This window comes from Pseudoalteromonas sp. AS84 (genome assembly GCF_038900255.1).
In the GTDB taxonomy this organism is placed as follows: Bacteria; Pseudomonadota; Gammaproteobacteria; order Enterobacterales; family Alteromonadaceae; genus Pseudoalteromonas.
Map to the genome: position 1 here is coordinate 1 of NZ_JBBMQY010000025.1, position 55,236 is coordinate 55,236.

At 39.4% G+C, this 55,236-nt stretch carries 47 protein-coding genes and 8 tRNA genes; 34 read left to right on the forward strand and 21 right to left on the reverse strand.

Annotation, left to right across the window (positions count from 1 at the left end):
• The first annotated feature begins 189 nt into the window (after positions 1 to 189).
• From WNY79_RS18385 to WNY79_RS18400, 4 genes are all read left to right on the forward strand, one after another.
• On the forward strand, positions 190 to 903 hold the full coding sequence (locus WNY79_RS18385; protein ID WP_007378009.1) for a response regulator transcription factor: 714 nt from the start codon (positions 190 to 192) through the stop codon (positions 901 to 903).
• Positions 900 to 2,258 carry a histidine kinase sensor domain-containing protein gene (locus WNY79_RS18390; protein WP_342876567.1) on the forward strand — a complete coding sequence of 453 codons (1,359 nt, stop codon included), beginning with the start codon at positions 900 to 902 and terminating at the stop codon, positions 2,256 to 2,258. The genes WNY79_RS18385 and WNY79_RS18390 overlap by 4 nt, the downstream gene beginning before the upstream one ends.
• 210 nt (positions 2,259 to 2,468) lie before the next feature.
• Positions 2,469 to 4,505: a TonB-dependent receptor gene (locus tag WNY79_RS18395; RefSeq protein ID WP_342876568.1), complete on the forward strand. Its 2,037-nt coding sequence runs from the start codon at positions 2,469 to 2,471 to the stop codon at positions 4,503 to 4,505.
• Positions 4,506 to 4,523: 18 nt separating this feature from the next.
• Positions 4,524 to 5,645 (forward strand): PepSY-associated TM helix domain-containing protein, encoded by a 1,122-nt coding sequence (locus tag WNY79_RS18400; protein WP_342876569.1) that lies wholly within the window; start codon positions 4,524 to 4,526, stop codon positions 5,643 to 5,645.
• 121 nt (positions 5,646 to 5,766) lie between these two features.
• Here the strand turns inward: WNY79_RS18400 and fadE are convergent, their stop codons facing one another.
• On the reverse strand, positions 5,767 to 8,223 hold the full coding sequence (gene fadE / locus WNY79_RS18405) for an acyl-CoA dehydrogenase FadE (RefSeq protein ID WP_342876570.1): 2,457 nt from the start codon (positions 8,221 to 8,223) through the stop codon (positions 5,767 to 5,769).
• Positions 8,224 to 8,547: 324 nt separating this feature from the next.
• Here fadE and WNY79_RS18410 point away from each other — a divergent pair, with 324 nt between their 5' ends.
• On the forward strand, positions 8,548 to 9,312 hold the full coding sequence (locus WNY79_RS18410; protein ID WP_024597920.1) for a class II glutamine amidotransferase: 765 nt from the start codon (positions 8,548 to 8,550) through the stop codon (positions 9,310 to 9,312).
• A gap of 32 nt (positions 9,313 to 9,344) precedes the next feature.
• Here the strand turns inward: WNY79_RS18410 and WNY79_RS18415 are convergent, their stop codons facing one another.
• The 5 genes from WNY79_RS18415 to cmoA all read right to left on the reverse strand — a co-directional run bounded on the left by WNY79_RS18415 (position 9,345) and on the right by cmoA (position 13,692).
• Positions 9,345 to 10,079 carry a DUF3108 domain-containing protein gene (locus WNY79_RS18415; protein ID WP_342876587.1) on the reverse strand — a complete coding sequence of 245 codons (735 nt, stop codon included), beginning with the start codon at positions 10,077 to 10,079 and terminating at the stop codon, positions 9,345 to 9,347.
• A 16-nt stretch (positions 10,080 to 10,095) separates the two neighbouring features.
• On the reverse strand, positions 10,096 to 10,743 hold the full coding sequence (gene purN, locus WNY79_RS18420) for a phosphoribosylglycinamide formyltransferase (RefSeq protein WP_342876571.1): 648 nt from the start codon (positions 10,741 to 10,743) through the stop codon (positions 10,096 to 10,098).
• Positions 10,743 to 11,795 carry a phosphoribosylformylglycinamidine cyclo-ligase gene (gene purM / locus WNY79_RS18425; protein WP_010555340.1) on the reverse strand — a complete coding sequence of 351 codons (1,053 nt, stop codon included), beginning with the start codon at positions 11,793 to 11,795 and terminating at the stop codon, positions 10,743 to 10,745. The genes purN and purM overlap by 1 nt, the downstream gene beginning before the upstream one ends.
• Before the next feature lie 190 nt (positions 11,796 to 11,985).
• Positions 11,986 to 12,954: a tRNA 5-methoxyuridine(34)/uridine 5-oxyacetic acid(34) synthase CmoB gene (gene cmoB, locus WNY79_RS18430; RefSeq protein ID WP_138488804.1), complete on the reverse strand. Its 969-nt coding sequence runs from the start codon at positions 12,952 to 12,954 to the stop codon at positions 11,986 to 11,988.
• Between the two features lie 12 nt (positions 12,955 to 12,966).
• A complete protein-coding gene (gene cmoA, locus WNY79_RS18435; RefSeq protein WP_335676616.1) occupies positions 12,967 to 13,692 on the reverse strand; it encodes a carboxy-S-adenosyl-L-methionine synthase CmoA in 726 nt (241 codons plus the stop codon).
• Between the two features lie 116 nt (positions 13,693 to 13,808).
• Here cmoA and WNY79_RS18440 point away from each other — a divergent pair, with 116 nt between their 5' ends.
• Both WNY79_RS18440 and WNY79_RS18445 read left to right on the forward strand, forming a co-directional pair.
• Positions 13,809 to 14,495 carry a DUF3334 family protein gene (locus tag WNY79_RS18440; protein WP_024599837.1) on the forward strand — a complete coding sequence of 229 codons (687 nt, stop codon included), beginning with the start codon at positions 13,809 to 13,811 and terminating at the stop codon, positions 14,493 to 14,495.
• Between the two features lie 172 nt (positions 14,496 to 14,667).
• Positions 14,668 to 15,225, forward strand: coding sequence for a hypothetical protein (locus tag WNY79_RS18445; RefSeq protein ID WP_342876572.1), 558 nt, complete (start codon positions 14,668 to 14,670; stop codon positions 15,223 to 15,225).
• Between the two features lie 83 nt (positions 15,226 to 15,308).
• Here the strand turns inward: WNY79_RS18445 and WNY79_RS18450 are convergent, their stop codons facing one another.
• The 6 genes from WNY79_RS18450 to WNY79_RS18475 all read right to left on the reverse strand — a co-directional run bounded on the left by WNY79_RS18450 (position 15,309) and on the right by WNY79_RS18475 (position 21,885).
• The gene (locus tag WNY79_RS18450) at positions 15,309 to 15,986 is read right to left on the reverse strand and encodes a response regulator (protein WP_342876573.1); all 678 of its coding nucleotides are present in this window, start codon (positions 15,984 to 15,986) and stop codon (positions 15,309 to 15,311) included.
• A 4-nt stretch (positions 15,987 to 15,990) separates the two neighbouring features.
• Positions 15,991 to 17,349 carry an ATP-binding protein gene (locus tag WNY79_RS18455; RefSeq protein WP_342876574.1) on the reverse strand — a complete coding sequence of 453 codons (1,359 nt, stop codon included), beginning with the start codon at positions 17,347 to 17,349 and terminating at the stop codon, positions 15,991 to 15,993.
• Between the two features lie 221 nt (positions 17,350 to 17,570).
• Positions 17,571 to 18,077 (reverse strand): hypothetical protein, encoded by a 507-nt coding sequence (locus WNY79_RS18460; RefSeq protein ID WP_197185613.1) that lies wholly within the window; start codon positions 18,075 to 18,077, stop codon positions 17,571 to 17,573.
• Positions 18,078 to 18,113: 36 nt separating this feature from the next.
• Positions 18,114 to 20,297, reverse strand: a complete 2,184-nt coding sequence (locus tag WNY79_RS18465; RefSeq protein ID WP_342876575.1) for a YHYH protein — start codon at positions 20,295 to 20,297, stop codon at positions 18,114 to 18,116.
• A gap of 214 nt (positions 20,298 to 20,511) precedes the next feature.
• Positions 20,512 to 21,012: a YgjP-like metallopeptidase domain-containing protein gene (locus tag WNY79_RS18470; RefSeq protein WP_024599830.1), complete on the reverse strand. Its 501-nt coding sequence runs from the start codon at positions 21,010 to 21,012 to the stop codon at positions 20,512 to 20,514.
• Positions 21,013 to 21,036: 24 nt separating this feature from the next.
• Positions 21,037 to 21,885, reverse strand: a complete 849-nt coding sequence (locus WNY79_RS18475) for a DUF72 domain-containing protein (RefSeq protein WP_182749666.1) — start codon at positions 21,883 to 21,885, stop codon at positions 21,037 to 21,039.
• A 512-nt stretch (positions 21,886 to 22,397) separates the two neighbouring features.
• Between WNY79_RS18475 and aspS the strand changes: the two genes are divergently transcribed.
• The 3 genes from aspS (at position 22,398) to WNY79_RS18490 (ending at position 25,138) form a co-directional block, all read left to right on the forward strand.
• Complete coding sequence (gene aspS, locus WNY79_RS18480) at positions 22,398 to 24,176, forward strand: aspartate--tRNA ligase (protein ID WP_342876576.1); 1,779 nt, start codon at positions 22,398 to 22,400, stop codon at positions 24,174 to 24,176.
• Positions 24,177 to 24,294: 118 nt separating this feature from the next.
• Entirely contained in the window at positions 24,295 to 24,525 is a 231-nt protein-coding gene (locus tag WNY79_RS18485) for a hypothetical protein (RefSeq protein WP_076924392.1), read from the forward strand.
• Between the two features lie 16 nt (positions 24,526 to 24,541).
• The gene (locus tag WNY79_RS18490) at positions 24,542 to 25,138 is read left to right on the forward strand and encodes a pentapeptide repeat-containing protein (protein WP_342876577.1); all 597 of its coding nucleotides are present in this window, start codon (positions 24,542 to 24,544) and stop codon (positions 25,136 to 25,138) included.
• A 72-nt stretch (positions 25,139 to 25,210) separates the two neighbouring features.
• Here WNY79_RS18490 and WNY79_RS18495 read toward each other — a convergent pair whose 3' ends face one another.
• On the reverse strand, positions 25,211 to 25,534 hold the full coding sequence (locus WNY79_RS18495; protein WP_010555318.1) for a hypothetical protein: 324 nt from the start codon (positions 25,532 to 25,534) through the stop codon (positions 25,211 to 25,213).
• A gap of 129 nt (positions 25,535 to 25,663) precedes the next feature.
• Here WNY79_RS18495 and WNY79_RS18500 point away from each other — a divergent pair, with 129 nt between their 5' ends.
• The gene (locus WNY79_RS18500) at positions 25,664 to 26,416 is read left to right on the forward strand and encodes an alpha/beta hydrolase (protein WP_342876578.1); all 753 of its coding nucleotides are present in this window, start codon (positions 25,664 to 25,666) and stop codon (positions 26,414 to 26,416) included.
• Between the two features lie 49 nt (positions 26,417 to 26,465).
• Here WNY79_RS18500 and WNY79_RS18505 read toward each other — a convergent pair whose 3' ends face one another.
• Positions 26,466 to 27,668, reverse strand: a complete 1,203-nt coding sequence (locus WNY79_RS18505; protein WP_342876579.1) for a bifunctional alpha/beta hydrolase/OsmC family protein — start codon at positions 27,666 to 27,668, stop codon at positions 26,466 to 26,468.
• A 266-nt stretch (positions 27,669 to 27,934) separates the two neighbouring features.
• Here WNY79_RS18505 and WNY79_RS18510 point away from each other — a divergent pair, with 266 nt between their 5' ends.
• Entirely contained in the window at positions 27,935 to 28,774 is an 840-nt protein-coding gene (locus WNY79_RS18510; protein ID WP_024599825.1) for a 2OG-Fe(II) oxygenase family protein, read from the forward strand.
• Between the two features lie 200 nt (positions 28,775 to 28,974).
• Positions 28,975 to 30,369 carry a DEAD/DEAH box helicase gene (locus WNY79_RS18515; RefSeq protein WP_342876580.1) on the forward strand — a complete coding sequence of 465 codons (1,395 nt, stop codon included), beginning with the start codon at positions 28,975 to 28,977 and terminating at the stop codon, positions 30,367 to 30,369.
• A 126-nt stretch (positions 30,370 to 30,495) separates the two neighbouring features.
• Here WNY79_RS18515 and WNY79_RS18520 read toward each other — a convergent pair whose 3' ends face one another.
• Both WNY79_RS18520 and WNY79_RS18525 read right to left on the reverse strand, forming a co-directional pair.
• The gene (locus tag WNY79_RS18520) at positions 30,496 to 31,239 is read right to left on the reverse strand and encodes a DUF3307 domain-containing protein (protein WP_290192862.1); all 744 of its coding nucleotides are present in this window, start codon (positions 31,237 to 31,239) and stop codon (positions 30,496 to 30,498) included.
• The gene (locus WNY79_RS18525) at positions 31,239 to 31,862 is read right to left on the reverse strand and encodes a hypothetical protein (RefSeq protein WP_182712725.1); all 624 of its coding nucleotides are present in this window, start codon (positions 31,860 to 31,862) and stop codon (positions 31,239 to 31,241) included. Before WNY79_RS18525 ends, WNY79_RS18520 begins: the two co-directional genes overlap by 1 nt.
• 150 nt (positions 31,863 to 32,012) lie before the next feature.
• Between WNY79_RS18525 and WNY79_RS18530 the strand changes: the two genes are divergently transcribed.
• From WNY79_RS18530 to WNY79_RS18565, 8 genes are all read left to right on the forward strand, one after another.
• Positions 32,013 to 32,516, forward strand: coding sequence for an NYN domain-containing protein (locus WNY79_RS18530; protein WP_024594121.1), 504 nt, complete (start codon positions 32,013 to 32,015; stop codon positions 32,514 to 32,516).
• Between the two features lie 174 nt (positions 32,517 to 32,690).
• On the forward strand, positions 32,691 to 33,611 hold the full coding sequence (gene nudC / locus WNY79_RS18535; RefSeq protein WP_342876588.1) for an NAD(+) diphosphatase: 921 nt from the start codon (positions 32,691 to 32,693) through the stop codon (positions 33,609 to 33,611).
• A 9-nt stretch (positions 33,612 to 33,620) separates the two neighbouring features.
• Entirely contained in the window at positions 33,621 to 34,802 is a 1,182-nt protein-coding gene (locus WNY79_RS18540) for a cystathionine beta-lyase (protein ID WP_182716713.1), read from the forward strand.
• A gap of 143 nt (positions 34,803 to 34,945) precedes the next feature.
• Complete coding sequence (locus tag WNY79_RS18545; RefSeq protein WP_342876581.1) at positions 34,946 to 35,773, forward strand: ABC transporter permease subunit; 828 nt, start codon at positions 34,946 to 34,948, stop codon at positions 35,771 to 35,773.
• Positions 35,770 to 36,678 (forward strand): ABC transporter ATP-binding protein, encoded by a 909-nt coding sequence (locus tag WNY79_RS18550; protein ID WP_170072922.1) that lies wholly within the window; start codon positions 35,770 to 35,772, stop codon positions 36,676 to 36,678. Before WNY79_RS18545 ends, WNY79_RS18550 begins: the two co-directional genes overlap by 4 nt.
• Positions 36,678 to 37,052 carry a PH domain-containing protein gene (locus tag WNY79_RS18555; RefSeq protein WP_024599818.1) on the forward strand — a complete coding sequence of 125 codons (375 nt, stop codon included), beginning with the start codon at positions 36,678 to 36,680 and terminating at the stop codon, positions 37,050 to 37,052. Before WNY79_RS18550 ends, WNY79_RS18555 begins: the two co-directional genes overlap by 1 nt.
• Positions 37,053 to 37,251: 199 nt before the next feature.
• Positions 37,252 to 38,046 carry a putative porin gene (locus WNY79_RS18560; RefSeq protein ID WP_002962833.1) on the forward strand — a complete coding sequence of 265 codons (795 nt, stop codon included), beginning with the start codon at positions 37,252 to 37,254 and terminating at the stop codon, positions 38,044 to 38,046.
• A 664-nt stretch (positions 38,047 to 38,710) separates the two neighbouring features.
• Entirely contained in the window at positions 38,711 to 39,514 is an 804-nt protein-coding gene (locus tag WNY79_RS18565) for a putative porin (RefSeq protein ID WP_076924385.1), read from the forward strand.
• A gap of 67 nt (positions 39,515 to 39,581) precedes the next feature.
• Here the strand turns inward: WNY79_RS18565 and WNY79_RS18570 are convergent, their stop codons facing one another.
• Positions 39,582 to 41,429, reverse strand: coding sequence for a M2 family metallopeptidase (locus WNY79_RS18570; RefSeq protein ID WP_342876582.1), 1,848 nt, complete (start codon positions 41,427 to 41,429; stop codon positions 39,582 to 39,584).
• Between the two features lie 167 nt (positions 41,430 to 41,596).
• On the opposite strand from WNY79_RS18570, the gene WNY79_RS18575 reads away from it, so the two are divergent.
• Positions 41,597 to 43,873 carry an acyl-CoA dehydrogenase gene (locus WNY79_RS18575; protein ID WP_342876583.1) on the forward strand — a complete coding sequence of 759 codons (2,277 nt, stop codon included), beginning with the start codon at positions 41,597 to 41,599 and terminating at the stop codon, positions 43,871 to 43,873.
• Between the two features lie 77 nt (positions 43,874 to 43,950).
• Here the strand turns inward: WNY79_RS18575 and WNY79_RS18580 are convergent, their stop codons facing one another.
• Positions 43,951 to 44,385 (reverse strand): hypothetical protein, encoded by a 435-nt coding sequence (locus WNY79_RS18580; protein ID WP_024599814.1) that lies wholly within the window; start codon positions 44,383 to 44,385, stop codon positions 43,951 to 43,953.
• Positions 44,386 to 44,526: 141 nt separating this feature from the next.
• A complete protein-coding gene (cysK, locus tag WNY79_RS18585) occupies positions 44,527 to 45,495 on the reverse strand; it encodes a cysteine synthase A (RefSeq protein ID WP_342876584.1) in 969 nt (322 codons plus the stop codon).
• A gap of 362 nt (positions 45,496 to 45,857) precedes the next feature.
• Here cysK and WNY79_RS18590 point away from each other — a divergent pair, with 362 nt between their 5' ends.
• From WNY79_RS18590 to WNY79_RS18645, 12 genes are all read left to right on the forward strand, one after another.
• Entirely contained in the window at positions 45,858 to 47,009 is a 1,152-nt protein-coding gene (locus WNY79_RS18590) for a dicarboxylate/amino acid:cation symporter (RefSeq protein WP_024599812.1), read from the forward strand.
• A gap of 108 nt (positions 47,010 to 47,117) precedes the next feature.
• Positions 47,118 to 47,768 carry a UvrY/SirA/GacA family response regulator transcription factor gene (gene uvrY, locus WNY79_RS18595; RefSeq protein ID WP_007377972.1) on the forward strand — a complete coding sequence of 217 codons (651 nt, stop codon included), beginning with the start codon at positions 47,118 to 47,120 and terminating at the stop codon, positions 47,766 to 47,768.
• Positions 47,769 to 47,777: 9 nt separating this feature from the next.
• Positions 47,778 to 49,601: an excinuclease ABC subunit UvrC gene (uvrC, locus tag WNY79_RS18600; RefSeq protein ID WP_024599811.1), complete on the forward strand. Its 1,824-nt coding sequence runs from the start codon at positions 47,778 to 47,780 to the stop codon at positions 49,599 to 49,601.
• A 42-nt stretch (positions 49,602 to 49,643) separates the two neighbouring features.
• Positions 49,644 to 50,189: a CDP-diacylglycerol--glycerol-3-phosphate 3-phosphatidyltransferase gene (gene pgsA / locus WNY79_RS18605; RefSeq protein WP_032827134.1), complete on the forward strand. Its 546-nt coding sequence runs from the start codon at positions 49,644 to 49,646 to the stop codon at positions 50,187 to 50,189.
• A gap of 212 nt (positions 50,190 to 50,401) precedes the next feature.
• Positions 50,402 to 50,477 (forward strand) — tRNA-Gly (locus WNY79_RS18610).
• A 32-nt stretch (positions 50,478 to 50,509) separates the two neighbouring features.
• A tRNA-Cys gene (locus WNY79_RS18615) sits at positions 50,510 to 50,583 on the forward strand.
• Between the two features lie 37 nt (positions 50,584 to 50,620).
• Positions 50,621 to 50,707 (forward strand) — tRNA-Leu (locus WNY79_RS18620).
• 64 nt (positions 50,708 to 50,771) lie between these two features.
• A tRNA-Gly gene (locus WNY79_RS18625) sits at positions 50,772 to 50,847 on the forward strand.
• Between the two features lie 39 nt (positions 50,848 to 50,886).
• A tRNA-Leu gene (locus WNY79_RS18630) sits at positions 50,887 to 50,973 on the forward strand.
• Positions 50,974 to 51,022: 49 nt separating this feature from the next.
• Positions 51,023 to 51,098: transfer RNA gene (locus WNY79_RS18635), tRNA-Gly, on the forward strand.
• A gap of 19 nt (positions 51,099 to 51,117) precedes the next feature.
• Positions 51,118 to 51,191, forward strand: a tRNA-Cys gene (locus WNY79_RS18640).
• A gap of 38 nt (positions 51,192 to 51,229) precedes the next feature.
• Positions 51,230 to 51,316 (forward strand) — tRNA-Leu (locus tag WNY79_RS18645).
• Positions 51,317 to 51,859: 543 nt separating this feature from the next.
• Here WNY79_RS18645 and WNY79_RS18650 read toward each other — a convergent pair.
• Both WNY79_RS18650 and WNY79_RS18655 read right to left on the reverse strand, forming a co-directional pair.
• A complete protein-coding gene (locus tag WNY79_RS18650) occupies positions 51,860 to 53,458 on the reverse strand; it encodes a BCCT family transporter (RefSeq protein ID WP_342876585.1) in 1,599 nt (532 codons plus the stop codon).
• A 165-nt stretch (positions 53,459 to 53,623) separates the two neighbouring features.
• Entirely contained in the window at positions 53,624 to 55,039 is a 1,416-nt protein-coding gene (locus WNY79_RS18655) for a sodium:alanine symporter family protein (protein WP_342876586.1), read from the reverse strand.
• Positions 55,040 to 55,236 lie beyond the last annotated feature (197 nt).

Consider the following 55,236-nt stretch of genomic DNA (forward strand, 5'->3'; position numbering starts at 1 on the left):
ACTCAAAACACTCAAAACACTCAAAACACTCAAAACACTCAAAACACTCAAAACACTCAAAACACTCAAAACACTCAAAACACTCAGAACACTCAAATAGTAACTTTTTTCCTATGCATCGTTTTTGATATTGATTTGTATTACCATTTGCTTTAATTTGTTTTAATACTATAAAAATTATGGCTTTCTATGTCTGCACCACAGGCCTATCAACGCAACAAATTTGATTTTGATATTTTAGTTGTTGAAGACGACACATTACTTAATGATCAAATTACTGAATTACTAGCTAACCAAGGGTACTCTGTTACACAGTGTTTTGATGGTAATCATGCACTTGATTTAGCAGTTGCTCAGCGCTTTAGCCTTATTTTATTAGATGTTATGTTGCCGGGAAAAGACGGCTTGGCAGTGCTCAATATTTTACGTAGTTGTAATAGCACCCCTGTTATAATTGTATCGGCAAAACATGCTGAAGAAGAGCGCATTCTAGGTCTATCAGCCGGTGCGGATGATTATTTAGCGAAACCCTTTAATAGCCAAGAATTATTATTACGCGTAGATTCAGTACTAAGACGTGTTTTTAAACAAGACACTAATACTCCTTATATTGCTAATATCGATGGACTTGAGATAGATAGCTTACATCAACAGGTTTTTCTACATTGTGAGCTATTAACTTTTACGCCTATTGAGTTTGGCTTACTGCAAATTTTAATGAAAAACCAAGCACAAATACTGTTAAAGCCTTTCTTATATCAAGTGGTGCTAAACAAACGTTTTAGCCAATACGATCGTAGTTTAGATATGCATATGAGTCGTATTCGAAAAAAGTTAAATAATGCTGGCTGGGATGGCAGTCGTTTACACACAGTGCATGGCCAAGGATACTGTATTAAATGACACGACGTCTATTTTGGAAGCTGTGCTTAATTATTGGTACCGGTGTTGTTGCGATGTTCTATTTAATTAATGTCGCGGTTAATCACTTTGAAAATGATATGAGTATGTTAAGTGATTCAAGCCGAACAGAATTAACTGATTGGCAAACAAAGGCTGAGATTATATTTGATCAAGGCGATATGAGCGAGCTTGAGCGTTGGGTCGATAACTTGCAGCAACAAGAAAATATTTGGGCTGTAATTGCCAAAGCGAATGTGGTTGAGTTAGCTGGGAATCGCTCTCATCGTTATGAGTATACCGGGTATAATTTAGGGCGTAGCATTGATTGGAAAATCCATCTGTACTTCGACCGTGCACCGGCTATGCAGTTACCTTTTAAAGATGGTACAACTAGTCTTGTTGTGCAGTTGCCGCAAAGAATGCGTCCGGGGTCGCTTTGGAATTTAACACGCTTGTCGTTACAAGTTTTATTACCAATGCTGATATTGGTGTGTTTATCTATTGTGTTATATCGCCATATTATGCACCCTATTAAAGAACTCGACTTAGCAAGTAGGGCATTTAGTAAAGGAGACTTTAGCGTCAGGGTTCGGGAGCAGTTGGGCTCACGTAACGACGAACTGTCTCAATTAGCTGAAACATTTGATTTGATGGCTGAGCGGATCAGTGAGCAAATTATGCACCAACGTGTATTATTAACGGATCTCTCCCACGAGTTGAGAACACCTTTAACACGCTTAGATATCGCAACGGATAACTTACTCTCTCACAGGGAGGAGGGCGTAGAGGACACACAAATTAAATTAGAACGTATTCATAAAGAGTCACAGCACATTCGTAAGTTAGTGGATGACACGCTAACTTTATCTTGGTTAGATAACGAGTCACCTCAGTTGCGCATTGAATCTTTGGATTTAGTCGATTTACTCGAAATCCTCATTGAAGATGGGCGTTTTGAATATCCAGATAAACTGATTTCTGCTGACTTACCTAATCAAGCCCATATTGAAAACAGTAATCACAGAGCATTAGGTCAAGCACTGGAGAATATACTTAGAAATGCACTACGTTACACACCCATTAATAAAAAAGTACGGATTAGCCTCATTGATTATAAACATGAATATCAAATTATTATTGCAGATCAAGGTCCAGGAGTACCTAAAGAGCATTTAAATACTATTTTTAGACCTTTTTTCCGGATTGATTCAGCTCGCTCATGCAACAGTGATAGCTTTGGTTTAGGGCTTGCTTTAGCACAAAGGCAATTACATGCGATTGCTGCAACAGTATTTGCTAAAAATGATACTGCAGGTGGTTTAGTAATGACTGTAACGGTTCCTAAAGGTGTATAAATTACATTTCATATTGTGTGCTTGTAAAAACTGAGCAACGCTTTCTCGTCTTGCTCACGCCCTTACTTACATGTTTTTAGGCAACTAAAGTAGATTGCACCTAACGCGTCTTTGTATATTTCCTAAATGTAACAAATGTAAAGTTGCTATACTTTTCATTAAAAGAAAATGATAATTCTTCTTATTTGCAATTGAGAAGGAACGTCCCCCTTGAAAAAATTAGCCCTAATGAGTGCCATTTGTGCATCATTTAGTTCACCTATATACGCGCAAGAACTTGCTAAAAATACAGCGTCTGTTGAAAAAATATCTGTAGTTGGTTCTGCAACTAATTTGAGTATTACAGCTGAAGAAATAGAACAATATCAAGCAAGTGATCTGGCTGACATTTTTCGACATTCACCTTCTGTTAGTGTGGGTGGCTCGGTAGGCGTTGCACAAAAGATCTATATTCGTGGTGTTGAAGATTCTTTATTAAATATAACGGTTGATGGTGCACAGCAAACATCAACGTTATTTCATCATATTGGTCGTGTAACAATAGATCCAGACCTACTGCAACAAATCGATGTACAAGCAGGTGCCGGCGAAGCAACAAGTGGTCCTGGTGCGATTGGCGGCTCTATCCGCTTTAAAACTAAAGACGCGCAAGACTTACTTAATCAAGGTGAACAATTTGGTGGACGTGTTAAAGCAAGTTACTTTTCAAATGACGGTACGCGTTTAAGCACCAGTGTATACGGTAAATTAAGTGATACATGGGGCGTACTAGGGTATTTCAGTACTGTGGATCGCGAGAACATGGAAGATGGTGATGGCGATACTATTTATGGTACGGCCGCCGACCAAGATATGATGTTTATTAAAGCCAGTGGTGAGTTAGCAGATAATCATCATTTGTCGGTAAGTATTGAAAAACGCGACGAAGAAGGGGATTTTTCTGCACGCCCTAACTGGGCGGTACAAGAAGGTGATGCTTTGTATCCAAGTGAAGCAGAGCGAGAGACTTACGTTGCTAATTATATATTTTCTCACAATAACTTATTGTATTTAGAGGCGACAGCATACAAAACCGAATCATCTTTTAATGGCGGCCGATTTGCTTGGCTTGCTGACATTGACACATATGGCTTAGATATTCGTAACACAAGTATTATTGATGAACATAAATTTGTTTATGGCGTTGATTATAGAAATGATGAAGTATCGAGTGGGTCTGCAGCAGGTGCAAAAGAAAATTCAGAACAAGGCAGTGTACTGGGTGTTTATGCACAAGGTTATAGTGATATTACTCCACAACTTTTACTGAGTTATGGGGTGCGTTTTGATAGTTATAAGTTTAAACAAGACATCTTATTAGATGAATATTACGGCACTGCAATTACAGAAAGCGCATCGAGTTTAGATGACAATGAACTGAGTTTTAATATCGGTTTAGCATACGACATTAATGATGCTTGGACAGTAGGGCTTGGGTATGCTGAAGCCGCGCGTGGTAAGCAAATAGGTGATGGCTTTACCATTGATGGATATTTATATGACGGTTCAGATATTCCAGTAGCGGATGAAAGTTTAGTACCTGAGACCGTAGCTAATATTGAAGCATCCATAACGTACACTAATGAAAATTTATCCGCTAAGGCAAGTATTTATAATTCGTCTTTAGATGATGTGATATTTGAAGGGTATGAAGGAAACTCGGTTTATAACAATATAGGCATGTTAGAGACTAAAGGATTTGAGTTTGACCTAGCATATCGTTTAAATTCATTTGATTTCTTCATTGGATTTTCAGCTACTGATACAGAGCTTGACCCACGTGATGGGTTGTACAGTGTAAGTTATGATGCAATTGATATTAATGGCTATGAGTTTGTCGGTTTAGGGAATAGCAGAGGCAATACATGGGTTGCTGGCGTTGATTACGACATTAACACTGATGCAAAGGTTGGTTTTAGTGTAACTAAAGTCGATTCACTCGATATTAATACTCTTCATCAAGCTGTTGACCTTGGTTGGACCGATTCTTTATATACCCTAAATAAACCAAGCTATACCACTGTTGATTTATATGGGCAGTGGAATGTGACGAATGCATTATTATTTAATGTTGCTGTTACTAATTTATTTAATGAGTTATATATCGATCATTCAAGTGTGGGTGATTACAGTGAAGTATTTGGCACTGTTGTTGGTTCATACGAATCTGGGCGCGATATTCGCTTATCGATTTCTTATCAGTTTTAAGAATAAGTAACTTATTTTATGTTCTTAAAATTGTTTAAAAAGTGGGTCTTTTGGGTCCACTTAATTATAGGTCTAATCGCCGGTTTATTTATTTTTAGCATGTCGTTCACGGGTTTTCTATTAACCTATGAACGACAGATTGTTGAGCTAGATGAAATGCGATTTACTGTAAATAACACCTATGTTCAACAGCGACTATCGACTGATGATGTTGTGGATATTTTGCGAAAATCGCATCCGAGTCAATCACATATTTATATTCGTTGGGTTAATCGAGAAGGGGCTGCCATTCCTGCCTGGGCTGGAAAGCATAGCTACTTATTACACCCTTATACAGGAGACGTGCTTCGTGAAGGAGAGGGGTTAGCGGCTGACTTTTTTCACGTTGTAACTGATATACATCGTTATTTATTACTGCATGGCGCTTCGCAGGTGATTGGTAAAAATATAAATGGCTACGCTAATCTATTTTTTATCTTTTTATTACTATCGGGTGCTTATCTGTGGTTACCAAAGCGATTTAACCGCTCTGCATTAAAAGGATATTTATTACTAGCAAAGAGTTACAAATCATCACATCATCGAAATAGGCAGTGGCATTTAGTTTTTGGGATTTGGTGTTTACCGGTTTTACTCGTTTTGTCATTAACGGCTACTTTGTTTCATTTTGACTGGGCAAATAAGGCACTGTACGGCGCATTTGGACAAAGTGTACCGGAGCGTGAAAAGCATCTACCAGTATTAGATTTATCGGCTGATAAAGTACCTTACGATACTTTATTTCAACAAGCTAAAGTACATGCAATTAACAATGGTGCCGCTGATTGGTATTCAATGTGGTTAGAATTAGGTGACAAAAAACACGAAGCACGTTTTTATATTGATACCAGTATCGGGAATCGTCAAGAATATGCGTACTCATTATTTTTAGATACTCGCACGGGGGATGTAGCTAAAACGCTAAAAAAATCGGATTGGACGCGAGGCGATCAAGCATGGGGAACATCTCGATTTTTACATACCGGTGAATACTTTGGTTTTTTAGGGCAAACATTAGCTGGTTTGGCATCATTGCTCGCATGTTTTTTAGTGTATACAGGCATAGTTTTAGCATGGAAGCGATTGATAACTAAGCGCTAACTTACACTTGTCGTCGAGTATTTGATTGCTTGAGATGTGCGATTTGATATATAAGAATTTATTTTACACAAAAAAGCCAGCGCATTAGGCGCTGGCTTTTAGTATTAAAATGCTTACTTAATTAAGCAGCATCAGCTTCTTTTTTAACGCTATTTCGTGCTGCTTTGCCTGCAAGTAAATCAGCAGGGTCAAAGTCATCAACGTTAATAACATCTAAACGAGATTGCTCAACGGCAGCTAGTTTATCAGCCTCTGCTTGGCTTAAAATGCCTGCTTCAAGCCCCATTTGAGCTACTTTATCAAGCTGAAAGAATGGCAGTTTAAGGCCTTTTTCTTTACATACTCTTTCAAATAATGGCTCAACATCAAGGACGTCTTTAAGCGTTTGCTCTTGACGACCTACAAGGTTAAGTGGCTCATTTGTTAGGTATACGTAGCTTGCTAAACGGTTACGCGTTTCGCTAGGTACTTGTAGTAGTTGTGCTAGTTTATGCTCAAGTTGGTCAGTTGGTTTACGAACAGGGCGACCAAACGGGAATAACAATACTTTTAACACGGCGCGTAGTGGAGCCGAAGGCATGTTATTAATTAAATCAGCAAGTGCACGTTGGCAATGGTAAAGGTGATCTTGGCAACTCCATTTTACTAGAGCAAAATCTTCTTTTTTACGGCCTTCATCGTTGTAACGCTTAAGCGTTGCAGATACTAAGTATAGGTAACTAAGTAAATCACCTAAACGTGCTGAAATACGTTCTTTACGTTTTAGTGAGCCACCAAATACTGCCATGCTAATGTCTGACATAAGAGCAAGTGATGCACTAAAGCGTGACGCTATACGGTAAAATTCAGCGGTTTCGTCGTTGTACGGCACACTTGTAAAACGAGCGCCGGTAAGAGCAAGCCACTTAGTACGTACAAGGTTCGACATAGTAAAACCAATGTGACCCATTAGCGCTTTATCAAATACGTTAAGCGCCTCTTCGCGGTCTTCAATTTCGCACGCACCAAGCTCGGTAAGTACAAATGGATGACAGCGAATAGCACCTTGACCATAAATAATCATATTACGGGTCAAGATGTTTGCACCTTCAACGGTAATGGCAATAGGTGCACCTTGATAGCCACGACCTAAATAGTTATTTGGCCCAAGCATGATGCCCTTACCGCCAAGTACATCCATTGCATGAATAGTTGCATCACGCATTTGCTCTGTCAGGTGGTATTTAATAATGGCAGAAACAACCGATGGCTTTTCGCCTAAATCAACCGCACCTGTAGACATACTAACCGCAGCATCAGAGCTGTAAGCGTAACCAGCAAGTTTTGCTAGTGACTCTTCAACACCTTCCATTTTACCAATAGGTAAACGGAACTGACGACGAATTCGGCTATAAGCACCTGTCGCAATAGCAATCATTTTAATGCCACCGGCAGAGTTTGACGGTAACGTAATTGCACGACCAACCGATAAACATTCAACCAACATACGCCAGCCTTGACCAGCCATATCTGGACCACCAATAATGTAATCAAGTGGTACAAAAATGTCTTTACCGCGAGTAGGACCATTTTGAAATGGTACGTTAAGCGGGAAATGTCGACGACCAATTTCAACTCCAGGAGTATCCGTTGGAATAAGTGCACAGGTAATGCCTGGCTCTTTATTGTCGCCAATTAAGCCATCTGGATCTTGTAATTTAAACGCCAGACCAAGTACGGTAGCAACTGGGGCAAGTGTAATGTAACGCTTATTCCACGTTAAACTAACACCCACAACCTCTTCGCCATTCCATTGCCCTTTACACACTACACCGTAGTCTGGAATTGAGCTTGCATCAGAACCCGCTTCTGGCGACGTTAATGCAAAACATGGAATTTCTTGACCGCTCGCTAAGCGCGGTAAGTAATGATCTTTTTGCTCTTTCGTACCATAGTGCTGTAATAATTCACCAGGGCCTAAAGAGTTTGGTACACCAACAATTGACGAAAGCAATGTTGATTTACTTGTTAGTTTTTGAAGTACACATGACTGTGCAAATGCAGAAAACTCTAAACCGCCGTATTCTTTTTTGATGATCATGGCAAAGAATTTATTATCTTTTAGATATTGCCATACATCTTGAGGAAGGTCGGTTAGTTCATGCGTTGCTTCCCAATCGTCCAACATGCTGCATACTACTTCAACAGGGCCATCTACAAAGGCTTGCTCTTCAATAGTAAGTTTAGGAACTGGATATTGGTGAAGTTTTTTCCAATCAGGGTTACCGCAAAATAAGTCAGCTTCCCACCACGTCGTACCGGCATCAATAGCTGATTTTTCAGTATCAGACATGCTTGGCGTTACTTTTTTAAACGTAGCAAAAATTGGCTTGATGATATATTGCTGACGAATGCCAGTAACAGAAAGAGGAACCGCGATGATCAAAAAGATCAACCAGCTAATTAAACCAAAAGCACCCGCAAAGGTACCAATTAATAAAGTTATAGCCGAAACACCAAGTGCTGTGTTCCAACTTGCTCTGTGGTAAACCGCAGTGCAAAGCAACGCGATTAGAACCAGTGTAAATATGAGTGTCATTTTTATTCCTTAATAGAGGTCAGACCACCTCACTTAGAGTAGCGCTAGTAACAGTAATTTTCAAGTACATAACGATGTTAAATTGTAGTAGAAAGTAACTTAAATACGATATTTAATTACCCGACAGAGGAACGCACAATAACTATCGTATAGTCAAAGCATTAACCGTAAGTAGTGTTAACGTAAAAATAAATAAATCTAATAGCAAAATGACATTTTTTAAGTAAGTATAGCCGTTATAGCGGGCTGCAAATTAGTGTACGCTTAATACACAAATATAACGCTATTTATTTTAATGTATGGTTTTTAAGGGTTATTTTATTAATGTGTGAATTACTTGGCATGTCAGCCAATGTGCCTACCGATATTTGTTTTAGTTTTTCAGGCCTTTTAGAGCGTGGCGGAAACACGGGACCACATAAAGACGGGTGGGGCATTACGTTTTACGAAGGTAAAGGTTGTAGAACCTTTAAAGATCCTGAGCCGAGTTATCAATCTGAAATTGCAAAGCTCGTTAAAGCATACCCAATTAAAAGTGTCTCGGTTATTAGCCATATTCGCCAAGGTAACCGCGGGCGAGTATGTCTTGAAAATACTCATCCTTTTACGCGAGAGTTATGGGGGCGTGAAATCACTTACGCTCATAACGGGCAGTTATCTAATTATCATGATCTAAAAACAGAGTACTATCGCCCAGTGGGTAACACCGATAGTGAACTCGCTTTTTGTTGGTTACTTGATAAAATTCGCGAAAAATACCCAAAGCGTCCAAGTAATATGGCGTCGGTTTTTAGATACGCTGCTAAGTTGTCGCATACGTTGCGTGAAAAAGGGGTGTTTAATATGTTATTGACCGACGGGGTGTTTGTTTTAGCGTATTGCACTAATAACTTACATTACATAACGCGCCGTGCGCCATTTGGTAAAGCAACGTTGATTGATGCCGACATGGTGGTTGATTTTCAACAAGAGACCACACCAAACGATGTAGTGACGGTAATAACAACAAGGCCATTAACTAACGATGAGCGTTGGCAAAAAATGGAGCCGGGAGAATTTGCATTGTTTAAGATGGGTGAGCTAATTTAGCCCACCTATTTTATTACTGATTTATTTAAAAGCTAGTTAGCTTCTTGAGGTTGTTGTGCTGTAGCAGGCACAACAGCTGTAGGTGCAGTAACAGTAAATGAATTCATTTGAACTTCAAACTGCTCCATACCTTTTTCGCCTTTCCACATACGTACCAGCATGTAATCCATTTCTGGCGCAAACCACGCAATCGCTTGGCGTTTATCGTTATCGTATAAACGTTTTACTTTAATGGCTTCTACATTACCAATAGGCAACGAAATCATCTCGGTGCCAGATACTTCAAAGTTGTAGTCGCGGCGATTACCTTTTTTGTCTATAAGCGGGAATGAAAAGCTCGTTTCACCTTTTTTTAATCCTTCGCGCACTTGCACTTGGTACGAAATAGCATCCTGAAATTCATCAGTCCATTCGCATTTTAGTGGGTATTCGCTAGCGCTGCTAGTCACTACCTTATTTGTCGTATCAAAATCAATCTTATAATCTTTATCTGGGCCTGTACCGGTGCGGATCATATTGTAATGATGCGGGGTAACCTTACCATCTTTAAAGGTAAACTCTGATGTTTCTTCACGAGAATCAGAAAAGATCATCCACTCAATATTGCTATGGTATGTTAGTTCATAAGTATCATCGCCCGTTTTTTTGAGCTCACGAACAGCCTCACCATGATTTTTACCTTTGCGTAAAATATCGTAATTAGCTTGATACTGGGTCAATTCGCCTGCAATTAGGCTAGTTGGAAGTAAAGCGCCCGCACATAACAACAGGGCACTTATTTTTTTATTGTGGGTAGTGCGCGCCGTGTGCAGGAAGTTGTTTTTTGTCAAGAACTGCATAATCTGCTTCCATAGTAAGTCTGTGTTCACTGAACCACTTGACCACCAAAGGATAAATTATATGCTCTTGCTCATGCACGCGTTTTGCTAATGTTTCTGCTGTATCATCCTTGAGTACAGGTATTTGCGCCTGAAGGATAACGGGACCGCCGTCTAATTCTTCAGTAACAAAGTGAACACTTACGCCATGAACATCGTCTTTTGCATCAATTGCTCTTTGGTGGGTATTCAGCCCCTGATACTTAGGCAACAAAGATGGATGAATGTTCAACATTTTTCCAACATATTTTTGCACTAAGCCAAGAGTAAGAATACGCATAAACCCAGCTAATACAACTAGATTTGGCATAAAAGAGTCGATAACGTTCATTAATTGCGCATCGTACGCTTCGCGCGAGTCAAAATCTTTATGACTGAGCACTTTTGTAGCAATACCGGCTTGTTTTGCACGCTCTAGGCCATAAGCGTCAGCTTTATTACTAATAACAGCCGCTATATGTCCGTTTATCTCGCCACGTTCGCAGGCATCTATGATGGCTTGTAAATTAGAGCCACTACCTGAGATTAAAACTACCAGACGAGTCGGTGCCATTACTTAGCACCACCTACAATTTCAACTTGCTCTTCGCCAGCTGCTGCATCTTGAATTTCACCAAGGTGCCATGCATTTTCGCCCAAGTCTTTCAGCATTGTTAAGCTTTGCTCAAGTTTGTCTGCAGGGACTACTAAAACCATACCTACACCACAGTTAAATGTACGGTACATTTCGTGTGTAGTAATATTACCGTTTTCTTGTAACCAGTTAAAAATAGGTGGCCACTGCCAGCTATCACCTTTAACTACAGCTTTTGCTGAAGCGGGTAGTACGCGTGGAATGTTTTCCCAAAAACCGCCGCCAGTAATATGCGAAAGCGCATGTACGTCAACGTTTTTGAATAACTCAAGTAAAGGTTTTACGTAAATACGCGTAGGCTCAAGTAAGGTTTCGCCTAATGTTTTACCTTCAAAGTCAGCGCTTGTATCAGCGTTTGACACTTCAAGTACTTTACGAATTAAAGAGAAGCCATTTGAATGAGGACCGCTTGAAGCAAGTGCAATAAGCTGATCGCCTGCCGCTACTTTTGTTCCATCAATAATTTTTGATTTTTCTACAACGCCTGTACAAAAGCCTGCCATGTCGTAGTCTTCACCATCATACATACCTGGCATTTCAGCTGTTTCGCCACCAATTAGGGCACAACCTGAAATTTCACAACCTTTGCCAATACCTGTAACTACGTCAGCTGCTGTGTCTACATCTAGCTTACCAGTTGCATAGTAATCTAGGAAAAACAGGGGTTCAGCACCTTGAACAATTAAGTCGTTTACACACATTGCAACTAAATCAATACCAACAGTATCGTGTTTTTTTAAGTCGATTGCTAAACGTAGTTTAGTACCAACGCCATCTGTGCCTGCAACTAATACTGGTTGCTTGTAGCCTTCAGGAATTTCGCAAAGTGCGCCAAAACCACCAATTCCGCCCATTACTTCAGGACGACGAGTTTTTTTAACTACGCCTTTAATACGCTCAACAAGTGCATTACCAGCGTCGATATCTACGCCCGCGTCTTTATAGCTTAGAGACTGTTTTTGTTCGCTCACAGGTTTTCCTCAAAATAGTTGTTTTGGGTTGCTTAGAAACGCGCGTATTTTACAACAATTGCAGGGTCGCGGCTAGCTCAAATGTAATTTTGAAATAATTAACAAGGACACTTGTCCGCTGTCTGTTGTTTAAATAAACAAAAAAACGCCCATAGGCGTTTTTTTAGTATTAAAGGCGTTTAATTAACAGCTATGCTTTTGCGGTTAATATGGCTCGAAGTGGAGCAGGGTAGCCTTCAATTGTTTTACTTGTATCGTTTGGATCTAAAAAGTCGATTAACGATTCGTTTTCCATCCAGTCGGTTTTGCGTTGTTCTTCAAGCGTGGTAATAGCGCAATCTTTTATTTGTACATCTTTAAAGCCAACGCGTTCCATCCATAGCTTTAATGCTGCAGTACTTGGGATAAACCACACATTGCGCATTTTAGCGTAGCGATCAGTAGGGACTAATACTGTGTTTTCGTCGCCTTCAATTACTAGGGTTTCAAGTACGAGTTCGCCGCCTGGGCGAAGCTGCGCTTTTAACTGCGCTAAAAAGTCGATAGGTGAGCGACGATGATAAAGTACGCCCATCGAAAAAACCGTATCGAATGCTTTAAGCTCGGGTAATGCTTCAACGCCTAGTGGCAGTAAATGTACGTTTTCGTCTGGGTTGTAGTGTTTAATTGCCTGAAACTGACATAAAAATAAATCTGATGGATCAATACCCACCACAAACTCTGCGCCTTCACCACGCATACGCCATAAATGATAACCTGAGCCACAACCAATATCTAAAACGGTGCGGCCTTTTAATGGCTCAATATGAGGCAGCAGGCGGTCCCACTTCCAATCACTGCGCCACTCTGTGTCTATTTCAATACCGTGCACACTAAATGGACCTTTGCGCCATGGCATCATGCGTTTTAATAAATGCATGGCTTGCTTTTGCTCGCCATCACTCATTTCCCCTGGCGCGCCAATTTCTACCTTAGTAGAAATATCAACATGCGAAGTTGCTACCTCAGGCAAGTTTTTAAGTACTTTTTGCCATTTAGGCAAATCACCATGGCTAGCCTCGTTTTGCCAATGTTTTAATTGAGCAGGGAGGGTTTCTAGCCAGTGACTAAGTGGGCTTTGTGCGATAGATGCGTAAAATTGGTTAAACCATTGAGACATGGATGACTCTCTTTATTTAATTGCTACCATTGAGCAAAAATTAAAACATTGATACCACACTTGAGTTTGGCTAAAACCAATATCTTGTAAGCGAGTAAAGTGAGTGCTTAGTGTATCTGGGCGCATAACGTTTTCGATGGCGGTACGCTTTTGGCTTATTTCAAGCTCAGAGTAACCATTGTGTCGTTTAAAGTCGTGGTGCAAATCAATCAATAAATTGTCGCATTGCTCGTTTTCAGCTTTAATTTTTTCGCTTAGCAGCAATACACCACCTGGTTTTAAATTAGCGTATATTTTTTCAAGCACGGCTTGGCGCTGAGCATGCGGAATAAACTGCAGCGTAAAGTTCATTGCTACTACTGAGGCGTTTTGAATCTCAAGTTCGTTAATATCGCCTAAAGTAACAGTAACAGGTACATCTGATTTAAAACCTTGTAAATGTACCTTACAACGCTCAACCATAGCTTGAGAGTTATCTACCGCTATTATATGGCAGTTATCGGTGCGAATATTTCGTCGCATGCTAAGTGTTACTGCGCCCAGTGAGCAGCCTAAATCATAAAGATTTGAGTTACTTTGCGCGTATTCACCCGCAAGTTTACCCATTGTACTGACAATAGTTGCGTAGCCAGGCACAGAGCGCTGGATCATATCTGGAAAAACTTCGACTACATTTTGGTCAAAGCTAAAATCTTTTACTTGTTGCTCAGAGGCATAAATACTGTCTTTTATGGTCACGAAGGCAGTCTCTTTGTAAATAATGGCGCTATTTTAACATTTTATACTGGATAGTCAGTGATAAATTCAGTAGCTTGACTAGAATTATGAATAATAAGTATAAAAGAGAAGATTAAATGAGCAAAAGTAAGGTCATCAGCACAGACGATATATTAGCAACCCTTTGTCATTCAGTGACAGGCGTACTCACATCAGCCAGCGGTAATGGTATTAGCTACTCAGCCATGGTGCAAAAAATAACGCGTACATGCATGCGACCAGATATTGGCTGCTTTGTTTTATTTGACGGCGGTTTTACCGGGCTTGTAATTACCAACTTTACTTCGCAAGCGGCGATGGAAATTTATGGCGATTACATGCGCAACATGGGGATGCCAGAAGATGAAATAGCGCATAGCCATTTATCAGACGACGTATCAAACGTATTAGGCGAGTTGATGAATCAAATTGTTGGCGACTTTACGTCTAAAGTACGCGAGCAATTACATACCTCGATTACGCAAAACCAGCCAAAAATGATGGCAATAAACAAGCAAGTGCAAATATCGGTAGATACCACGATGGATCGCCCGCAAGCCCGCCGCGTAACATTCACCACAAGTAAACAAAATATCTTTTACTTGGAATTAGCGATGGATAAAACAGAGTTCATTAAATTACACGACTTTGATATTGCAGAAGCACTAGACCCAGACGATATAATTGAAAACGAAGCACGTAAAAAAGCGGACAAAGAAAAATCATCTACAGCAGTAGAACAAGATGATGGCGATGATGATTTTATGGCAGGCCTAGGGCTTTAAGTCTATTTACGTAGATACAAGGTTGGGTTGAGTGAAACGAAACCCAACGACTGCTCAGCTATTAATCTTTAGCTGTTAGTGATCAGATTAGTGATTAAAATAAAAGCGCGACTGATATCGCGCTTTTGTATTTAAGAGTCTAGAAGTAATTATTTTATTTAAAGGTTATTTGATGAGAGCACACGATAAAACAATTATTTTCAGTGTAGCGCTAATTTTTATTACTGGTTTTATTGTAGGGCAAGGCTTTTCGTTTGAAGTTAAATTAAGTGATTTAATAGCCCTTTCGGCGACGATTATAACATTTATTTTTGCTAGAAATGGTTTGAAGCATAATGAAAAACAGTACTTGCATTCGATTCAGCCAGTTATAGAAAAAATGGAATATTTCGATAAAAATAACTTACATTATAAATTTAGTATTAAAAACTATGGAAGTGGCTCTGCATTAGATCTTCAATATAGTATTTCTTTAGGTGGAAAATCACTTACGCAAGCAGAGCTTGAAAGGGAGATTTATGGTACTAGTAATAATTTAAAGTTTACTCTAGGTGGTCCATTGTGTATGAGCTCTAATGACAATGTTGAACTTCTAGTCGTTAAGGCTATACATTCAAAAGAGATTAGGCGTTTCATGCATTTATTACCAAGACTAAAGTTATCTCTGTCATATAACTCTATTCAGGGCGAAAAATTTACGAAAGAATTTTTATTTGGACAGTATAAATAATCTAATTATCTTTTACGTCCTGAGAGGAGATATTTAGGTGGCGCTAAGATTTATTCAGTCCTTTAAAAATACAAGCTAAATACCTACTCTTTAAATTTATAGCCCACACTATAAACCGCTGCTATTGGGTTTAGTCCTGCTTGAATGTCGTTAATCTTTTTTCGTATATTTTTAATGTGTGTATCAATGTTGCGATCGGATATGTCGGTTGTGTCGCTGTATACGTTATTAATAATATCTTCGCGGGTAAAAACACGACCTACGTGGCTTATAAATAATAAAAACATTTTAAACTCGACGGCGGTAAAGCCAATACTTTTGCCGTTTAGGCGCGCTTCGTAATCGTCTTTGTGTAATTGAAAATTATTATGATTGATGATGTTGGTTTTAGGCTGGCTGGTCCTTCTTAGTACGGCCTTTATGCGCGCTATAACTTCTTTAGGGCTGAAAGGTTTGCATATGTAGTCATCGGCGCCGAGCTCTAAACCCAGTAAGCGGTCTATTTCTTCACTTTTTGCGGTAAGCATAATAATAGGCACACTTGAAAAGGCTCTAATTTGCTTACATAGCTCTATGCCATCAACATCTGGCAACATTAAATCAAGAAGTATTAAATCTACTGCGTTTTGTTTTACAAAACTAACTACACCTTTGCCGCTATTTAAGTGCTCAGTTTCGTAATCTTGTTGCTTAGCGTAGGCAATAAGTACCTCTGCAATGTTTTCTTCGTCTTCAACGATAAGTATTTTTTGTGATGCCATTATTTTAACCTAAAAGTGCCAGCGTTATTTTAACTTCTAGTCCACCAAGTGGTGAGTTGTGCAACGATATTTGACCACCATGTGCTTCTACTATTTGTTTGCAAAGTGCAAGCCCTAAGCCCGAGCCGCCGTGCTCTCGGCTTCGAGACTTTTCAACGCGATAAAAACGCTCAAACAATTTTTGTAAGTCGTTTGGTAAAACACTTGGGGCTGAGTCTTGTAAAATAAGCTCAATATTATTGTGTGTTTTGTTGGCAAGTATTATTACTTGCCCACCTTTATGCGTGTATCTGCAGGTATTTTCTAACAGGTTTGAAAATAATTGTACAAGGCGTTCTTTATCGCCATTTATTATACATTTGCCGGCTTTTGTTAAGCTTTTGCTGTCTACATTTAATTCACACTCTTTAAAGCGAGCGGTGTAGTTTTCAATTGATTGCTCAAAAATAGTGATTAAATCAATGCGCGCATTGTCATAGGTTAAATTAACGCTATCTGTTTGTGCTAGTTGAGCTAGGTCGTCAACAATATGACTTAAGTTATCTACTTGGTTTATGAGTAAATTAATACGCTTTGTGTCGGCTGTAAATACGCCATCTTGCACGGCTAGTAAATGCGAGTGTAGTACAGTAAGTGGGGTTCTTAATTCGTGGGATGTGTCTGACACCCATTGGAATCGCATTTGTTGGTTTTGCTCAAGCGTGTGGGCTAAGGCGTTAAAGTTGTTGGATAGGGTACCTAGCTCATCTTTACTAGAGGGGATGATTCTGCTGGCAAAATTTCCTTTTGTTAACTCATCGGTGCCAGTCACTATTTGCTTTATTGGTTTTATTAAATGGCGAGATAACACAATAGCCATAATAAATGCGAGCACAATAACGAGTAATGTGATCATAAAATAGTTATGAAATTGCGCTGCTAAAAACGCTTTTGTTGGGCTACTTTGCACAAGTTTTGAAGGTACTAAACCTATCCAGCCTATAACGTTATTGTTTAATAAAATAGGTTCTATATGTGGGTTGTCGTTTAAATTAGCCCTACCAATAACAACCTTTTTATTTTGATCATATAAACTTATACGTTGCCCTGTTTTAAGGGAACCTGCAGGTAAGTGTACCCACAATAAAGAAGGCGTTGCATTGCTGTTATTTGGTTTGGGTGGGGTGCTTGTGTGTTTATTCGCTTTGGGCTCGCCTGGCTTTTTTTGCGGCTCTACAATAGAGCGCCATAATTGCGTGCTTTGTGTAATGGGTTGCCAACTGCCTAATCCGCTATAAAGCTCAATAAGTTGATGCTTAACCATTGCTACATGTTTTGTTTCTTCTTGTTCAACAAAGTCGTTAAACCCTGACGAAAAGGTCATGTATATAAACACAAACATAAGCCCAACAAGGGCGATATTAGTGATAAAAAAAGCTAAAAAGAATTTATGTATTAATTTCACTGATTGGCAAATAGTAAAGATCATGACGTTAACGTACCAAGCAGTATTGCATATTGATTATGTGCCTACAATTAGCGTATTTAAGGAGTTGCTTACTAAAATCCTTTTTAAGTAAGCTTTTAGGTATGTTGATTCTTGGCCTAGAACTTTATTTTTGCGGTATCGCCAGCACCCAGTAACTTATATTGTGGTTTTACAAAGCTTACGTGTACTGCGCCTAAACTTTTAGGGAACGATATGGCAAGCTCATCTACTGTTGTAAATGTGTGCTTCGCTTGAAAAACAATTTCTAGGTCGTGCGCTTCGTTGTTGCTGGTGGTAAAAGCGACGCGTTCAAACACGATAACTTGCTGATTTATACGTAAGCTCGTTTTTTGTTTAAGTGCATTTTTTACAAACTCTTCTTGTTGCTCTGCACTTAAGTTTGTAGGCATAAGCTTATCAATATCGCCCATAAGCCATGCTTGCTCGCTTTGCAGTGCTGAGATTAAATGCTCAGCATTAGTTAATACTTTTACTTCAACTTGTCCATCTCTTAAAATTACTTGGGCTGTTGTGTTTTTTAATACATGTGCGCTCACTTGAGCGCACATACTTGTTAAAATACACGCTAGCATTAGCCATTTTAATTTTTTAAAAAAATACATAATTACTACCTTTTATTGAAGCGGAGACCTTTTTGTTTATTGAGGTTGCTCAATAGTTACTTTACAAATAAGGGTGTTGTCGGTTTCTAAGTCTTCGCCCCATATGAATTTTGCGTTTTCATCCCAGTTAATATCGTCGTAACCGTCTTTTGGTCCTACATCGGCAAAGTTGTGCTCTACTGCATTAGCCCAATTCGTATCGTCAAAGTTACTTTGCAGCCAGTTAGTTGGTGCTTCTTTTGACATAAACGTACAAGCGCCTTCGCCCGCAACAGGGTTTGTTTCGCTTTCGCATAATTTGTTAAGCGGCGCTTTGTGAAGTATTTCGCATTTAAAGCTTTTGTTGCTTACCGCAACCACTTTATTTGTATTGGTGTCGGTAAGTTGCATAATAAAACCGCCATCACCCATTTGCTGATTTTTAGCGCCGATGTATTCAAGCCCAGTGTCGTTTTGCTTAAAGTCTTTAATTATTAAATTAAGCTCAATAGGGTAGTTTGCAGAAAACGTAATGCTTTCGGCATTAAATGAGCGCTCTGTGGTTATTGGCACAGAATCTTCAACAAGTAACTGCTCGCCTATGTAGGCTGTAAACCAGTTATCAGCCCATGCTTCTAGTTTTAAGTTATGGTTGCCTGTAATGGCAGGATTTGTATTTTGCTTAGTGACTGTAGGAGTAAGGTGATTTGGTTGCGGACCTCTACAAAATGTACCTGTTTGAACTTTGCCACTATTACTGATGGTTTTTTGTTTAAAGCTATAGCAGTCTTTTCCCTGTGATGCAGGGCTGTAGGTAGTAAAGTAGTTTTCGCCTTTGTATGAGTAGCTCATTGTACGGCTGCCGTTTTCAGAGATTGTGTGCGTTAAGTTTTCAACGCCCCCTTGTGGCGGGCGTAAGTCGGCTCTTATACCTTGAGTATCGCCACTCAGTGGTGACACTCTTGGTAATTTTGCGGTATCTACTTCACCTACTAAGCACTGAATGATATACGGCGGCGTAGCTGATGTTTGATAGCGGTAGCCAAATGTGTCGTCGGCTTGCCCATTACATACATCAAGGTCACCTTTGGCAATTACACTGCCGTCTGGGTTTTTACTACCATAGAGCGGGTAACCATCGTAAGCCCAACCAATAATGGCATCGCTTGATTGGTTTTTCATTGTGTCAATCATACACGTTGGCGATACGTGGTAATGGTAGTCATCACCTCGTCCTGCGTGTCCGCCGCATATATCTAACTGTCCGAGTGCTAAAGTGTCGTGTTTCTCATCGTAGCTATCTACGTCTAGTTCGCCTTGCGAAGAATAGTCGTATATTGGTACGCCATTAACGGCAACACCTACGGCTGCATCAATTGTAGTAATTGCTTTTGCTTTTTTAGGATTTAGTTTTATAGGTGCGGCGTAGTCTTTAGCTGGAACGGGTATTTGCTCGTTAGTACCTGTAATACCAGTCATTACTTCATGATCAGGATAAGTAGATGAGGCAATATAAGCATAGTGTTCATCGCACGTAACAGATACGCTTTTATCAAACCCTGCATGACTTACTGATTGTGTAATAGCATCGCAACGAGGTGATTTTACGTTAGCGGTTAAATATGATTTATCAGGCTTTGGTTGCTCATTTGGTTTTGGTCTTGCATTAGGTTTGTGCTCGGCGCTATTGGCGCTTCGCGAGTATTTAACCGTCATACTTGCAGTATCGAGCGTAATATCTTTTACAGCAGCGAGTAATGCTGAGCGATCTACTTTTGTATCGCTATTAAAGGTAACCGGTGCAGATAACGCGTACACAGTATAAGTATAGCTTTTTTCACCCGGGCCTTTAGAGCAAGGCGGTGCGTATTGGTTTAAATCGTTTACGCTATTAGAGCCTACTTCACCGAGAGTTTTGCCCGCTTTAATTTGTGTTTTATCGGCGGTAATATTATACATGGTCCAATACCAATGCATTCCCTCTGGCGCTTTATGATCCATAATTAATGCATAATATTTGGTTGTGTCAGGTGCACCGCTCCAGTTAAGTGGAGGGCTAATGCTTTGCCCATCGCACGTATAAGTAATAGGCAAGTTACCGCCACCGCTTACCTTTGAGCTTGTTAGAGTAAAATCATTGAGGTTTGATTGTTGAAGTGATTGGCTGTTTTGCTCGTTGCAGGCACTTAAGGTTACACAGCACAGTGCACTGAGTAAAAAGGCATAGGTATTTTTCATCATTTAAAACTCCAAAGATTAAATTAACTTTTAAGAGTGTAGTTCTCAAATGTAGGGCAATTATGTAGTTTTAAACTTTTTGTTTTTATTAAGGACAGGCGTTAAGTTGTGAGTTGCTTACGGGGATAAAAGACTGGGTATGAACGCTTGGTTATGGAAGGAAATATTAACTTAAGCATGGGCGTTATTTTCACTCAGTTAAACAACGGTAAAATCCTTATTTTAAATAAGGATTTTCACCCATTGCGACGACCACACAAAAAATTCTTAAATCTAACTCTAGCTGGTGATAACTCGGCTCCATATGGCAGCAAAGTTGATAAAAGCCTTTGTTGTGATCTTTTTCTTTAAAGTGGGCGAGCTCATGTACCACTAACGCTTTTAATAATGGCTCGGGAGCGCGGAGTAAGTCGCTGTTTATCGCTAAATCGTGTTTGCGGGTTTTACCTTGCATTCGATACGTATGTGTACCAAGTGCATTAGTAACCATGTCGCCTTGCTTTTTAAATGCTGCACGGCCAAATGGTGGCGCATTTTTTAAATACTGTTTTTTAAGCTCGGTTGCATAGCTATAAAGTAGTTTATCGCTAGTAATGGTATGTGCTTGCGGGTACTTTTTAAGTAAGTAGTCACATACCTTGTTGTTATTTATAAGGCTTAATACTTGCTCAACAATGTTAGCTGGGTAGCCGGTAAAGTAACGTGCGTATTCACTCATTATTATTTCTCTGTCGTTTTACTTTTAAAAAAGTGCTTGCTGGTGGGCTTCTTTTTCGCCAGTAAATGGGTTTAATGCTTTGTGATCATAACCAAGGTCCTTACAAAACTGGCGAGCTAATAACGGCGCTTCTCGGTTATCTGCTGTATGAAAAAACACATAGGGCGTTTTTCCTTCATCAAGCCATTGTTTTACTTTACTTAGCCACGGTTTATAAAAGGGTTTAAAGTCATTTTGTAAATCGGCTATTACAAAGCGCGCCATAGGCTCTGAGCCAGTAGCTATTGCATGTACCGGTAAGTGGGGCTTTTTTTGCTGTGCATCTATTAGCGCTTCGGTTGTTGGTTTTACCGCAAATAGGGCGCGAGTATCCATCGATATGCGATTTAGGTTGTTTGCCATTAATAACTGATTAAGCGCTATTTCGGCTTCACCCTTTTGAAAAAATGCAGTATGACGTACCTCTACGCCGTAATTAACCTCTTTTGGTAATAGGCTAATAAATTGGGCGAGTTTGGGTAAGTCACCAGGACCAAATGCTTTAGGTAATTGCAGCATGATCTGCCCAGTTTTTTCTAAAATAGGGGAGAACAAGTTAAGCCAATCAGTAAGCTCGGTTTGAACATTAGTTAGGTGCAGCTCGTGGCTAAAGCGACGATTAAACTTAAAAGTAAATTTAAAATCGTCGGGAACGCTATTTGCCCAGCGCAACACGGTGCTTGGCGATGGATCGGCGTAAAAGCTGGTATTGCCTTCGACTGAATTAAAATGCTGAGCGTATTGGCTAAGCATATCGGCGTTTTTACATTGGCTTGAAAATAAATTGCCTTTCCATGCATTGCTCGACCACTGCGGGCATCCAATATATAACATACAAACTAGCGCCTTATTATAAAGTGGCGATAGTGTAGCAAATAACAAAACGAGCTGCTGTAAATTCAGGGGCAAAAGCCGTACACGGCTAGGGCGTGTTGAGCTTTGTGGATTGAAATTTGTTCAATCTAGGGGCGATTTAATCGCGGCGCGAGGTTTGTAACCTAGTGGGCTAAGTAAAAACCGAGTAACAAAGAGTTAATCGTCCCTAGAAAGAACCCAAAGGGCAGCGCATGTTTGGCATTTATGCTGCGTTATCGCCTATTTATGGGGAGTAACCACACTACATAGGCTCTGCCTTGCCTAAAAGCCAAACCGTCTGCTGCAAATTCAACCACCAACGTTCAACACGCCCTAGCATCTTGATACTACTTGGGTATAATGCAGGGCTTAATTTGATTATTTTTAGATTGCTAGCGGCTTTATTTGTATTGTGGTGACCTGTTTTTTAAATCACACGCCTTAAAACAAATAACTTTAACCGTTTAAGCCTTTTATCTGACAGGAAAACTATGCGCTCTATATATTGCGGACAGCTAAATAAAACTCACGTAGATCAAGAAGTAGAACTATGTGGCTGGATCAACAAACGACGTGACCTTGGTGGACTTATCTTTGTCGATTTACGCGATAGAGAAGGTTTAGTACAAGTTGTATTCGACTCTGACATTGAAGAGTTAATGAGTTCGGCTAACACACTTCGCCAAGAATTTTGTGTTCAGTTAAAAGGTATTGTTCGTGCACGCCCAGACAGCCAAGTAAATAAAGACATGGCAACAGGGGAGATCGAAATTTTAGGTAAAGAGCTTAATATTATTAACCGCTCTGAGCCATTACCGCTTGATTTTAACCAAGTAAACTCTGAAGAGCGTCGTTTAAAATACCGTTACCTAGACTTACGTCGTCTAGAAATGAGTGACCGTATTAAATTACGTGCTAAAGCAAGCAGCTTTGTTCGTCGCTTTTTAGATGAAAACGGCTTTTTAGACATCGAAACACCTGTACTTACTAAAGCAACACCTGAAGGCGCGCGCGATTACTTAGTACCGAGTCGTGTTCATAAAGGTAGCTTTTACGCTTTACCACAGTCTCCACAGTTGTTTAAGCAATTGTTGATGATGTCGGGTTTTGACCGTTACTACCAAATTGTTAAATGTTTCCGTGATGAAGATTTACGCGCCGATCGCCAACCAGAATTTACCCAAATAGATATAGAAACCTCGTTCATGAGCTCTGATCAAGTACGTGGTATGACTGAAAAAATGATCCGCGAAATGTGGCAAACATTGCTAAACGTTGATTTAGGCGATTTTCCAATCATGCCTTACAGCGAGGCAATGAGCCTTTACGGTTCTGATAAGCCAGATTTACGTAACCCGATGAAATTAGTTGATGTTGCAGATTTAGTTAAAGACGTAGAGTTTAATGTTTTCTCAGGTCCGGCTAACGACGAAAAAGGTCGCGTTGCTGTGTTAACTGTACCGGGTGGCGCTAAGCTTTCTCGTAAACAACTTGACGATTACACTAAGTTTATTGGTATTTACGGCGCTAAAGGCATGGCGTGGATGAAAGTAAACGACCACACTGCAGGCGCTGAAGGTGTTCAATCGCCAGTGGCTAAGTTTTTAAGCGAAGACGTAATCACAAAATTACTTGAGCGTACTAATGCACAGTCTGGCGATATCATTTTATTTGGTGCCGATAAGCGCAACACAGTAAATGAAGCAATGGGCGCACTGCGCGTTAAGATTGGTGTTGATTTAGAAATCACTGACCTTAATAGCTGGGCACCACTTTGGGTTGTAGACTTCCCAATGTTTGAAGAAGATGACGAAGGCACATTACATGCTGTGCATCATCCATTCACTGCACCAAAAGATATTACTGCAAGTGAGCTTGAAGCAAACCCAGCCACTGCTATTTCAGACGCCTACGATATGGTATTAAACGGCTACGAAGTAGGTGGTGGTTCGGTACGTATTCATAATGCAGATATGCAAGAAACCGCATTTAGAATTTTAGGTATTAACGAGCAAGAGCAACAAGACAAGTTTGGTTTTTTACTTGATGCACTTAAATACGGCACACCACCACATGCTGGTTTAGCATTTGGCCTTGACCGTTTAGCAATGCTTTTATGTGGTACCGATAACATTCGTGACGTTATTGCTTTCCCTAAAACAACACAAGCGTCGTGTTTATTAACCAACGCGCCAAGTAAACCTAACCTTGATTCGTTAGCTGAGCTTGCAATTAGTGTTGTAGAAAAAGAAGTATCAAGCGAAGAGTAATTATTACTTAGCTTTTGAGCTGAATTTAAAAACCCTTAAGTTATATGCTTAAGGGTTTTTTTATGGTTAAATTTATAGCAGAGTGTGTTTTAAACGAACAGACGAAAAAGGAATTATTATGTCGATCAATGCAACCTTATTTGGTGAGTTTTTAGTTTTTATTATTGTGCTGTGTATTCCTATTTTTGCTGTAATTAGCTACAAAATAGGTAAGCGTAAAAGTACTATGCCGGGTGTTTTAGCTTTTGTGGGTGGCTGTTTAGCGCTATTTCCACTACTTGCTTTGATTTTTATTGCAGTGCTTGCGCTTAAAAAAGATTTACCTAAAAGTAATGGCTACACGGGTTAAATTTAATAGGTGAATTGTGTTGTTAAGTAATAATAACCAGTATTTTGATGAACAATTTAATGCTTTACAGTACGCAGAGCAATTAACTGAAAACTCTGAGTTTGAAGAGTGTATATTTATCGATTGCGACTTTTCAGACGGGCAGTTTAAAAATTGCCGATTTATAGAATGTAGTTTTAAAAACTGTAATTTATCGTCACTTAAATGGAACTACAGTTCGCTTGAAAATGTAAGTTTTAGCCACTGTAAATTAAATAGTTTGCAATGGGCTGATGTAGATTGGCCAGCGCTTAGTATTAACGCACCGGTGAGTTTTAATTATTGCGAGCTCAGTAATAGTTCTTTTTTTGAATTAACTCTCAAAGCCCTCAAACTAACACACTGCTTTGCCAAAAATGTTGATTTTAGACACGCTGATTTAAGCGGTAGTGAATTTACAGGAACAGATTTTCGCGATAGTGAGTTTTTTCAAACTAACTTAACAAAATGTGATTTTGTAGGTGCGACAGCGTTTAATATAGATTTGAATAATAATATTTTAGCGAATGCTAAGTTTGATCGCTTCGAAGCACTTAATTTACTTACCAGCCTTAATATAGAGCTTTGTGATTAATTTAGTTTAATATGATTACATATCTAGAAGCGACAGCTTGGCTGGGCTTCTAGATACTGCGTGACTGCGTAATTAACGGCTTGGGCCATTTTTATTACGTGCACTGGCAAGCTGTCTTGCGATTTCTAATAACGCAGGTGAAATATCTTCAGCGCCATCTTTAATTAGTTTTGTAACATCACCTGACGAAAACAAACCGTCACGTGGTGATTTAATACCTAACTCACGAACAAAATCCTTCGTTTTACCTGTGCTGCCTGTTTCAATAAACTTAAAAATAATACGTTCATTGTTGTTTTTAGCAGGTGCTTTTAGTGTTTCGATTTCGTCATGTATTGCAGTTAGTTTGTCTTCTAAAATTTCTATACGTTCTTGAATGCTATTGTATGATTTCATTTATTGGATCTTTTACTAAATATATTTAAACAATGGCGGCTATTATCGCATAGTTTGACAATAGAGAATGCAAAGCTATAAAGTAAAAGTTATTTTTAATTAAAAACAATAATTTATATAAATTTAAATATGCAAAAAACACTTAAAAAGCTTTTTATATTAAGCGCACTAGCTCTAAGCACATTAGTTATGAGCACAACAAGCTATGCAAATGACAACGTTATAACCGATGAAAGCCGTAATCGCGATATTCCTATCAATATTACATTGCCAGCTAATAATGCTAAGTGTACAGCGCAAGCAAAATGCCCTGTGGCGTTTATTAATGCGGGCTACGGTATTAGCCATAATGAATATACGTTTGTTAGTAATGCGTTTAATCAGCGCGGATACTTAACAGTAGCCGTTGCACATGAATTGAAAAGTGACCCTTACCTTAATCGTGAGCAACCTTACTTAACCACTCGCATGGAAAACTGGCACCGTGGCGTAGTAACGCTTAAGTTTTTAATTAATGAGCTATCGAGTAAATACCCAGCGTACGACTTTACAAAGCTCGCCTTATTTGGGCACTCAAACGGCGGGGATATTTCGGCGTTATACGGCTCTATTTACCCTAATGAAGTAAGCCAAATTATTACTCTCGATCATCGCCGCATGTTGATCCCACGCAATAAAAACATTCGCGTACTAACGCTTCGTGGTAGTGATTATCCCGCTGATGCGAATGTGCTGTTAAACGATTCAGAGCTGGATAAGTTTCCTGTTACACAAATAATGATAGAAAAATCACGCCATAACGATATGTACGATGGCGGACCAATATGGCTGGTGGATAGAATGAGTAAAGAAGTAGAGGGATTTTTAGATAGTAAAAATTAGGTTTATAAAAGTTAAATCATAGCGCAGTGTTAGCTGCGCTATATTACTTTTATGGTAGGTACTCTACCAATTCACTTACAATAACAGGATTGTTATGTAGTGTTTTATGCACAGGACATTTGTCGGCTATTTCGAGTAAACGCTGGCGCTGCTCTTGTGTTAAATCACCGATTAAAGTGATTTTACGGGTAATGGCTTCTAGGTTACCGGTTTGCTCGCAATCTTTGTTGTAATCTCGAGTGTGATCAAGTTCTACTTTAACATGCTCTAGCGCTAAGTTTTTACGTGTAGCGTACATGCGCAGTGTCATTGCTGTACAGGCACCAAGCCCCGCCAATAAGTGATGATACGGATCGGGGCCTAAGTTTTTACCGCCTACCTTTATTGGCTCATCGGCAAGCCAAGTATGATCTTTGGTGCTTACGTGCTGAGTAAATATATGATCTTTTTCTTCAACAAGTACATTGCCACCCGTTAGGCTTGCGGCGTATTTTGTTTTGTCATATTTAACGTAGCGATTAGCCCACGTTGCAATAATTTCTGCAGCGTAGTCGGCATCGTTTTTATTAGTAAGTAAGTGATCGGCGTTATCTAGGCTAATAAAACTTTTAGGATGCTTAGCTGATGCGTAAATTTTTTCGGCTTCGTTAATATTTACAGTTGCATCAATAGGGGAGTGCATTACTAATAATGCGCGCTTAAGCTTACTAATGTGGCTTTTATCGTACTTGGCTATATCGTCTATAAACTGTTTTTTAATGGTAAATTCGCGGCCTGCTAGGCTTACTTTTGCTTCGCCGGCTGCGTTAATTTCATCGAGATGTGCTATAAAATTATGCGCTACGTGCTGCGCATCTGACGGTGCACCAATAGTTGTAATGGCCGATACTTCAGGAATGTGCTCAGCAGCAGCCAGTACCGCAGCGCCGCCTAAACTGTGGCCAATGAGTAATTGCGGCGCTGCAAAGTGCTTACGCAGATGATCAGCCGCTGAAACTAAATCTTGAATGTTCGATGAAAAGTTACTGTTAGCAAAGTCGCCATCGCTATTGCCTAAACCGGTAAAGTCAAAACGCAGTACAGCTATGCCTTGTTGCGTAAGTGCACGGCTTATACGTGTAGCTGCTGCTATGTCTTTTCCGCATGTGAAGCAGTGTGCAAATAGCGCGTAAAACTTAACGTCACCAGAGGGAAGTTCAAGTTGGCCGGCAAGTTCTAAATCGCCGCTTTTAAAAGATACTTTTTGTCGCATGGGGAGCCTTATTTACACAAATAAAATACATTATAGTAGTAGACCAGAGATTGTTACTAAACCTTGCAAATTCAACGTTTTTTTATAAGTTGATCTTGATCAAGCTAAGTGGCGGCGGCTATGCTTTGCGGACATATGTCCTTATGTTTTTAAGGTCATTTGTCTATCCTCGCATAGCGCTATAATGAAGGCTTTGCTACTTTATCTTAGCTATTTGCTACTATTGAAGCAGTTCACTTCTCACAACCTATTCACTGGAACGTACAATGCAATTACCTACTGTTGATTATAAAGCTCCCGATGCGGCTGCACAATTTGTTGAATCATTAAGAAATACTGGATTTGGCGTTTTAAAAAACCACCCAATCCCACAGTCTTTAGTTGAGTCTATTTACAAAAATTGGCAAGACTTTTTTAACTCAGAGCAAAAGCAGGACTTTTTATTCTCTAAAGAAACTCAAGACGGTTATTTTCCGCCTTCAGTATCTGAAGTAGCGAAAGGCTTTACAATAAAAGACATTAAAGAGTACTTCCATGTGTACCCTAAAGGTCGCGTTCCTGCAGAGCTTGAAGCTGATGTACGTGAATACTACCGTTTAGCAAGTGAATTTGCTGGTACTTTACTAAGCTGGGTGCAGGCTGAATCTCCAGCTGATGTACGTGCTAAGTTTTCGATTGATTTAAAAGACATGATTGCCGGTTCTGAGCAAACATTGTTACGTATTTTACATTATCCGCCAATGACAGGTGATGAAGAGCCAGGTGCTATTCGCGCAGCAGCTCACGGCGATATTAATTTATTGACTGTATTGCCAGCTTCTAATGAGCCTGGTTTACAAGTTCAAAAAACAGATGGCGGTTGGTTAGACGTGCCATGTGATTTTGGCAGCTTAATTATTAATATTGGCGACATGCTACAAGAAGCGTCGGGCGGGTATTTCCCATCGACAATTCACCGTGTAATTAACCCAACGGGCAAAGCATCTACTAAATCGCGTATATCACTGCCGTTATTTTTACACCCGCATCCAGATGTTGTGCTTTCAGAGCGCTACACGGCAGATAGCTACTTGCAAGAACGCCTGCGCGAGTTAGGTGTTAAGTAACTCTTATACTTAGAGTAATTAAGTATAAATATAAAACGGCTTATGGCCGTTTTTTGCATTTTTAAGCAACTTGGTCACAGGTTTAATTTTATTAAGCTATGCTCAATTGCTCGCAACGTAAATAATGGCATGCATTCTTAGCTACTACAGGTATAATGCGCGCAACTGGCTAATGTAGCCTAATTTAAAAGAGAGTTTATATGAGTTTTGAAGGTTTAGGTTTATCACAGTCTTTGGTTAATGCGGTTTTAGAAAAGGGCTATGAAACGCCAACGCCGATTCAGGCTCAAGCAATTCCTGCAATTATTGAACGCCGTGATGTTATGGCGGCAGCGCAAACGGGGACTGGTAAAACAGCAGGTTTTACATTACCACTTATTGAACGTTTGTCTTCTGGCCCTAAAGCTAAAAGTAACCACGTACGTGCACTTATTTTAACGCCTACACGTGAGCTTGCTTTGCAAGTAAGCGAAAACGTTGAAGAGTACGCTAAGCATTCGGATGTGAGCTCGTTTGTAGTTTACGGTGGCGTTAAAATTAACCCACAAATGCAGCGCCTTCGTAAAGGTGTTGATATTTTAGTAGCAACGCCGGGTCGTTTAATTGATTTACATAATCAAAATGCCGTTAAATTTGATAGCGTTGAAGTGCTTGTACTCGATGAAGCTGACCGCATGTTAGACATGGGCTTTATTCACGACATTAAACGCTTAATTGCTAAAATGCCTGCTAAACGTCAAAACTTGATGTTTTCAGCTACGTTTTCAGATGAAATTCGCGCATTAGCAAAAGGGTTAATTAATGACCCAGTTGAAATTTCAGTTGCTGCAAAAAATACCACAGCTAAGAGTGTTACTCAGTGCGTTTACGCGGTAGATAAAACACGTAAAACAGCATTGCTAAGCCACTTGATTCGCACTAACGATTGGCAACAAGTGTTAGTGTTTAGCCGTACAAAGCACGGTGCTAACCGCTTAGTTAAACAACTAGAGCGCGATGATATTGTAGGCGCGGCCATCCACGGTAATAAATCACAAGGCGCACGAGTAAAAGCACTTGATGGTTTTAAAAGTGGTGAAGTACGCGTATTAGTAGCAACAGACATTGTTGCACGTGGTTTAGACATTGTTGAATTACCGCATGTTGTTAACTACGACTTACCAAACGTATATGAAGATTACGTTCACCGTATTGGCCGTACAGGCCGTGCTGGTGCGTCGGGTCATGCAATTTCGTTTGTAACAACAGAAGATGCTGTTGATTTATACGGTATTGAACGCTTTATTGGTGAGCTTATACCGCGTGCTGAAGAGGACGGTTTTGCGCCTATTAACCCAGTAGCAGAGCGCGCATTAGATGCTCGCCCACTGCCGGCTAAAAAACCTAAGAAAAAGCAGCCTTTTAATAAGCCTAAATCTGATAGCAGCAAGCCTAACAGTAAAAAGCCGAACAATGGTGGTAATGGTACTGGCCCACGCCGTGGTGGTTCTAAAAAGCCAGCAGCTAAAACAGATGACAGCGCGCAAAACCCATGGGCAAAGCGTGAATCTGTTGGCGGTAATGGCCAACGCCGCCGTCGCACAAATAACGATTAATCATTATTAAAGATTATATTGGCGTTTAATTAATTTAGAATTTAGTTAAGTGCTGATACAAAAAAACGCGCTCCCTTCTTTTGAATAAATAGAAGTAGCGCGTTTTTTATTGCCTGTAATGTGTTATTAGCTGATTAAATAGTTAACACCTAAACCTACAAATAAAGTCACACTTACGCTAAGTAGTGTACCGAGCATAACGTACTCGGTAAGTTTTTTATCTTTACTGGCACTTAAATCGCCAAACCTAAATACCGATTTTGCGGCAAGTAAAAAACCAAGCCCTGCAAATTGGTCAAGCAATATAAAGCTCAGCATAAGTACGCGCTCCAACATACCAATGCTTTGCCCTGCAAGCACTAAGCTACCAGTACTTGAAAAGTTACTTGTTAAACGCTCTAACATCATTCTTATAAATACGGCGCTAGGACTCAAAATAGTTAAATAACCACATACCACCCACAGTATTTTGGGATCAGTGAGCATATTATTAATTGCAGCCATAAAGCTACTGTTATCAGTTAGCCAAATACTGAGCGCAATAATAACGAGTATGTGCGCTATTTGATCAAGTAAAAAAGGTACCACGCCTTTATTAGAATACGATTTAGCTATATCAATAAAATAATGGCTCACCATAATGCTTGCCGTTGCAATTAAAACACTGCTTAGTTGCTGCCAGCCAAATGTGTATTCCCACATGGTAACGATGAGTGCACTTGTTATACCATGCACGAGTACATGAAAATAAAGCTTAGTGGCTTTAAAGTGACGAGTGTTTCTCTCGTTTACCCAACTCATAGGTTGCCAGTAAAAGTCAGCGAGTAAGTGGCCAATAATAAGGGCGACCACTAAAAGTGAAAACGCCATTATTCACCTCCTTTAATTATATTTTTTATAACGTGCTGTGTGTGCTTAATGAAGCGCTCTATAAGTTGGTAATGCGCTAAATTTAGTAGTTTTGTTACATTTTCGCGACTTGTTTTAAGTTCTTTAGCTAGTGCCGCATGGCTGTTGTCTGATGATGTTAAATAGACATACAGGGCATTTGCTTGTTTTTGTGTGATTTTAGTGAGCAATACGTCAGCAAAGGCTAAATTAAGATTTAAGCTTTCATCAAGCTGCTGCTCATTAATATTAAAAACAAAGCGTTGATTGCCTATTTTATCAAGGGCTTGCCCCGAAAGGGTAAAAGCAGAGCCGGTTGCTGTTTTTATATCGCTACGTGGGTTATCTATTTGCCCAAGCGCTAGGCTTTGGCGTAGCTCATAACCTGATGATTTAAGGTGTAAATACACTAGTATAGCGTTTTTAAAAAGATACTCAGGGTTATTAACTTGTAACTGAAAGGCATCGCCTCGGTATATATTCCAAAGGGTTTGCTCACCCGAAATATTTCGCAAACTTTGCTCTAGTTGGTAAAGCATGGCATCGTATTGCTGCTTAGGGATGGTTTGCGATTTAATAATATCGCCGCTGATCACACCAATCATAAAAATCTCAAAATGGTTACTTTTTAATATGTAACCAATATTGATTACATAAGGGTATGTAACTAATTTAGGTTACTTAAATATAAATTGCAAGGTACACTTATTTTATAATGTTACTTTAATTGCTATTAATCCTCACTAGGACACTAAATGACTTTACAAAACGAGCAGCAGAGCACTAAACCACGGGTCGGTATTTTTGTTGATGTGCAAAACATTTATTACACGTGTCGCGAGAGTTACGGAAAAAACTTTGACTACAATGCGTTTTGGCGGGTAATGCAGGCGCAATACAATATTGAATGTGCTTTTGCGTATGCTATTTATCGAGGGGATGAAAAGCAAAACCAGTTTCAAAATATTTTGCGTGCGATTGGTTTTGACGTAAAGCTAAAGCCATTTATTCAACGCCGTGATGGAAGTGCCAAAGGCGATTGGGATGTAGGCATAACAATAGATATGTTAGAGCAGGGTAAAAACCTTGATAAGGTTATTTTGCTCTCTGGCGATGGTGACTTTGCCTTGTTACTTGGGCATTTAAAAAATCAATATAATGTACCGTGCGATGTTTACGGTGCTGACCGGTTAACCGCTGAGGTATTAAAACAAAGCGCTGAGCAATTTCATTTAATTGATAATACTTTGCTACTTTAATAGCAAAAAATAGTTAAAAAAATGCAAGCTAAGTGCCTGCAACATGAGAGATTTTAATACAAAGCCGTAATAGGTGAATTAAGCTTTATATAGGCTTTTTTTATTACTGTAATCAATTGGGTTTGCTAAATGATTATGGTAATTTTAAAGCATAACGAGTTACCAAGGACTTACATGCTTCATTACAGCAACATGCCACTAGATAGAGGCTCAAATTTTCGTAAAGACCCATCGTGGCTTAAAGCGCAAATGTCGGCGCAAAGTAAATGGGTTTTAGTTAAAAATAATCAAACCCTATTTATTAAAGGTACCCCTAAAGTAAGCTATTTAACGTATCAACAAGTGGCGCATTTAGATTTAACTGATGCTATTTTTGTTGGTTTAAACAATGCTAAACATGGTGTGTTTGCACTGGATGTCTCTGATCTGGATGAAAGCGTACTTATACCTTTAATAGAGGGCGCTCAGTTTTTTGATATTCGCCAATATGGGCCTCAAGTAACTATTAAATATGCCTCAATAGCCGCCCTTGCGAGAGGTTTATGTTATTGGCATGCCACGCATCGTTTTTGTGGGCGCTGTGGTAGTAAAAATAGCTCCGTGGAAGCAGGGCATTCTCGTGTATGTGAAAACGAAAACTGTAAGCATCCTACATTCCCGCGCACCGATCCTGCGGTAATTATGGTCGTTACTAAAGTCTTTGCTGACGGAGTAGAACGCTGTTTATTAGGTCGCCAAGCTGCGTGGCCTATCGGTATGTATTCGTCGCTTGCTGGATTTGTAGACCCAGGGGAGACACTAGAACAAGCTGTTGCACGTGAAGTTAAAGAAGAGGCAGGTATAGAGGTTGATAATGTACGTTATGTAGCATCTCAGCCTTGGCCGTTCCCATCGTCAATTATGCTTGGTTTTTTTGCAGAGGCGACATCTGAGGAAATTAACGTAGATAAAGAAGAGCTAGACGATGCAAAATGGTTTAGCCGTGAAGACTTAGCACAATTTGGTAATTGGCACGAAGAAGGGGAGCATTTAAAGCTGCCTAGAACCGACTCTATCTCTCGTTATTTAATTGAGCATTGGCGCACAAACCCTTAAGGATTAACAATGTCGAGTAAAAGTAATAAAAACACTCAGCTGGTATCATCAGGGCGCAAAAAAGCCTATACACATGGCGTAGTAAACCCCGTTGTACAACGGGCATCTACCATTGTATTTGATACTGTAGCCGATTTAAAAGAAGCAGCTAAAACCCGTGGCGATAAAACGTTATTTTATGGGCGCCGGGGCACAACAACACACTTTGCGCTGCAAGAAGCGATTACAGAACTTGAGGGCGGCGAAGGCTGTGCACTATACCCGTGTGGCGCAGCGGCGATTAGCCAAGTATTTTTATCGTTTTTAAAAACCGGTGATCATATTTTAATGGTTGATAACGTGTACGAACCAACTCGCGATTTTTGCGATAAAATTTTAGTGGGACTGGGCATTACAACAACCTACTACCCGCCAACCATTGGCGCAGGTATTAAAGATTACATTCAGCCAAATACTAAAGTGTTGTTTTTAGAATCTCCAGGTTCTATTACGATGGAAGTGCAAGATGTGCCCGCTATGGTAAAAGTAGCCAATGAGCACAACGTAATGACCATGCTTGATAATACCTACGGTAACGGCTTGCATTATCGCCCGTTAGAGCACGGTGTTGATATTAGTATTCAAGCTGCAACAAAGTATATTGTTGGCCATTCAGACGTGATGATGGGTGTGGCTGTTGCTAATAAAAAGTATTGGCCAACCTTGCGCGAAAACTCGTACTTACTAGGGCAATGTACCAGTGCCGATGATGCGTATTTAGCGCTTAGAGGCCTGCGTACAATGGGTGTGCGTTTAAATCAACATGAAAAAGCAGCAATAGAAGTAGCTAAATGGCTTGAACAACATGAGCTTGTTGATCATATTCGACACCCTGCATTTGAAACCTGCCCAGGACATGAGTTTTTTAAACGTGATTTTGATGGCAGTAATGGGTTGTTTTCATTTGTGATGAAAACCGGTAATCAAAAAGCGATTGATGAATTTTTAGATAGCCTTGAGCATATTAAAATGGGCTTTTCGTGGGGCGGTTTTGAAAGTTTAGTAACGGCTAATTTAACTATGAAAGGGCTACGTTCAAATACAGGTTGGGATTTAGGCCCGGTTATTCGCCTGCATATTGGCCTTGAAGATGTTGAAGATTTAATTAGCGATTTAAGCCAAGCACTTGAAGTTTATAAGCAGCATTTATAATTTTTAACGCAATTTATGTTGTTACATTTAAATGTATTGTTACAAAGCTCACCATTGGTGAGCTTTTTTTTGCTGGTAATTCAAGGTGTTTACACTTAGTGTGGATAAATACACAGAAAATAAAAAGTCATTAAGGATAGTCAATGGCAACACCATTACCGACAAACGTAGGGCGATTAACGCAAATAGCGGGATTTGAGCTTGTACGTATGTTTTTAACTAAACGTGGACTTATTGCATTAGCTGCCTTTGCATTGGTGTGGCTAATCATACTGCGCTACCCAATAGGGCAGGCAGTAGGCATTGTAAGTGCGCCCGATTTTGAGCAAATAGCCCGTGATATATCAGGTTCTATTGGTTTAAGTAAATTATTGGATTGGCCTGAGGCCGAATTTGCTATGTACTGGTTAATAGCCCTGTATAGCTTTCCCGTTTTTGGTTTATTTATTTGTAGCGACCAAACGGTAGGCGACAGAGAGCGTGGCACACTGAGGTTTTTATCACTGCGCTCCACTCGCTTTGAAATACTGTTTGGCCGTTTTTTAGGGCAGCTAGCGGTATTAGCCTGCTTAGTGGGCATTACTCTTGTGGCTACGCTCGCTGTACTAGGGTTTAGAGATCCAAGTTTACTGGCAGGTGGTTTTGCCCGTGCACTTTCTATATTTTTAATATTAGTGATTACTCTGTGCCCATTTGTAGCACTTATGACGTTAATAAATACTTTTGCTCGCTCATCGCGCTTATCTATTGTATTGGCAATTTTATATTTTGCAGCAGGCGGTATTGTAGTTGGTATATTGCAATGGCAAATACCCGCATTAGGCTTGCTTGATTATTTATTTCCGGGTGTGCAAATAGAGTTATTAGCGGGGCAAAATTTACCATTATTAAGCGCTGTTGCTATTCCCCTTGTACAAACAGCGGTGCTACTAAGCGTTGCTCAACGTATTTTTGCAAGGAGCTCACTATGAGACCATTAATTACAGCTAGCGGTTTGAGTAAATCGTATGGTGCAAAACTTGCGCTTAATAATGTGGACTTTGAAATTAACAAAGGCGCGCCAGTGGCGCTTGTCGGGCCAAATGGTGCGGGTAAAACTACCTTATTTAGTTTGTTGTGCGGCTATATAGCGCCAAGTAAAGGCAGCCTTGAAATATTAGGGCATAAGCCAGGTAGTGCTGCTTTATTTAATAAAGTAAGTGCATTACCGCAAGATGCACAACTTGACCCTCGTTTTAATATAGACAAGCAACTCGCCTTTTATGCAAAACTACAAGGTATGGGGGCAAAGCAAAGCCAAACTGAGGCGCTACGTGTACTTGATTTAGTTGGCTTAAAAGAAATTGCAAAGCAGCGTGCAGGTGACTTATCGCACGGTATGCGCAAGCGCGTTACGATAGCGCAAGCACTTATTGGTTCACCACAAATTGTAATGCTTGATGAAGCAACCGCAGGGCTTGATCCGATTCATGCCAGAGAAGTACGTGAGCTAGTATCTGAATTAAGTGAGCAGGCTACATTTATTTTAAGCTCTCACGATTTAACTGAGCTTGAGCGACTATGCTCACAGGTACTTCATTTAGATAAAGGCGTACTAAGCGAGCACCAAACAAAAACTAATAATACCGATAAACACTTTTATACATTAATGCTAAGCGAGGCTTATCAAAATGTTGAGCAACAGCTTCAAGCAATTGCAGGGGTGAGCCGGGTGTATATGAGCCAACATAAAGAATATGTAGTTGAGTATCAGCCAACAGGTGAGCCGCTTGATATTGCACTGCTGAGTTTTTGCCATCAGCACAATTGGAAGTACAGGCAGTTAGTTAATGGTCACACATTAGAGAATCAAATATTTAAACAGGAGAAAGTATAATGGGTTTACTTAGCGGACTTATGGGTAATGCAAGCGAAGTTGACGATTCTGATTTAGAGAAAATCCTCGCCAATACATTAATTGACGGTGAACAAGTAGAAAAGGCATATAAAGTAGTACGTGATATGTTTATTTTTACTAATAAGCGTTTAATCTTAATTGATAAGCAAGGTATGACCGGTTCTAAAATGGAAATGGTGAGTGTTGCTTACTCTAAAATAACCAAATTTAGTAAAGAGAGCGCAGGGCATTTTGACTTAGATGCCGAGCTAAAAATATGGGTTGGCTCAGATCCAACACCAATTAGTAAAGAGTTTAAGTCTGGCGATAATATTAACGATGTTTACCGTATTATTAGCCAACACGCGCTTTAATACGGTACATGTTTTAAGTAGTTGTTGACTAGATGTTGCAACTACTTTAATTTTACAGTTTACAACACTTCCTTACAATTAACTTAATAAATACAACTGGTTAGTTAAGTTTTCATTCAGTTTCCTAACGTTAGCATGTGCCTCGACTTTAGCAATACAGCTAGAGCATAAAAAGCAATGTACATAGGGAAGTCTTACAATGAAAAAATTAGCAGTTATTATTTCGAGCATTTTATTATCTAGCACTGCGGCTGCTGCAGACAGCTATAATTCAATTAGTAACCTAAGCTACAAAAATAGCGATAACAACGATACTGTTGCTGTAGATTCTATTTACTATTTATCTCCTAAAAAAACTTTAGGCCCGTACGATCAGTTTGAATACATCAATAAACAAACTAACGTATATGGTGGCTATGCTGATGACGACTTTGGCGATTTAACATCAGTTGGTGGTGAATACTTCATTAATGAATTTGTTGTTGGCGCATCTTACGAAAACCTAGACCCAGATTCAGGTTCTAACAGTGAGCTTTATAAACTGACGGGTGGTTACTTTTTCAACCCTGATTTACTTGCAAAAGTAACACTAGTTGAAAATAAAGACGGCGATGATTACGCATTATTTGATTTAGCTTACAACTACATGCTAAACAGCACTGATTACGTAGGTGTTACACTTACATCAGACGACGATTTTGATTACCGTGCAGTGGCTGCTAAATACTTTATTGATTTGCAGCAAGGTAACTACCTAACATTTGAAGGTAAATACGAAAGTATTGATGATGCAGAAAACCAATGGGTAGCAGAAACTAACTACTACTTCTCAAAAGCAACATCTGTATTTGCTAACTACAATAAGCAAGATACTTATAGCTTTGGTGCTCAACACTTCATCAATAAAAATATTGGTGTAAAGGTGGGTTACGAAAACAACGCTGATGATTCTGACAACGATGCGTACTTTGCTAACATGCGTTTTCAGTTTTAATTAAGTCCCGCACTTAGTTAATACAAAAGTAATATTAAAAAGCCCGCTAAATTTAGCGGGCTTTGTCGTTTTTAAACGTTTGAGCTTTCAACTATAAACTTTTACCAGCCATAATTACGGCCTTTATCATGCTCATCTAAATAACTCCTTTAAGTTATAAATAGAGTCGCCATGAATGGCTAAATTGTTATTAAAGCCATTAAGTGCAGTCGATGATAATAGCTATAAAATAGTAAGAATTGGAGTTGTTTTTGCTAGTAAACAATAGTTATTGGAAAAAACAGATAAAAATATGCACTGATACAAACCTATTTTTCATTATAAATACAGAAAAAATGAATTAAACAGAGTAATTTTTTTTGAGAAATTAAAAAAATTAGTGAGAGGAAATTATATTGATGAGGTTTATCGAATAATTCAGTTGTGTTCGATTTAGCGACAGTTTGTACCGTATTTGTTACTTTTTGAATTTAAATGATGACATGATATTGTCTTGTAGATTTAATGGATACTTTGTATTTACATTTGCATGTAAATTATTACAACTCCATTGGTTTTAATTTGACCTTTCGTTCAGTTTTTGTTCATTTTTCTGGCGTTAGGATGCGCCCCGACTTTGGCTAGACAGCTGAGGCATTAAAGTAATATTTATAGGGAATTTAAAATGAAAAAATTAGCCGTTATCATTTCGAGCATTTTATTATCAAGCGCTGCAACCACTGCAATAGCCGCAGATACTTACCAATCAATTAGCCATGTAGGATATGTGGACGTAGATGGTGATGACACATTAAGTGTTGACTCAACGTATTATTTTTCTCCAAAAGCGACTTTAGGTCCTTACGATCAATTTGAATACATCAATAAGCAAACAAATGTTTATGGTGCATACAGTGATAATGATTTTGTAGATGTTACTAGCGTTGGCGGTGAGTATTTTGTAGAAGATTTTGTATTAGGTGCACAGTACAATAATTTCGATAGTGATTTTGGCTCAAGCACGGATGTAATTGAACTTTCAGCGGGTTACTTCTTTAACCCAAACCTTGTATTAAAAGCAACGTTTGTTGATGTAGAAGATGCTGACAATCAATTTGTGTTTGACTTAGCGTATAACCACCAGTTAAACAGCACTGATTATATCGGCTTTACAGTAACAGCAGATGATGAGTTTGATTACCGTGCAGTAGCAGCTAAGTACTTTGTTGATTTACAGCAAGGTAACTACTTGACTGTTGAAGGTAAATTTGAAGATGTTGATGGCGATTCAAGTAACTGGGAATTAGCATCTAACTACTATTTCAGCAAAGCAACATCAGTTTTTGTTACAGTTAATAAAAATGATGATTACACTCTTGGTGCTCAACACTTTTTCAACAACAATGTTGGTTTAGAAGCAGGTTACGGCAATAACTGGGATGATTCTGATTATGATGCCTACTTTGCAAATGTAAGCTTACAGTTCTAATTTAACAGAAAATTAGAATATGAATAAAAAGCCCGCTCATTTGAGCGGGCTTTTTGTTCAGCGCTATTTACCAGCCGCAGTTGCGGCCTTCGTTTTGTTTATCTAAATAAGTTTGTAATGGTGCAAAGTAATCGAGCATTGCTGTTGCATCCATTTGCGGCTTACCTGTTACAGTTTCAAGCGCTTCTTGCCAAGGGCGAGACGAACCCATTTCAAGCATAGCGTTTAGCTTATCCCCTGCTTCTTTTGAGTTATAAATAGAGCAGCGATGAATGGCTTTATCGTTACCGGCAATTTCACATAAGCTGCGATGAAACTCAAATTGTAAAATATGCGCTAAAAAGTAACGAGTATAAGGCGTGTTGCCCGGTACGTGGTACTTAGCACCCGGATCAAAATCATTTTCGCTACGTGCGATAGGAGCTTGCACTCCTTGGTATTTTTCACGTAGTTCCCACCATGCTTTATTGTAATTTTCCGGAGCTACTTCACCTGAAAATACCTGCCAGCGCCACTGATCAACCATTAAGCTAAACGGCACAAAGGCGACTTTATCAAGTGCCATTTTCATTAATAAACCAATATCTTTAGATTCATCAGGAACTTGTTCAAGTAAGCCGATTTCTTTTAAGTAACCCGGTGTAACCGATAAGGCAATGGTGTCTCCAATGGCTTCATGAAAACCATCGTTTGCACTTTCTTGATAAAATAAAGGCTGTTTATTATAAGCGCGCTGATAAAAGTTATGACCTAATTCATGGTGAATAACTGAAAACTCTTCGCCTGTGCGCTGAATACACATTTTAATGCGTAAATCGTCTTTGCTATCGATATTCCATGCTGATGCATGACACTGCACATCTCTGTCTTTTGGTTTAACAAACAGTGAACGCTCGTAAAATGTCTCTGGTAGTGCGTCAAAACCCATTGAGGTAAAAAAGTTTTCAGCCCCTTTTACCATTTTAAGTTCGTCGTAATTATTTTGAGCTAATAACTCGGTTACGTCGTAACCCGGATCGGCGTTTTCTGGTGCAACTACATCGTAAATATTACCCCATGCTTGCGCCCACATATTACCAAGTAAGTGCGCTGGTATTGGCTGATCTTGAGGTACTTTGTCGGTGCCGTACTTTTCACCTAACTTTGCGCGAACATGGCAGTGTAGCGAGTTATAAAGCGGTTTAACTTGGCCCCAAATACGGTCAAGCTCGGTGGTGAAGTCATCAGCAGGCATATCGTATTTACTGCGCCACATAGCGCCCGTATCGGCATAACCAAGCTCCTTTGCACCTTCGTTGGTTAGTACTACTTGTTGCTCGTAAAGTGAGCGCATTGGTTTTGATATTTGACGCCAGCCTTGCCATAAATCAAGTAGTTCGTTGTAATCTCGGCTGGTGGCCATTTTTGAAGTCATGTCGCCAAGGCTTAAACAGCTGCCGTCTTCTTTACAGTATTTACCCTTACCGTATAGCCCGCCAAGCTCTGCGACAATTTGTGAAAGTTTCGCTGTTTTATCAGCGTCTTGTGGGGCAGGGAGTGTAAGTGCTAGTTTTAGTTTATCAAGTTTACGGCGAGCATCGTAATCAAGCTCTAGTTCGTCGTATTTTGCAGCTTCATTGGCTAAACGCACGACTGTTTCGGTCATTTTACGGTTAACTTCAGCCGATAGAGCCGACGTATCATGAGTAATAAAGTTTGCGTAAATCCATTCTGCACGGCTCGATTCTAAATAAAGTGCACTTAGTTCTTTTTCTGTGTTTGTTATAAATGTTTTTGCACCTTTAGCTGTTACAGCTTTTTTAGTGTGTGCTGAATCAGTAGTGTCTATCGTTACTTCTGCATCGCAGGCCGTTAAAGCAAGAGTACTTGCTACCATTAAGGCGCTCAGACTTAATTTAAATCGAAAGGGGGTCATGCTATTCCTTTAATTTATTGTTATTAAAACGTTGATAATAGCAGTGATGTTTAAAACAATAAAATGGATGCGTTAAGGCTCACGACTCGTCGTGCAATGATTGTATTTAAATTAAGATGGGTCATAATTAAGTTACTATTTTCATTCAATGTGTAAGGAATGTGCGCATGTTAATATTTATAATATTGCTGGTCGTGGTGGTGGTTATTTTTGCGGTTAAAGATATTCGCCTAAACTTGATTAGTCGTCCTACGTTTAAAATGTTCAAAAAGGTGCTTCCGCCATTATCGCAAACAGAGCGAGAGGCGATGGAAGCAGGTGATGTTTGGTGGGATGGTGAGTTATTTAGTGGGAACCCAGATTGGCAAAAACTGCACCGCTTTCCTAAACCAGAGCTTAGCGATAAAGAAAACGCATTTATGGCTAACCAAGTAGAAACCTTATTGGCGATGCTTGATGATTATCAAATTGTACAAAAAGACAAAGACTTACCAAAAGAAGTGTGGGATTACCTAAAAACAGAAGGTTTTTTTGCGCTGATCATTCCTGAAAAATTTGGCGGTCGTGAGTTCTCGGCAATTGCTAATTCAACGATAGTGTCAAAAATTTCGACTAAAAGCTTAACAGCCGCAGTCACTGTTATGGTGCCTAATAGCTTAGGTCCAGGTGAGTTACTTCTTCACTATGGTACTAAAGAGCAGCAAGATCGTTGGCTGCCAAGTTTAGCAAATGGTACAGATGTTCCTTGTTTTGCATTAACGGGACCAGAGGCGGGCTCTGATGCTGGCAGCATTCCTGATTCCGGTGTGGTGTGTATGGGTGAGCACAATGGCGAGCAAGTAATGGGCCTGCGTTTAAATTGGTCAAAGCGTTACATTACGCTTGCACCCGTTGCTACTGTACTCGGCTTAGCATTTAAAATGTATGATCCAGACGCTTTATTAGGTGATAAAAAAGAGCTAGGCATAACGTGTGCGCTTATACCAACCGATCATCCGGGTGTCGAAACGGGTGAGCGTCATTATCCACTTAATATGGCCTTCATGAATGGTACCACTTACGGTAAAGATGTATTTATACCACTGGATTGGATCATTGGTGGACAAGAGTGTGCAGGGCGTGGCTGGAGAATGCTTGTTGAGTGTTTAAGTGCAGGGCGTGGTATATCACTACCAGCATTGAGTGCAGCAACTGGACATTTAGCTTCAAAAATGACATCGGCATACGCCATGGTACGCCAGCAGTTTGGTGTATCTATAGGGCAGTTTGAAGGTGTGCAAGAGGCACTTGCACGTATTGGTGGTTTAACTTACACACTTGAGTCGTGCCGATTAATGACCGCAGGTGCGATTGATTTAAAATTAAGCCCGTCGGTTGTAACAGCGATTGCTAAATACCATATGACTGAAATGGGTCGTACGGTAATGAACGATGCAATGGATATTCATTCAGGTAAAGGAATTCAAGTAGGGCCTAATAACTATTTGGCGCATGGCTATATGGGTATTCCAGTATCAATTACGGTTGAAGGCGCAAATATTTTAACACGTAACTTAATGATATTTGGCCAAGGTGCAACACGCTGTCATCCATTTGTTTTAAAAGAAATGGAAGCCGCTGCAATGGAAGATGACGACGCAGCACTTGAACAATTTGATGGTTTATTAATGAACCATATAATATTTGCAGCAAGTAATGCAGGCATGGCATTTGTGCATGGCTTGACACGTAGTTGTTTTGCTAAAGCCCCTGTAGGTGGTGAAACGGCTGTTTATTATAAACAATTGAGTAGGATGAGCCGAGGCTTAGCTATTTGCACAGACGTGGCTATGTTAATGCTTGGCGGTGAACTTAAACGTAAAGAAATGATATCGGCACGTTTGGGTGATGTATTAAGTCATTTGTACTTAGCATCAACTGTTTTAAAACGTTATGAAGACGAAGGGCGCCAACAAGCTGATTTACCATTCGTAAAATATGCAATTGAGAACTCATTATTTGAAATTGGCCAAGCGTTTAATGGCTTCTTTAAAAACTTTTCAAATCCGGTTGTTAATTTTATCCTTAAACGTATCGTGTTCCCGCTTGGAAATCATTACCACAGACCAAGTGATGAAGTAGCACAAAGTATTTGTGAGCGTATGACTCAACCGGGTGTATTTAGAAACCGCTTAACACACTTATGTTATGTAGATGAAAATGCAGGTACAGGCGTAATGGAAAATGCATTTTTAGCAATGCACGACATGCAAGCGCAGTTTAAAGATTTAAAACAATGGCAGCGCAAAGGCAAAGTGCCTGCAACGCTCGATATTGAAGGTGCTATAAATTATGCACTTGAAAATAAGTTGTTAGAGCAAACAGATGCAGATGCAATGCATCATGCTAATAAGTTACGAAAGCAAGCCATCGCGGTTGATAACTTTCAACCAGGTGAATTGTAGGGTAGTACTTTACTTACTAACTAAAACGTAAAAAGGCCTTACAAATGTAAGGCCTTTTTATGTGTAATTCATTTCTTTTAACGAGCGTAAGGGTCGGCAACAATTTTATCTATGTACCATTTCCCCTTTTTACGAAGCATTTTTACGCTGCGCATTTCGTCAATTTTATCACCATTTAAATAGCCGGTAAAAATAAGGTTTATTTTGGCATTATCACCGTATTGCTCACGGACGCTCATATTGGTCATATCAACTTCAATGGTTACTTCATCGTATTGCATATTTACTAAGTTACGGGAAAACTGTTTAGCAGTACCGTAGGATTTCATTATGCGTGTAAGGTTGGGTGTTGCCATGGTGCTGGCTTTTTGAAGGTCTTGCTGGTTATAAAGCGCATCAAAATAAGCGGTTGCTGTATCGCCAGGAGTGTCGCCAAGTGTTTTGGTATCGTCACCGCAGGCCGATAAAAATAAACAGAGAACCAAACTTAATAAACTCGTGATTTTTTTCATATTAATTATTATTAATTAGTTTTTTTAAAGTGTGTGGTTTATCTATGAAGATGTAAAGGTATGGCGGGCAATAAATAGAAAATTGGATAATAAATAATAAAAAAGGATGCCTAAAGCATCCTTTTAAAATTTTAGAATTGCTTATTGCACTAGCTCTTGCTCACTAAACTCTTCATCAAACATTGGGCTTGATAAGTAACGCTCAGTTGCACTAGGTAGGATAACAACAATATTTTTATCTGCGTTTTCAGGTTTTTCAGCAATTCGCTTAGCTGCAACAACCGCTGCACCTGACGAAATACCGACTAAAATACCTTCTTTTTTCATTAACTGATGCGCCATTGCAATTGCATCTTCGTTAGATACAAGCTCAGCTGCATCAATTAAGTCCATATCTAAGTTACCAGGGATAAAGCCTGCACCAATGCCTTGGATTTTATGAGGGCCTGGTTTAATTTCTTCACCGGCAAGCGTTTGGCTAATGACTGGAGAGTTAGTTGGTTCAACAGCAATAGATTTAACGTTTAGACCTTTTTCTGTTTTAAGGTAACGGCTAACACCTGTAATAGTACCACCCGTACCTACACCGGCTACAAAAAAGTCTACTTTGCCGTCAAGTGCATCGTAAATTTCTGGGCCTGTTGTTTCAAAGTGAACTTTAGGATTTGCAGGGTTTTCGAATTGTTGTAATAAAATATATTTATCAGGTGCGGTTGCTTGAATTTCTTTTGCTTTTTCAATTGCGCCATTCATACCTTTAGCACCGTCGGTAAGTACTAGGTTTGCACCTAGTGCTTTTAATAGCTTGCGACGTTCTAGGCTCATAGTGTTTGGCATAGTAAGTGTTAACTTGTAACCACGAGCAGCTGCAACAAATGCAAGTGCAATACCAGTGTTACCTGATGTTGGCTCAATAAGTTCTTTACCTTCAACAAGCTGACCTGACTTTTCAGCTTCCCAAATCATTGATGCACCAATACGGCATTTGATACTAAAGCTTGGATTACGAGATTCAACTTTAGCGTATACATTCCCACCCGTAACACGATTAAGTTTTACTAGCGGCGTATTACCAATAGTTAGTGAGTTATCTTCAAAAATAGTAGACATAATGTTCCTTTGGATACAATCTGATCAACGTGCTAATAGCCTTTGCTACTAACTATACATACACACTTTACTGTGAGTTTAAAAAAACTAAAGTAAAGTTTGGCTATAACATATATTTATTGGGCTTATAACCAGTCGAAATAAAAATCAATTATTAACGGTGCTTTAGTTATTGTAGGTGCGGGCTTAATTTGAGATTTAAAGAGTAAAAACTCGTTTAGTCAAAAAATGTTCAAAAGAGCTCTAGATTAAGCTGCATTTGTTCGTTATTTGTGCATATAAATGTAACTTGAATAGTTTTATCACACAATGCGTCTAAAACATGATAAAAACACGTATCTAAATTCAATTAAGCAATCACAATGAAGTTAATCTTAAAATTAATTGCCGGTATTGTGGCCGGTATCTTAGTCGGACTATATGTACCTATAACTGGTGTTGAACTTTTATTTACAGTAAAAGAGCTGATTGGTCAAATTATCTCCTTTACCATCCCTCTTATCATTTTGTTTTTTATTGCATCGGGTATTGCTGGCCTACCAAAAGGGTCTGGTCACTTACTTGGTAAAACAGTCGGGTTTGCTTACAGCTCTACCATTATTGCAGGTACGCTTGCATTTTTATTAGTAAGTGCTGTTATACCTTTTTTAAGTGGTGGCATTACTTTTGAAGCTGAAGTTGCAACTGAAATTGGTAGTTTTATTGATTTAGAAATTCCACCTCTGATGGGTGTAATGACCGCATTAGTGACTGCTTTTGTATTTGGTATAGGCATGAGCCAATTAGAACTTGATACACTTAAAAAGGTGTCTGATCAGGGGCGAGATGTAATTGACGGGTTATTATCAAAAGTAATTATACCTGCTTTACCATTTTACATTGCTGGCGTATTTGCCGAAATGACGGTAGCGGGCACTGTGGTTGATACATTGCAAACATTTGGTGTAGTACTAGTTGCTGCGCTTGTTATGCATTGGTTATGGTTAAGCGTTTTATATATAGCGACAGGTATATTGTTAAAACGTAATCCAATCGAATTAGTTAAAAATATGCTCCCAGCTTACTTTACTGCGTTAGGTACTATGTCGAGTGCAGCAACGATTCCAGTATCGCTACAATCAAGTAAGGCAAATAATGTTAAAGAAGATGTAGCTAATTTTACTGTGCCGCTTTGCGCGACTATTCACTTATCTGGCTCAACTATAACAATAGTAACCTGTGCAATGGCTGTTATGTTTTTATCGCCAAGCATGGAAGTTCCTTCATTAATGGGTATGCTGCCATTTATTATGATGTTAGGTGTAGTAATGATTGCAGCTCCAGGTGCTCCAGGTGGTGCAGTCATGTCGGCGCTTGGTTTATTAACAAGCATGCTTGGGTTTAATGAAGGTGCTGTAGCATTAATGATTGCACTTTATTTAGCACAAGATAGCTTTGGTACTGCGTGTAATGTAACGGGTGATGGTATCATTGCGTTATGGGTTGACAGATTTAGCGAAAAATCGTCAGCTTAAACTATTAGAGTGAGGCAATAATATTAATTATTGTTTCGCTTTATGTATGTTACTGTGGCAAATTAATTTAATTAAATTGCATGTTGTTAGGTAAGTGAGGATGTTCCATTGATTAATGTACTTTTAGTTGATGACCATGAACTTGTACGAACAGGAATCAAGCGTATTCTTGATGACGTACGAGGGTTTAAAGTAATTGGCGAAGCTAAAACTGGCGAAGAGGCTGTACAGTTTTGTCGTCAGCATGCGCCAAACATAGTATTAATGGATATGAATATGCCAGGCATGGGCGGATTAGAAGCGACTAAAAAGATTTGTCGTTACTGCCCAGATGTAAAAATTATTGTGCTTACTGTTAATTGTGAAGATCCGTTTCCGAGCAAGGTAATGCAAATTGGCGCTCATGGCTTTTTAACTAAAGGTGCAGGCTCTGACGAAATGGTTCGTGCTATTCGTTGCGTTCATGCTGGTCAGCGTTATATTGCCCCTGAAATTGCACAGCAGATAGCGCTTGCACAAGTAACAGGGCGCACAGATGAAAACCCTTTTCAGAGTTTATCTGAGCGAGAGCTGCAAATTATGCTTATGATCACCAAAGGTGAAAAAGCACAAGATATAGCAGAGCGTTTAAATCTAAGCTCTAAAACAGTAAATAGCTATCGCTACCGTATGTTTGAAAAGTTAAATGTAGGTGGCGATGTTGAGCTTACCCATTTAGCTATTCGTCATAAAATGATTGATATAGACGTTTCGTACTAACTATAATTTATGTCTGAATTTGATCACGTACATTTTCTCAAAACGCTATCAAGCGAGCCGGGTGTATACCGAATGCTTGATAGTGACAGCCAAGTTATTTATGTTGGTAAAGCTAAGCATCTAAAAAAGCGTGTTAGCAGTTACTTTAGAAGTAATATTACCGATAGCAAAACACGCGTTTTAGTGAGTAATATTAGTGACATTGAAGTCACTCTCACCAATACTGAAACCGAAGCGCTGCTGCTTGAAAATAACCTAATAAAAAAATATCAGCCTCGCTACAACATATTATTGCGCGACGATAAGTCGTACCCCTATATTTTACTAACTAGCCATAAACACCCACGTTTAGCGTTTCATCGTGGCAGTCGTAAAATTAAAGGCGAGTACTTTGGGCCTTTCCCAAGCGCAGGAGCGGTATCTGAAAGCTTGCGCTTAATGCAAAAAATATTTCCTGTTCGTCAATGTGAAGATGCTTATTACCGCGCAAGAAGTCGCCCGTGTCTGCAATATCAACTTAAACGTTGCTCAGCTCCATGTGTAAATAAAGTAACGGATGATGATTACAGCGAGCAGGTTGATTATGTTCGTAAATTTTTAACAGGTAAATCTCACGAAGTTATTGCTGATTTAATAAAAAAAATGGAAGCAGCCAGCCTGCAGCTAAACTTTGAATTAGCGGCAAAAGTTCGCGACCAAATAATGCTACTTCGTAAAATGCAGGAGCAACAGTCTATTTCTGGTAACTTTGCAGAAATGGATGTTGTCGGTTTTGCGCATTTAAACGGGTTAAACGGTATTCATTTATTAATGATCCGCGATCATAAAGTGCTGGGTAGTAAAACCTATTTTCCAAAAGTACCTAAAGATTCGAGTGAACAAGAAATATTGACCTCATTTTTAGGACAATATTATTTAGCGCCAGGAGCAACTGGGCGTATTGCAAAAGAAATCATATTACCGTTTGAAATAGAAGAAAGCGCGGCGCTCGGCGAAGCACTCTCACAAATAAGTGAACGTAAAGTAACTCTTAAAGTTGTCACTCGGGGTGAGCGTGCGCAATACCTACAACTCGCAAATAAAAATGCATTAAACAGTATTGCGGTTAAACAAAGTACCCAAGACTCTATTAATAAACGTTATGCACAATTAAAAGCAACACTGCGACTTGACGATATTACCCGAATGGAGTGTTTTGATATAAGCCACACCATGGGGGAGAACACCGTTGCAAGTTGTGTTGTATTTGACTCACAAGGCCCAAATACAAAAGAGTATAGGCGCTACAACGTAACAGGTATAACTGGTGGCGATGATTATGCTGCAATGGAATTTGCACTTAACAAACGCTATAACAAGTTAGTAGACGAAGACAAAATTCCAGACGTTATCTTTATTGATGGTGGTAAGGGGCAGTTAGGGCGCGCTGAGCAGTATTTTTCTAATTGGCCGCACACAAAAATGCCTTTATTAGTAGGTGTTGCAAAAGGAACGAGTCGCAAACCCGGGCTTGAAACACTATTGATTGACGGTGGACGCAAAACCATTCCGATGGATTCAGATGCACCTGCGCTTCATTTGATTCAGCATATTCGTGATGAGTCTCACCGTTTTGCAATTGCTGGGCATCGTAATAAACGACAAAAACAACGAACACAATCACTATTAGAAGAAATAAATGGAGTAGGTTCTAAGCGTCGCCAAACATTATTAAAATATTTAGGGGGCATGCAAGGTGTAAAAGCTGCTAATATAGAACAGTTAAAGAAAGTTCCTGGGATCAGCCCTGACATGGCTGAGAAGATATTTAACCATTTGCATGACAAGGGCTAGCCCTTCATGCGAATATAGCCAAAAAGACATATCCAAGTAGTTATGTGGAATATTCCAAACACACTTACAACATTTAGACTTTTTCTTATCCCCGTTTTTTTGGTGATATTTTATTTGCCTTATAGCTGGGCATTTTTTGCTGCCGCCTTTATTTTTTGGCTTGCATCGATTACCGATATACTAGACGGTTATTTAGCAAGAAAGCTTGAGCAATCAACTCCTTTTGGTGCTTTTTTAGATCCTGTTGCTGACAAAGTAATGGTATGTGCTGCACTTGTAGCGTTATCTGATCAGTACCAGTCAATGTATATGACAATACCAGCTCTTATTATTATAAGCCGTGAAATTATTATATCTGCACTTCGCGAATGGATGGCAGAGCAGGGCAAGCGCGGTAACGTGGCTGTTTCAAACATGGGTAAAATAAAGACGGCTGCACAAATGTTAGCCATTATCGGTTTGATTTGGCAATATGATACGTGGATGAACTATTTAAGTTTTGGATTACTGTACATTGCGACCTTTTTAACCTTGAGTTCTATGATGCAATATTTACGTGCAGCATGGGGTGAATTGACTAAAAATTAACTCTAAATGTATAATAACGCACCGTTTTAGATAAAAAACAAGCAAACAGTTCAAAACTAGCATTTTTTGTATTGACGCGTTTAATAATCTCTGTAGAATGCGTCCGTGTTGAGAGGGCATAGCCCCCGAGATAAACAAAACGGTAATTAATCAGTTACCTGAATGTTCACATAAATCATCATGTGTTAATTCAAATAGCTGATAAATAAAATGCGGTACTAGCTCAGTTGGTAGAGCGCGACCTTGCCAAGGTCGAGGTCACGAGTTCGAGCCTCGTGTACCGCTCCAAGTTTATCTTAAGGTTATTACCCCAATGTTGGGGCGGAATGGCAGAGTGGCCATGCACCGGATTGCAAATCCGTTTACCTCGGTTCGACTCCGGGTTCCGCCTCCATTTCAACACTCCACACGCTTTAATTAGCAAACTCGATGCCCGAGTGGTGGAATTGGTAGACACAAGGGATTTAAAATCCCTCGACTAACAAGTCGTGCCGGTTCAAGTCCGGCCTCGGGCACCACTATGTGGTTTAATTGCATTACCAAGTGTAATTTATAAAATGATTAATTTAGAATTAATATGATGCGGTACTAGCTCAGTTGGTAGAGCGCGACCTTGCCAAGGTCGAGGTCACGAGTTCGAGCCTCGTGTACCGCTCCATATTAGTTTTATCCACTTGCTTTTAATAGCAAACTCGATGCCCGAGTGGTGGAATTGGTAGACACAAGGGATTTAAAATCCCTCGACTAACAAGTCGTGCCGGTTCAAGTCCGGCCTCGGGCACCACTTTAAATTATTTTACCAAGATAATTTAAAGTTAATAAAACAGTATTTTGCGGTACTAGCTCAGTTGGTAGAGCGCGACCTTGCCAAGGTCGAGGTCACGAGTTCGAGCCTCGTGTACCGCTCCAAATTATTTGGATACATTTAGGCGGAATGGCAGAGTGGCCATGCACCGGATTGCAAATCCGTTTACCTCGGTTCGACTCCGGGTTCCGCCTCCATATAATTTACTCCACACGCTTTAATTAGCAAACTCGATGCCCGAGTGGTGGAATTGGTAGACACAAGGGATTTAAAATCCCTCGACTAACAAGTCGTGCCGGTTCAAGTCCGGCCTCGGGCACCATCTTTACTAAAATCCTCAGATAAAATTCATTTAAATTCTAAATCACTTCTATTTTTAAAATATTCAAAAATTATCCTTATTTAGATTCCCAATCTTATTTTTAATACCTACTTACCTTTAATATCTATTTTTTTAATATCTTAAAGTTTCATCATCATACATTTATAAAGCTGCCAGTTTGTATTTAACCGTTAATGCTTTTATCCAATCTGGTTAAATTAACTGAATTGGTATAATTAGTTGTGAATAAGAGCACCTGTTAATAACAAAGAAAAAATCGGAACGCTGGCTATTCAATTTTCTTGGCAATTACTCCTGCACCTATGTTTTAGTAAATCAAATGCTTTTAACTCTGCTAACGTAAGGTTTGCTCTCTAAAAATAGCTAAGTTTTAACGAGGGGTGGCATTAATGAATGTAATTGAAGTGCGGTGTCTAAAATAAATTTAATATAGGAGTATAAGAAATGCGTTTAGTACTTAGTTAGACGAATTGCTAATGTTTTATAAGCGACCCTTGAGGATCGCTTATAAAGGATAAATTGTTATTGCAGTTTACTCTGAGCTTTGTAAATTGGATACTCGCTCAACAAGCCTTGAATAAGCGCAATACACATTAAAATAAGTACTATTGAAAACGGCAAAGCTGTAGTAACTACGCCCGACTGAAGCGCTTGCAATGCTTGCGAGCCACCAACCCAAAGCAATACTGCTGCAATCACGCCTTCGACTGTAGCCCAAAATATACGTTGTGGCACTGGTGCATCTATTTTACCGCCCGCAGTTATACCATCTATTACAAGCGATCCTGAATCAGATGACGTTATAAAAAATACCAACACGAGTGCTATAGAAATAATAGAAATAAAACTAGAAAGTGGTAACTGCTCGTATACCTGAAATAAAGTCACTGAGATATCAGTTAAACCACTTTGTCCAAGTGGGCCAACTTTATCTATAACTTGTGTAATTGCCATATTTCCGAATACGCCCATCCAAACCAAACTAAGAAGCGTTGGTAGGCCAATGACGACGAGTAAAAACTCGCGTACAGTGCGCCCCTTTGAAACTCTAGCAATAAACATCCCAACAAACGGCGACCATGATATCCACCATGCCCAATAAAACACAGTCCAAGAGTGCATCCAATCTTCATCGGGTCTATTAAAAGGATTGCTTAAAGGTACAAAGTGTTCTGCGTACGCCCCAAGGGTAAACCAAACAGCAGTAATTGCATCAGAGAAAGTAAGGGCAATAACAACTAATAATAAAATAAATGCACAAATTAAATTAACATTGCTCAGTACTTTAACACCGCCCTCAATACCTCTAATAACAGAGAAAATTGCAATACACGTTACTAAACCAATAACAGATATTTGAAAAGCAGTCCCATAATCAGTGCCTAACAGATAATTTATCCCGCTGGTAGCTTGTTGAGCGCCAAGGCCTAGCGATGTAGCTAAACCAAATAAAGTAGACAGTACAGCGAGTATATCGATGATATGACCAAGCCACCCCCAGGCACGATCACCAAATAATGGATAAAAAACAGAACGTATAGATAAAGGAAGGCCTTTGTTAAATGCAAAAAAAGCCAAGCTTAATCCAACAACAGCGTAAATCGCCCATCCATGTAAACCCCAGTGGTACATGGTTGCACCCAAAGCTAATGAGTGTGCTTGCGGTGAGTTTGGCTCAACGCCCATAGGCATATGATACCAACCAGTATAATATGCAGTTGGCTCAGCAACCCCCCAAAACAGTAAGCCAATACCCATTCCTGCTGCAAACAGCATTGAAAGCCACGACATATAGCCATGTTCTGGGCGAGCTTTTACGCCACCTAAACGAATTTTACCCAAAGGAGAAAATGCTAAAATAACGCAAAATATCACAAAGGCATTGGCTAGTAACATAAAGTAACTATCAAATTGATTAATTATGGCGTCTTTAGTCGAGGTTAGTGCATCACGGGTAACGGTAGGGTCAAAAACTAGGGTAAGTATTACAAATAAAATAACTAAGAAAGCGCTTATGCCAAATACTGGGTTATGGATATCAAATCCCCACTTTTGTACATTATCTTGCCCAACTTGGTAATCAGTAGTGTCTATACTGTATTTTTTTGTTATGTCATCCATCGGACCTCCTTTTTATAGATAACTTAATTCATATATCCTACGTAATTAAATATAAAATAGTTTTAAAATTAATATAACTTTTTATTTATAAGAAATGAGATGTTTAAGCGTAATATTTGTTATTTTTAGAACTAAAAAAGCGAGCCGTAGCTCGCTGTTTATTATTTACTGCCAGGCCTCGGGATCGACCTCTTTAGCAAGTTTAGGATGTTTACTCTTATCAAAGGTAGGTATTAGGCCTTTCTTGCGTTGCTCGTTATAATCTTTAGAAAGCCATACAACAACACCTGAAAGCATAAATAACGCTATAACGTTTACAATAGCCATCAAACCCATTGATATATCTGCCAGCGTCCAAATTAAACCAAGCTTACCAACAGCGCCAAACATCACCATACCTAAAACAACAAGTCTAAAGATAAACATACCTTTATTAGAGTTGTGCTCTAAAAACATTAAATTTGTTTCAGCGTAAGAGTAATTAGCCACAATAGAAGTAAAAGCAAAAAACAATATAGCAATGGCAATAAAGTAAGTACCCCAGTCGCCGACATGTTCTTGTAATGCTGCTTGTGTAAGTTCAATCCCCATAACACCAGATTCAGGTATTAATTGCTGCGATAGTAAAATAAGAGAAGCAGTCGCTGTACAAATAACAATAGTATCAATAAATACACCTAGCATTTGCACATAACCTTGTGATGCTGGATGAGGCGGGTAAGGTGTAGCAGTAGCTGCGGCATTAGCTGCACTACCCATACCTGCTTCGTTTGAGAATAAGCCACGCTTTATACCTTGGATCATAGCTTGTGTAACACCATAACCAATTGCACCTGCACCAGCTTGTTCAATACCAAAAGCACTCTTTATAATAAGGGCGAGTACATCCGGGAGTGCAGTAAAGTTAATAGCACATACATAAAGAGCCACTAACAAGTAAGCTAATGCCATAAATGGCACAACCATTTCGGCAAAACGAGAAATCGTTTTCAAACCACCAAAAATAATAATACCAGAGCCAATAACCAAGCAAATGCCTACTATATACTTAGGTACATCAAACGCTACTTCAAATGCTGCAGCAATAGAGTTTGACTGTACGGCGTTAAATACCAAACCAAAGGCTAAAATTAAGCATAGCGAGAATAAAGTTCCCATCCAGCGTTTACCTAAACCGTTTTGCATATAATAAGCAGGGCCACCTCTAAAATTGCCTTCAACATCCTTTGTTTTATAAGCCTGAGCTAAAGTACTTTCAGCAAAGCTTGTAGCCATACCTATTAATGCAATAAGCCACATCCAAAAAATAGCACCCGGACCACCTAGGTATAAGGCAACAGCAACACCAGCCATATTGCCTGTACCAACGCGGGCAGCTAACGAAGTACAAAAAGCCTGAAAGGATGAAATTTCGTTATCGGCACATTTACGAGAGCCAAACATAACTTTGAACATATGTGGGAATTGCACAAACTGAATAAAGCCTAGTCGAAAAGTAAAGAAAAGGCCTGCTGCTATTAATAAGTAGACGAGAACTTGGCCCCATAGAAGGGCACTTATACTGTTTATTATGTCTGTCATGGATACTGCCTAAATACATGAGTTAAAAAAGTGACCGCAACTTATCACATCAGGTTAAAAGTGTTTAGTTTTAAAGTTCAAAAGCAGAGTTATCAACAGGGTTTTGTGGGTAACTTGTGTTTATCGTGTGTGCTTGCTTGGGGCTTAATTTTAATTACTATTTTGTGTAAATAACGCTTGCGTAAAATTCGCCGCTC

Coding starts and splice junctions, on each gene's coding strand:
- purN (WP_342876571.1), bottom strand. CDS start 10,743: ATGGCACCGACTCGTCTGGTAGTTTTAATCTCAGGTAGTGGCTCTAAT.
- WNY79_RS18555 (WP_024599818.1), top strand. CDS start 36,678: ATGGGTTTACTTAGCGGACTTATGGGTAATGCAAGCGAAGTTGACGAT.
- WNY79_RS18445 (WP_342876572.1), top strand. CDS start 14,668: ATGAGAGCACACGATAAAACAATTATTTTCAGTGTAGCGCTAATTTTT.
- WNY79_RS18650 (WP_342876585.1), bottom strand. CDS start 53,458: ATGGATGACATAACAAAAAAATACAGTATAGACACTACTGATTACCAA.
- WNY79_RS18515 (WP_342876580.1), top strand. CDS start 28,975: ATGAGTTTTGAAGGTTTAGGTTTATCACAGTCTTTGGTTAATGCGGTT.
- WNY79_RS18550 (WP_170072922.1), top strand. CDS start 35,770: ATGAGACCATTAATTACAGCTAGCGGTTTGAGTAAATCGTATGGTGCA.
- WNY79_RS18385 (WP_007378009.1), top strand. CDS start 190: ATGTCTGCACCACAGGCCTATCAACGCAACAAATTTGATTTTGATATT.
- pgsA (WP_032827134.1), top strand. CDS start 49,644: ATGTGGAATATTCCAAACACACTTACAACATTTAGACTTTTTCTTATC.
- WNY79_RS18575 (WP_342876583.1), top strand. CDS start 41,597: ATGTTAATATTTATAATATTGCTGGTCGTGGTGGTGGTTATTTTTGCG.
- WNY79_RS18390 (WP_342876567.1), top strand. CDS start 900: ATGACACGACGTCTATTTTGGAAGCTGTGCTTAATTATTGGTACCGGT.
- WNY79_RS18485 (WP_076924392.1), top strand. CDS start 24,295: ATGTCGATCAATGCAACCTTATTTGGTGAGTTTTTAGTTTTTATTATT.
- WNY79_RS18475 (WP_182749666.1), bottom strand. CDS start 21,885: ATGTTATATATTGGATGCCCGCAGTGGTCGAGCAATGCATGGAAAGGC.
- WNY79_RS18470 (WP_024599830.1), bottom strand. CDS start 21,012: ATGAGTGAATACGCACGTTACTTTACCGGCTACCCAGCTAACATTGTT.
- aspS (WP_342876576.1), top strand. CDS start 22,398: ATGCGCTCTATATATTGCGGACAGCTAAATAAAACTCACGTAGATCAA.
- WNY79_RS18505 (WP_342876579.1), bottom strand. CDS start 27,668: ATGCGACAAAAAGTATCTTTTAAAAGCGGCGATTTAGAACTTGCCGGC.
- WNY79_RS18520 (WP_290192862.1), bottom strand. CDS start 31,239: ATGGCGTTTTCACTTTTAGTGGTCGCCCTTATTATTGGCCACTTACTC.
- nudC (WP_342876588.1), top strand. CDS start 32,691: ATGCTTCATTACAGCAACATGCCACTAGATAGAGGCTCAAATTTTCGT.
- uvrC (WP_024599811.1), top strand. CDS start 47,778: ATGTCTGAATTTGATCACGTACATTTTCTCAAAACGCTATCAAGCGAG.
- WNY79_RS18590 (WP_024599812.1), top strand. CDS start 45,858: ATGAAGTTAATCTTAAAATTAATTGCCGGTATTGTGGCCGGTATCTTA.
- WNY79_RS18540 (WP_182716713.1), top strand. CDS start 33,621: ATGTCGAGTAAAAGTAATAAAAACACTCAGCTGGTATCATCAGGGCGC.
- WNY79_RS18500 (WP_342876578.1), top strand. CDS start 25,664: ATGCAAAAAACACTTAAAAAGCTTTTTATATTAAGCGCACTAGCTCTA.
- WNY79_RS18545 (WP_342876581.1), top strand. CDS start 34,946: ATGGCAACACCATTACCGACAAACGTAGGGCGATTAACGCAAATAGCG.
- WNY79_RS18570 (WP_342876582.1), bottom strand. CDS start 41,429: ATGACCCCCTTTCGATTTAAATTAAGTCTGAGCGCCTTAATGGTAGCA.
- WNY79_RS18410 (WP_024597920.1), top strand. CDS start 8,548: ATGTGTGAATTACTTGGCATGTCAGCCAATGTGCCTACCGATATTTGT.
- WNY79_RS18460 (WP_197185613.1), bottom strand. CDS start 18,077: ATGTATTTTTTTAAAAAATTAAAATGGCTAATGCTAGCGTGTATTTTA.
- WNY79_RS18495 (WP_010555318.1), bottom strand. CDS start 25,534: ATGAAATCATACAATAGCATTCAAGAACGTATAGAAATTTTAGAAGAC.
- WNY79_RS18530 (WP_024594121.1), top strand. CDS start 32,013: ATGACTTTACAAAACGAGCAGCAGAGCACTAAACCACGGGTCGGTATT.
- WNY79_RS18455 (WP_342876574.1), bottom strand. CDS start 17,349: ATGACCTTTTCGTCAGGGTTTAACGACTTTGTTGAACAAGAAGAAACA.
- WNY79_RS18440 (WP_024599837.1), top strand. CDS start 13,809: ATGAGCAAAAGTAAGGTCATCAGCACAGACGATATATTAGCAACCCTT.
- WNY79_RS18465 (WP_342876575.1), bottom strand. CDS start 20,297: ATGATGAAAAATACCTATGCCTTTTTACTCAGTGCACTGTGCTGTGTA.
- WNY79_RS18580 (WP_024599814.1), bottom strand. CDS start 44,385: ATGAAAAAAATCACGAGTTTATTAAGTTTGGTTCTCTGTTTATTTTTA.
- WNY79_RS18400 (WP_342876569.1), top strand. CDS start 4,524: ATGTTCTTAAAATTGTTTAAAAAGTGGGTCTTTTGGGTCCACTTAATT.
- fadE (WP_342876570.1), bottom strand. CDS start 8,223: ATGACACTCATATTTACACTGGTTCTAATCGCGTTGCTTTGCACTGCG.
- WNY79_RS18450 (WP_342876573.1), bottom strand. CDS start 15,986: ATGGCATCACAAAAAATACTTATCGTTGAAGACGAAGAAAACATTGCA.
- WNY79_RS18565 (WP_076924385.1), top strand. CDS start 38,711: ATGAAAAAATTAGCCGTTATCATTTCGAGCATTTTATTATCAAGCGCT.
- cmoB (WP_138488804.1), bottom strand. CDS start 12,954: ATGTCTCAATGGTTTAACCAATTTTACGCATCTATCGCACAAAGCCCA.
- WNY79_RS18525 (WP_182712725.1), bottom strand. CDS start 31,862: ATGATTGGTGTGATCAGCGGCGATATTATTAAATCGCAAACCATCCCT.
- WNY79_RS18510 (WP_024599825.1), top strand. CDS start 27,935: ATGCAATTACCTACTGTTGATTATAAAGCTCCCGATGCGGCTGCACAA.
- WNY79_RS18655 (WP_342876586.1), bottom strand. CDS start 55,039: ATGACAGACATAATAAACAGTATAAGTGCCCTTCTATGGGGCCAAGTT.
- cysK (WP_342876584.1), bottom strand. CDS start 45,495: ATGTCTACTATTTTTGAAGATAACTCACTAACTATTGGTAATACGCCG.
- WNY79_RS18560 (WP_002962833.1), top strand. CDS start 37,252: ATGAAAAAATTAGCAGTTATTATTTCGAGCATTTTATTATCTAGCACT.